Source organism: Bacillus chungangensis (genome assembly GCF_030812995.1).
GTDB classification, from domain to species: domain Bacteria; phylum Bacillota; class Bacilli; order Bacillales; family Bacillaceae_C; genus Bacillus_CF; species Bacillus_CF chungangensis.
In genome coordinates, this window is the sequence record NZ_JAUSTT010000016.1 from 1 (window position 1) to 57,671 (window position 57,671).

Annotated in this window: 43 protein-coding genes, 2 pseudogenes and 1 other annotated feature (1 of these 46 running past the window's edge); of the genes and pseudogenes, 13 read left to right on the top strand and 32 right to left on the bottom strand. The window is 37.3% G+C overall.

The window, feature by feature from the left end:
* Window positions 1-137: 137 nt before the first annotated feature.
* The 4 genes from mbcS to J2S08_RS13335 all read right to left on the bottom strand — a co-directional run bounded on the left by mbcS (window position 138) and on the right by J2S08_RS13335 (window position 4,991).
* The gene (gene mbcS, locus J2S08_RS13320; RefSeq protein WP_307230288.1) at window positions 138-1,718 is read right to left on the bottom strand and encodes an acyl-CoA synthetase MbcS; all 1,581 of its coding nucleotides are present in this window, start codon (window positions 1,716-1,718) and stop codon (window positions 138-140) included.
* A 587-nt stretch (window positions 1,719-2,305) separates the two neighbouring features.
* Window positions 2,306-2,506, bottom strand: a complete 201-nt coding sequence (locus tag J2S08_RS13325; RefSeq protein ID WP_307230290.1) for an alpha/beta-type small acid-soluble spore protein — start codon at window positions 2,504-2,506, stop codon at window positions 2,306-2,308.
* Between the two features lie 131 nt (window positions 2,507-2,637).
* A complete protein-coding gene (thiI, locus tag J2S08_RS13330) occupies window positions 2,638-3,843 on the bottom strand; it encodes a tRNA uracil 4-sulfurtransferase ThiI (protein WP_307230292.1) in 1,206 nt (401 codons plus the stop codon).
* Window positions 3,840-4,991, bottom strand: coding sequence for a cysteine desulfurase family protein (locus J2S08_RS13335; RefSeq protein ID WP_307230294.1), 1,152 nt, complete (start codon window positions 4,989-4,991; stop codon window positions 3,840-3,842). Before J2S08_RS13335 ends, thiI begins: the two co-directional genes overlap by 4 nt.
* A gap of 328 nt (window positions 4,992-5,319) precedes the next feature.
* Here J2S08_RS13335 and brnQ point away from each other — a divergent pair, with 328 nt between their 5' ends.
* On the top strand, window positions 5,320-6,642 hold the full coding sequence (brnQ, locus tag J2S08_RS13340) for a branched-chain amino acid transport system II carrier protein (RefSeq protein WP_307230296.1): 1,323 nt from the start codon (window positions 5,320-5,322) through the stop codon (window positions 6,640-6,642).
* Window positions 6,643-6,790: 148 nt separating this feature from the next.
* On the opposite strand, the pseudogene J2S08_RS13345 reads toward brnQ, so the two are convergent.
* The 3 genes and pseudogenes from J2S08_RS13345 to refZ all read right to left on the bottom strand — a co-directional run bounded on the left by J2S08_RS13345 (window position 6,791) and on the right by refZ (window position 11,147).
* Window positions 6,791-8,120: pseudogene (locus J2S08_RS13345) on the bottom strand (IS3 family transposase).
* 183 nt (window positions 8,121-8,303) lie between these two features.
* Window positions 8,304-10,007 (bottom strand): septation ring formation regulator EzrA, encoded by a 1,704-nt coding sequence (ezrA, locus tag J2S08_RS13350; protein WP_307230298.1) that lies wholly within the window; start codon window positions 10,005-10,007, stop codon window positions 8,304-8,306.
* Window positions 10,008-10,523: 516 nt separating this feature from the next.
* On the bottom strand, window positions 10,524-11,147 hold the full coding sequence (gene refZ / locus J2S08_RS13355) for a forespore capture DNA-binding protein RefZ (RefSeq protein ID WP_307230301.1): 624 nt from the start codon (window positions 11,145-11,147) through the stop codon (window positions 10,524-10,526).
* 219 nt (window positions 11,148-11,366) lie between these two features.
* Between refZ and J2S08_RS13360 the strand changes: the two genes are divergently transcribed.
* Entirely contained in the window at window positions 11,367-11,858 is a 492-nt protein-coding gene (locus J2S08_RS13360) for a GAF domain-containing protein (RefSeq protein ID WP_307230303.1), read from the top strand.
* 14 nt (window positions 11,859-11,872) lie between these two features.
* Here J2S08_RS13360 and J2S08_RS13365 read toward each other — a convergent pair whose 3' ends face one another.
* Window positions 11,873-11,995, bottom strand: a complete 123-nt coding sequence (locus J2S08_RS13365; RefSeq protein ID WP_307230305.1) for a hypothetical protein — start codon at window positions 11,993-11,995, stop codon at window positions 11,873-11,875.
* Window positions 11,996-12,140: 145 nt separating this feature from the next.
* Between J2S08_RS13365 and rpsD (J2S08_RS13370) the strand changes: the two genes are divergently transcribed.
* A complete protein-coding gene (gene rpsD, locus J2S08_RS13370; protein WP_307230307.1) occupies window positions 12,141-12,743 on the top strand; it encodes a 30S ribosomal protein S4 in 603 nt (200 codons plus the stop codon).
* Window positions 12,744-12,902: 159 nt separating this feature from the next.
* Here rpsD (J2S08_RS13370) and J2S08_RS13375 read toward each other — a convergent pair whose 3' ends face one another.
* The gene (locus J2S08_RS13375) at window positions 12,903-14,483 is read right to left on the bottom strand and encodes a PucR family transcriptional regulator (RefSeq protein WP_307230309.1); all 1,581 of its coding nucleotides are present in this window, start codon (window positions 14,481-14,483) and stop codon (window positions 12,903-12,905) included.
* A gap of 363 nt (window positions 14,484-14,846) precedes the next feature.
* On the opposite strand from J2S08_RS13375, the gene J2S08_RS13380 reads away from it, so the two are divergent.
* The 4 genes and pseudogenes from J2S08_RS13380 to rpsD (J2S08_RS13395) form a co-directional block, all read left to right on the top strand.
* A complete protein-coding gene (locus J2S08_RS13380; protein WP_307230311.1) occupies window positions 14,847-16,064 on the top strand; it encodes an MFS transporter in 1,218 nt (405 codons plus the stop codon).
* A 12-nt stretch (window positions 16,065-16,076) separates the two neighbouring features.
* The gene (locus J2S08_RS13385; protein WP_307230313.1) at window positions 16,077-16,817 is read left to right on the top strand and encodes a nucleoside phosphorylase; all 741 of its coding nucleotides are present in this window, start codon (window positions 16,077-16,079) and stop codon (window positions 16,815-16,817) included.
* A 313-nt stretch (window positions 16,818-17,130) separates the two neighbouring features.
* The gene (locus J2S08_RS13390; RefSeq protein WP_307230315.1) at window positions 17,131-18,351 is read left to right on the top strand and encodes an MFS transporter; all 1,221 of its coding nucleotides are present in this window, start codon (window positions 17,131-17,133) and stop codon (window positions 18,349-18,351) included.
* Between the two features lie 156 nt (window positions 18,352-18,507).
* Window positions 18,508-18,933: pseudogene (gene rpsD / locus J2S08_RS13395) on the top strand (30S ribosomal protein S4); the annotation flags it as partial.
* Between the two features lie 452 nt (window positions 18,934-19,385).
* On the opposite strand, the gene J2S08_RS13400 reads toward rpsD (J2S08_RS13395), so the two are convergent.
* From J2S08_RS13400 to serS, 7 genes are all read right to left on the bottom strand, one after another.
* Window positions 19,386-20,714, bottom strand: a complete 1,329-nt coding sequence (locus J2S08_RS13400; protein ID WP_307230316.1) for an aromatic amino acid transport family protein — start codon at window positions 20,712-20,714, stop codon at window positions 19,386-19,388.
* Between the two features lie 96 nt (window positions 20,715-20,810).
* Window positions 20,811-21,692, bottom strand: coding sequence for an L-serine ammonia-lyase, iron-sulfur-dependent, subunit alpha (gene sdaAA / locus J2S08_RS13405; protein ID WP_307230318.1), 882 nt, complete (start codon window positions 21,690-21,692; stop codon window positions 20,811-20,813).
* Between the two features lie 24 nt (window positions 21,693-21,716).
* On the bottom strand, window positions 21,717-22,415 hold the full coding sequence (locus J2S08_RS13410) for a serine dehydratase beta chain (protein WP_307230320.1): 699 nt from the start codon (window positions 22,413-22,415) through the stop codon (window positions 21,717-21,719).
* Window positions 22,416-23,153: 738 nt separating this feature from the next.
* On the bottom strand, window positions 23,154-23,306 hold the full coding sequence (locus tag J2S08_RS13415; protein WP_307230322.1) for a hypothetical protein: 153 nt from the start codon (window positions 23,304-23,306) through the stop codon (window positions 23,154-23,156).
* A 288-nt stretch (window positions 23,307-23,594) separates the two neighbouring features.
* Window positions 23,595-24,269: a helix-turn-helix transcriptional regulator gene (locus J2S08_RS13420; RefSeq protein ID WP_307230324.1), complete on the bottom strand. Its 675-nt coding sequence runs from the start codon at window positions 24,267-24,269 to the stop codon at window positions 23,595-23,597.
* A 274-nt stretch (window positions 24,270-24,543) separates the two neighbouring features.
* On the bottom strand, window positions 24,544-25,632 hold the full coding sequence (gene tnpB, locus J2S08_RS13425) for an IS200/IS605 family element RNA-guided endonuclease TnpB (RefSeq protein ID WP_307230326.1): 1,089 nt from the start codon (window positions 25,630-25,632) through the stop codon (window positions 24,544-24,546).
* 198 nt (window positions 25,633-25,830) lie between these two features.
* Window positions 25,831-27,105: a serine--tRNA ligase gene (gene serS, locus J2S08_RS13430; RefSeq protein WP_307230328.1), complete on the bottom strand. Its 1,275-nt coding sequence runs from the start codon at window positions 27,103-27,105 to the stop codon at window positions 25,831-25,833.
* A gap of 58 nt (window positions 27,106-27,163) precedes the next feature.
* Window positions 27,164-27,387 (bottom strand) — a binding site (T-box leader).
* 685 nt (window positions 27,388-28,072) lie between these two features.
* On the opposite strand from serS, the gene J2S08_RS13435 reads away from it, so the two are divergent.
* The gene (locus J2S08_RS13435; RefSeq protein WP_307230330.1) at window positions 28,073-30,967 is read left to right on the top strand and encodes a transglycosylase domain-containing protein; all 2,895 of its coding nucleotides are present in this window, start codon (window positions 28,073-28,075) and stop codon (window positions 30,965-30,967) included.
* A gap of 61 nt (window positions 30,968-31,028) precedes the next feature.
* Here the strand turns inward: J2S08_RS13435 and acsA are convergent, their stop codons facing one another.
* On the bottom strand, window positions 31,029-32,747 hold the full coding sequence (gene acsA / locus J2S08_RS13440; protein ID WP_307230333.1) for an acetate--CoA ligase: 1,719 nt from the start codon (window positions 32,745-32,747) through the stop codon (window positions 31,029-31,031).
* A gap of 194 nt (window positions 32,748-32,941) precedes the next feature.
* On the opposite strand from acsA, the gene J2S08_RS13445 reads away from it, so the two are divergent.
* The 3 genes from J2S08_RS13445 to J2S08_RS13455 all read left to right on the top strand — a co-directional run bounded on the left by J2S08_RS13445 (window position 32,942) and on the right by J2S08_RS13455 (window position 35,492).
* Window positions 32,942-33,574 carry a GNAT family N-acetyltransferase gene (locus tag J2S08_RS13445; protein WP_307230335.1) on the top strand — a complete coding sequence of 211 codons (633 nt, stop codon included), beginning with the start codon at window positions 32,942-32,944 and terminating at the stop codon, window positions 33,572-33,574.
* A 118-nt stretch (window positions 33,575-33,692) separates the two neighbouring features.
* Window positions 33,693-34,337: an acetoin utilization AcuB family protein gene (locus tag J2S08_RS13450; protein WP_307230337.1), complete on the top strand. Its 645-nt coding sequence runs from the start codon at window positions 33,693-33,695 to the stop codon at window positions 34,335-34,337.
* A 3-nt stretch (window positions 34,338-34,340) separates the two neighbouring features.
* Entirely contained in the window at window positions 34,341-35,492 is a 1,152-nt protein-coding gene (locus tag J2S08_RS13455) for an acetoin utilization protein AcuC (RefSeq protein ID WP_307230339.1), read from the top strand.
* Window positions 35,493-35,841: 349 nt separating this feature from the next.
* Here J2S08_RS13455 and motS read toward each other — a convergent pair whose 3' ends face one another.
* The 4 genes from motS to J2S08_RS13475 form a co-directional block, all read right to left on the bottom strand.
* Entirely contained in the window at window positions 35,842-36,597 is a 756-nt protein-coding gene (motS, locus tag J2S08_RS13460) for a flagellar motor protein MotS (protein WP_307230340.1), read from the bottom strand.
* Window positions 36,587-37,399 carry a flagellar motor protein MotP gene (gene motP, locus J2S08_RS13465; RefSeq protein ID WP_307230342.1) on the bottom strand — a complete coding sequence of 271 codons (813 nt, stop codon included), beginning with the start codon at window positions 37,397-37,399 and terminating at the stop codon, window positions 36,587-36,589. Before motP ends, motS begins: the two co-directional genes overlap by 11 nt.
* A gap of 380 nt (window positions 37,400-37,779) precedes the next feature.
* Entirely contained in the window at window positions 37,780-38,778 is a 999-nt protein-coding gene (gene ccpA / locus J2S08_RS13470) for a catabolite control protein A (RefSeq protein ID WP_307230484.1), read from the bottom strand.
* 892 nt (window positions 38,779-39,670) lie between these two features.
* On the bottom strand, window positions 39,671-40,750 hold the full coding sequence (locus J2S08_RS13475; protein WP_307230344.1) for a bifunctional 3-deoxy-7-phosphoheptulonate synthase/chorismate mutase: 1,080 nt from the start codon (window positions 40,748-40,750) through the stop codon (window positions 39,671-39,673).
* Between the two features lie 405 nt (window positions 40,751-41,155).
* Between J2S08_RS13475 and pilM the strand changes: the two genes are divergently transcribed.
* Window positions 41,156-43,333, top strand: a complete 2,178-nt coding sequence (pilM, locus tag J2S08_RS13480) for a pilus assembly protein PilM (protein WP_307230345.1) — start codon at window positions 41,156-41,158, stop codon at window positions 43,331-43,333.
* An 89-nt stretch (window positions 43,334-43,422) separates the two neighbouring features.
* Here the strand turns inward: pilM and J2S08_RS13485 are convergent, their stop codons facing one another.
* The 5 genes from J2S08_RS13485 to J2S08_RS13505 form a co-directional block, all read right to left on the bottom strand.
* Entirely contained in the window at window positions 43,423-43,917 is a 495-nt protein-coding gene (locus J2S08_RS13485) for a YtxH domain-containing protein (protein WP_307230347.1), read from the bottom strand.
* Window positions 43,918-43,980: 63 nt separating this feature from the next.
* Entirely contained in the window at window positions 43,981-44,460 is a 480-nt protein-coding gene (locus tag J2S08_RS13490) for a DUF948 domain-containing protein (protein ID WP_307230350.1), read from the bottom strand.
* 375 nt (window positions 44,461-44,835) lie between these two features.
* On the bottom strand, window positions 44,836-46,155 hold the full coding sequence (gene murC / locus J2S08_RS13495) for a UDP-N-acetylmuramate--L-alanine ligase (RefSeq protein ID WP_307230352.1): 1,320 nt from the start codon (window positions 46,153-46,155) through the stop codon (window positions 44,836-44,838).
* Between the two features lie 399 nt (window positions 46,156-46,554).
* Entirely contained in the window at window positions 46,555-47,655 is a 1,101-nt protein-coding gene (locus J2S08_RS13500; protein ID WP_307230354.1) for a nicotinate phosphoribosyltransferase, read from the bottom strand.
* 109 nt (window positions 47,656-47,764) lie between these two features.
* Window positions 47,765-51,157 carry a DNA translocase FtsK gene (locus J2S08_RS13505; protein ID WP_307230356.1) on the bottom strand — a complete coding sequence of 1,131 codons (3,393 nt, stop codon included), beginning with the start codon at window positions 51,155-51,157 and terminating at the stop codon, window positions 47,765-47,767.
* Between the two features lie 333 nt (window positions 51,158-51,490).
* Between J2S08_RS13505 and J2S08_RS13510 the strand changes: the two genes are divergently transcribed.
* Window positions 51,491-52,210: a YhcN/YlaJ family sporulation lipoprotein gene (locus J2S08_RS13510; protein ID WP_307230358.1), complete on the top strand. Its 720-nt coding sequence runs from the start codon at window positions 51,491-51,493 to the stop codon at window positions 52,208-52,210.
* A gap of 65 nt (window positions 52,211-52,275) precedes the next feature.
* Here J2S08_RS13510 and ytpR read toward each other — a convergent pair whose 3' ends face one another.
* From ytpR to J2S08_RS13540, 6 genes are all read right to left on the bottom strand, one after another.
* A complete protein-coding gene (ytpR, locus tag J2S08_RS13515) occupies window positions 52,276-52,881 on the bottom strand; it encodes a YtpR family tRNA-binding protein (RefSeq protein ID WP_307230360.1) in 606 nt (201 codons plus the stop codon).
* Between the two features lie 17 nt (window positions 52,882-52,898).
* Window positions 52,899-53,693, bottom strand: coding sequence for a DUF1444 domain-containing protein (locus J2S08_RS13520; protein WP_307230485.1), 795 nt, complete (start codon window positions 53,691-53,693; stop codon window positions 52,899-52,901).
* A gap of 155 nt (window positions 53,694-53,848) precedes the next feature.
* On the bottom strand, window positions 53,849-54,160 hold the full coding sequence (locus tag J2S08_RS13525) for a thioredoxin family protein (protein ID WP_307230486.1): 312 nt from the start codon (window positions 54,158-54,160) through the stop codon (window positions 53,849-53,851).
* The gene (locus J2S08_RS13530) at window positions 54,160-55,179 is read right to left on the bottom strand and encodes a PTS transporter subunit IIC (protein ID WP_307230362.1); all 1,020 of its coding nucleotides are present in this window, start codon (window positions 55,177-55,179) and stop codon (window positions 54,160-54,162) included. The genes J2S08_RS13525 and J2S08_RS13530 overlap by 1 nt, the downstream gene beginning before the upstream one ends.
* A gap of 356 nt (window positions 55,180-55,535) precedes the next feature.
* Complete coding sequence (opp4A, locus tag J2S08_RS13535) at window positions 55,536-57,341, bottom strand: oligopeptide ABC transporter substrate-binding protein (protein WP_307230363.1); 1,806 nt, start codon at window positions 57,339-57,341, stop codon at window positions 55,536-55,538.
* A 22-nt stretch (window positions 57,342-57,363) separates the two neighbouring features.
* Window positions 57,364-57,671 carry the 3' portion of an ABC transporter permease gene (locus tag J2S08_RS13540; protein WP_307230365.1) on the bottom strand. Its footprint extends 601 nt past the window's final position, so 308 of the gene's 909 nt are visible here — the last part of the coding sequence; its start codon lies beyond the right edge, outside the window; its stop codon occupies window positions 57,364-57,366.

A 57,671-nucleotide genomic window follows, 5' to 3' on the forward strand; every position in this document is an offset into this window, starting at 1 on the left:
GATTCGGGAATCGTTTTTACCTAGGTAACGTATTCCAACCTTTAACAATTCATTTGTGTAGCAAAGCTACACAAGGTGCGACTGCCCGTCGCACACGAAAAACCGTCTGTCAATACAGACGGTTTTTTTAAACGCTATTATACCTTCTGTTGCAATTCTTTTTCTCGCAAGGCAACTCTTCTAATTTTACCAGAAGCGGTTTTCGGAAGTTCTTCAATGAATTCGATTTTCCGCGGATATTTGTACGGTGCAGTTTGTTCTTTTACATGATTTTGCAGCATTTCAACAAGATCATCTTGTTCCTCATTTACTCCCTCTTTTAAGACGATATATGCCTTAACAATGCTGCCCCGTATCTCATCTGGACTAGCAATAACAGCACATTCCTTGACATATGGATGCTTGACAAGTGCATCTTCCACTTCAAAAGGACCGATTGTATAGCCTGAACTAATGATAATATCATCGCCGCGTCCTTCAAACCAAAAATAGCCTTCTTTATCTCGTTTTGCTTTATCGCCAGTAATATAGTATTGATTCCTAAACTGCATTGCTGTCCGTTCCGGATCTTTGTAATATGATTTGAATAGGGCAGGCGTCTCAATATGAACAGCAATATCACCTACTTCTCCAATTTTGCAAGCGTTTCCATATTCATCAATGATTTCTACCTTGTTTCCTGGTATTGGTTTTCCCATCGAACCTGGCTTCAAATCCATATCTTTTGTAATCCCAACAAGAAGTGTATTTTCTGTTTGGCCATACCCATCCCGAACTGCTATTTGAAAATATTTTTGAAAGGTATCGATCACCTCACGATTCAATGGTTCTCCTGCAGAAACTGCACTATGTAAAGCTGTTAATTCATATTGGTGAAGATTATCTACTTTCGCCATTAAGCGATATTCCGTCGGTGTACAGCAAAGGACATTAACCTGATGTTGTTCTAAAAGCCGTAAATAGATTGTCGGTTCAAATTTGCCGTCATAAACAAATCCCGTGGCACCAGATCCTAGTACAGATAAAAATGGACTCCAAATCCATTTTTGCCAACCAGGCCCTGCAGTTGCCCAGACAACGTCATTCTCTCTGATGGAGAGCCAGTTCGGTGCTGCTGCCCGTAAATGTGCATAGCCCCAGCCATGTGTATGGACAACGCCTTTTGGATTTCCTGTTGTGCCAGACGTATAGGATAAAAATGCCGTATCATCTTTAGATGTTTGACACATGGAGAATTGCGTTGATTGTTCGGACATGAGTGCGTCAAGATCATGCCAGCCTTTTCTCGCTTCGCCAAATACAAATTTTATTACATCTCCTGATACGGCTGCATGTTCAAATTGACTGAGATAAGGAGCATAGCAAACAACACATTTTACATCGCCGTGCGACATACGATACGTTAAATCATTAGCTCTTAGCAGCGGTGCACTCGGAATGACAACCATGCCTGCTTTTAAAGCAGCAATATATACTTGATACGCTTCTATCAAGCGCGGCATCATAATTAAAATCGTATCCCCTTTTTTCAATCCCATTTGCATAAGCACATTTGCGATCTGATTCGCATGGCGAATTAATTGCGCATAGGTGATTTCCTGCGTATCGCCTTTGTCATTTTCCCAAATTAAAGCTTTTTTCTGTGGATCATTTGCGTATTTTTCTATTTCCTCCATTATATTATATTGCTCTGGAGCCAATAAATCCTCTCGCTTCATAGTCCTTCCCCCTCTTTTTTCATTTGCCATATGATACTTCAGTATGACGTTGGAAGGTTTCACCTTCTAAGACAATCAATCATCATTATCTATTCTAATAGTAAGAATAATTTAATTGTTATGTCAAGATTATTTTTTCAGAAAACAATATCTGTTCCGTCTTAATAAGGAGTAGTGCGAGGGTTAATGCTATGATTCGTTCCATTAAATATTACCGCAGTAGGTCATCGGGGTGTTTTTTGATAAAGTGAAACTTCCATCAGTGGGGGTTTTCTCTTATCCCCCACTGATAAGAAGTAGAACAAAGGCTAAGGTCGCAACGTCCTGTTGCAACGCCTTTGTGACCGACATCCTCGAAAAAGAAGAGCACTTTTTCTTCGTGCGATGCTGATTCAAGAAACTTTCCTTATCCTGTCGGCCCGAACCAATCGGACATTTGACTTTCAGTTATCCCCCACCTAGCGCTTCTGATTCCTCTTACTCCCCGAGGTGGGGGGTATTACTGCCAGTTAGATGTGGGATAAAAAAGAAGCAGGTCAAAACCTGCTTCTTGTAGCCATATTTTATGATGTTGTAGAACTGGCACTTTATCGTTTTAATCCACTAAGCTGCTGCTGCGCTGTTTGGACGAGCCGTTTCGTCATTTCTCCACCAACTGAGCCATTTGCTCTAGAAGTTGTATCAGAGCCAAGCTGAACCCCAAACTCTTGGGCAATTTCATACTTTACTTGATCAAGGTATTGTTCCACACCAGGGACTACTAACTTATTTGAGCTTCTGTTAGGCATTTGTTTTCACCTCCCTGTAACAATTAGCGTGTGTGAAAACAAATGCCTTCATGCCACAAAAAATATGGCAGTAGTGCCGCTTTTATTAGTACTTGCAACAACAATGATTGCCCGAAATAATCCAGTCTCCCTTATAGTAAATCCGCGAACTCATCTATCGCGGTTTCATTTATATGAACCGTCATCGTTTGTGTTGATTGCAAAGCTTCTTCAAGCAATGCTTCAAAATCGATTGAACTTTCATATGCTTTAATTTTCTCTTTTTTTGGCTTCGTTTTAGGCGCAGGAGGGGTGAAAATCGTACAGCAATCTTCATAAGGAAGAATCGAAATGTCATACGTATTGATTTTTTGAGAAATAGCAATAATTTCATTTTTATCCATTGAAATAAGCGGACGTAAAATTGGCGTTGTCGTTACATCGTTTATCGCTTCAAGACTCTCCAATGTTTGGCTTGCTACTTGCCCTAAGTTCTCTCCCGTCGCAATTGCTAGTCCATGATGCTGGGCACGAATTCGATCTGCTAGGATCAGCATCATTCTTCTCGTTGATGTCATCGTATATCCGCTTGGAATCCGCTGATGAATGGTTTCTTGAATTTTTGTAAATGGAACAAGGTGAACAGTCATTTTTCCATTGTAGAAAGAAAGCTGACGTGCCAAATCAATTACTTTTTGCTTTGCACGTTCGCTCGTAAATGGCGGACTATGGAAATGAACAACTTCCAGTTCCACACCACGTTTCATTGTTAAATAACCAGCAACTGGACTATCAATGCCGCCTGATAGCATTAACATCGCTTTTCCAGATGAGCCAACAGGAAGCCCTCCCGCTCCTTGTATCGTTTCACAAGAAAGGAACACACCCTCATGGCGAATTTCCACTAATAGTTTAATGTCTGGTCGTTTTACATTAACGTGAATCGTGTCTATATGTTTCAAAATATAGCCGCCAACAGCATGGTTAACACCGTTCGTATCAAGTGAAAAGCTTTTATCAGAGCGTTTTGTAACCACTTTAAAAGATCCGCCAGCCTGATGAAATTGTTGAACCAATTGCAAGGAAGCTTTTTGGATTTCATCAATATCTTTGTCCACTTTTACTACTGGACTAATCGATTGAATACCAAATATATTTTTTAAGCACTCTACAATAGGAGCACTCTCTTCTCCGTGTAAATGGATAAACATGCGTTCACGATCTGCATGAATTTTAACGCTTGGAAATGCCTCTAAAGCGTCGCGGACATTTTTGGTTAATTTGCCAACAAATTTTTTTCGGTTTTTTCTTTTTAATGATAATTCTCCATAACGCACTAAAATTCTATCGTATTTCATTTTGATCGCCTCATTGTTTTTTCAAGTTCTGCTATTACTTCTCGCAAGGCTGCCACAAAGATTTCTGCTTCCTCCAATGTGTTTTCATAGGAAAGACTTACCCGAACAGCTCCAAGAACTTCATCATTTGGAAGCCCCATCGCCTTCAAAGTGCCACTCGCAATTTTTTGTTTCGAGGAGCAAGCACTCGTTGTAGAAATGAAAATGCCCTTTTCCTCCAAGGCATGAACAATCACTTCCCCACGAAAACCTGTCAATGAAAAGTTTATAATATGTGGGGCTGCATGGGAGAAAGGTGTATGCATTTGAAGAGTTGGGATCTCTTGAAGCGTATTCCATAAATAATTCCTAATCTCCATTATACTGCTCATCTTTGTTTGCCTTTTTTCCTCTATCATCCGCAATGCTTTTGCCATTGCCACAATTCCTGCTGTATTTTCAGTGCCGCTGCGCACATTTGACTCTTGGCTTCCGCCGGATAAAAGCGGTGCCAAACGCAGTCCTTCTCTTATATAAAGGATGCCATTTCCTTTCAAACCATGGAATTTATGGGCAGATATAGAACAAAGATCTATATGTGCTTCCTGAAAATGAAGAGGAACCTTTCCACAGCCTTGCACGTGATCGACATGAAAAAGGATTTTTGGATATTTCTGGAGCATTTGGCCAACTACTTTAATTGGTTGAATCGTTCCAATTTCGTTATTTACATGCATCATCGATACAAGGATTGTTTCCTCCGTGATTGCTGCCATCACATCATCAACGTTTATTTGCCCTTTCTGATTAACCGGTACATAGGTAATCTTAAAGCCATGCTCTTGCAGCTGCTTGCATGTTGCAATGACTGATGCGTGTTCAATACTCGTTGTAATGAGATGCTTCCCTCGCGACTGGTGATGGACCGCTGCCCCTTTTATTGCTAAGTTGTTGCTTTCTGTCCCACCAGAAGTAAAGTAAATTTCTTTCGCTTTCACGTTTAATAAGTCAGCAATTTGCTTCCTAGCTTGGGAGACAAGCTGTTCAACCTTGCCGCCAAAGCCATGCAGGGACGATGGATTTCCATAATAATGATCTGCAACTTGTACAAACGTCTGCAATACTTCCTTAAATGGCTTCGTAGTAGCACTGTTATCAAAATAAATCATATTAACACCTTCATTTCCACCTCGTCAATGTTAAATCTTATCACAAGTTGAATGATCTGCAACTAGCTTTTTTACAAGTTTCCAGTACGTTCTTCATCTTTATAAGAATTTTTTCTAACACTTATAAAAAAGTGCTATGAATTTTTCAAGTCTTAAGGTAGAATGGGAATGTTCTTAAATAACAATGCATTTATTTAAACATTCTTATTGCACCTGCCAGCAAAATGTTGTTAGACTTTTTTGATTATTTACACATCCAACATTTTTGCATCTTCCTATGGTACGATACCAATGTTTATATAAGCTTTGCAAGTAGAAAGGTGATTTTATGCTAAAAAAACAAAACGTTTCTGCAAAAGAAATATTTGTTATTGGTTTAATGCTCTTTGCCCTATTTTTTGGCGCAGGTAATTTAATATTCCCTCCGTTGCTTGGGCAGCAAGCTGGTACGAATGTTTGGATTGCTATCTTTGGTTTTCTTGTCACAGGGGTTGGCCTGCCGCTGCTCGCTGTGATTGCTGTCGCTAGAAGTGGAGGCGATTTGCAAACTTTAGCCAGCCGCGTTCATCCAGTATTTGGCCTTATCTTTTCGGTTACAATGTTTTTGGCGATTGGACCATTCTTTGGAATTCCGAGAACAGGAACTGTTGCTTACGAGATTGGCATCATCCCTTTTCTTTCTGAAAATATCCAAAATAACAGCTGGCCTCTTATTATTTATACTGTTATCTTTTTTTCCTTAACTGCTTTGCTAGCACTCAATCCTTCTAAACTTGTTGATCGTATTGGCAAGATCCTTACACCGATACTAATTATTGTTCTAGCTTTATTAGTATCGAAAAACTTTTTAACACCAATGGGAAGCTTACAGGAACCAACTAAAGCATATGTAGATTTCCCATTTTTCAAAGGATTTATCGACGGTTATTTAACAATGGATACGATTGCTGCATTAGTATTTGGAATTGTCATTATTTATTCAATCCGTGAAAAAGGCATTATCGATGTAAAACAACAAATAAAAACATGTGTCTATGCTGGACTCATTGCAGCAGCAGGTTTAGTCGCTGTTTATTTATCACTTGCATTTATTGGGGCAACAAGTACAGAAGCGATCGGTTTAAAAGAAAATGGCGGAGCTATTTTATCAGCGTCAGTCGCACATTTATATGGCTCACTTGGAGCAATCATTCTCGGCCTAACGATAACGTTTGCTTGTTTGACAACTTCTATTGGACTCGTTTCCGCCTGTGCAACTTATTTTTCGAAGCTTGTTAAACCGATATCTTATCGCGCCTTTGTTATTGTACTGTCTCTTTTTAGCATGATGATAGCAAATGTAGGGTTAACAGAACTAATCGCCATTTCATTGCCTGTTTTAATGATGATTTATCCACTAAGCATTGTGCTTATCCTGCTCTCTTTTCTTGATCCAATCTTTAAAGGGAAGCGTTCTGTTTACGCAGGGGCATTAATTCCAACAGGAATCATTAGTATTGTGGACGGGCTTAGCAAAACAAAAATAGATATCTCACTTGTAACGGATATTTTCTCCTTGCTTCCACTTTTTGATGAGAAAATTGGCTGGCTGCTTCCTGCGATAATCGGCGGAATAATCGGCTTGATCCTTGACTTTATTTTCAGAAAATAAAGTGAACCAGTTTAGAAAGCTCTCATTACATGACGCGACATCCTTGCTGCCGCTCTTTCTTAGTGCGATCAAACATTTTATAGGAAAAACAAAAAAGAGCCGAAGCACCACTTAAACTGTACCCTTTGTATAGGACATTTTAAAAAAGCTAGACAACTTGTTGAAGCTGCTGTCTGTACTTTGCAGGCGCCAGCTTTTTCAAATGCCATTGCCCTCGATAATGGTTGTAATACATCATATAACTCTTAATTTCTCGTTTGACTTCTTCTAACGTTTCACATTCCTCGATATTTGTTTCATCTTTAAAATGCCCAAAAAATGATTCTTGTGGCGCATTGTCCCAGCAGTTTCCTCGACGTGACATGGATTGTCTTAACCCCATTTTCTTCACAAGTTTTTGGAATTGTGGATTGGTATAATGAAATCCTTGATCCGAATGAATAAAAGCATCTTCTGTTAAATGGTGGTGTTTCTTCAATTGATGAAGCGTATTAAGGGCAATGTCGATACTTAACGAAGACGACACTTCATACGCTAAAATTTCATTCGTTTCGGCGTCCTTAATCGTTGATAAATAAGCGCGTTTACTGCCTCCATACGTTAAATAGGTGATATCCGACAATAACACTTTCCCGGCCACACCTTGTTTAAAATTGCGTTGTAATTCATTTGGACATGTACGATGTTCTTTTGTCGCTTTTGCCATACGTCGAGCTGGATTCGCTTTTCGAATCGGGCAGATAATCTGATATTTTTTCATTATGCAGCGAATACGTTTCAGATTGTACGTAATCCCGTATTGATTTTCTAACGTCATTTTAATTTAACGTGCTCCTTTTTTGCGCCCCCGAAAATGATACGCCTTTAAAATGATTTCCTTTACCCCTTCATCTGCTTGTTCTTGCGCCACACGTTTCTGTGCTGATTTTTCTAAAAAATAATTGTAATAGCCAGAACGAGATACACCCATCACATCACATAAATAGCTGACTAAACGCTTTAATTTATACTTTTCATCGTGTGATGGATGAGTTCAAACTTTAGTGCCGTAGCGATTTTTATTTCTTCTTCAACATCTGCCTTTCGAGTAGATCGAGCTTTTTTAACAGTTCATTCTCTGCTTCAAGTAATCGATTTTTCGCCTCTAATCGCTTCAATTTCTCTTCCAATGTCAATTCGCGTTCAGAAGGTCTACCTGAATTTGTTTTACGTGTATCTTGTAAACCTTCTACACCTGCTTTACGATAAGCAGCTCGCCAACGTTTTCCTGAAGATTCGATTCGTTTTATACCAATTAATTCAACATCTAAACCAGCAGTTTCAAAAATTTCTCTTGGTAATTTACCTTTTTCATTTTCCGCAATAAAATGACGCTTAAATTCGTCCGTATATGTGATTGCTTTCTCACTAACTGCTTGCACATTCGGATTACATTTGAGCTGTTTTTGTTCCTTTCTCGTAAAATATCTTTTGGTCATTTCACTCTACTCCAACATCTTTTTTCTCATTATAAACAAAAGTACCCTATAGGATAGACTTTTTTTAAAGTGTCTATCTTATAGGGTACAGTTTAACTTTTGCATTCGGTTCTTTTTTCCTTTATTTAACCTTTGTTCTGCTTCTTATTTAGGGAAGCATGAAAAACCCCTATAAATGAAATTTTATTTTATCTTCTCCATCTCTTCATTGACGATTGCTTCAATACGGCTTAGAGCACCAGGTTCAACTTCCTCAACCGCCGTCGCCGCCTGTTCTAATGCTAGGCGATAGTCATAGCTTCTGAACGACTGCTCTGCTGCATTTAACCTTTCTGCAACCGAATGATGGCTGCGCCGATATCGATTCCCATATTGAATCACTTTTTCTACCAACATGATATTTTCAATTAATTCTTCTGTTTTTACATATAAGTGTTCCGCCGAATCTTGTGCTTGCTGTAAATGTGTCTGTACCTGCTTTATATTCAACGGAACTTCCTCTAAGCTTTTTACCAAATCCTCAACATGATCTTCAGCTAGCTGGAACAGCGATTCATACTCATTTGGAAGACCAGGGACATGGCTTTTTTCTATCAAACGAGAAATTTCAATGAGCTGTCGATTTAATGATGCTGTTGCTTCCCGTGCTAAGATTTCATCCTTGCGCAAATTCTGTAGATGCTCAGAAAACTTAACTTGCTCTTCCTGCATTTTTATCAATGTTTCTTCAATCTCTTTTAATTCCCCGCCTAAATATGAGTATGCGGATTTGTCTTCTTTAATTTTAATCGCAACTACTTCAAATCGTTTTGATAATTGTGAAAGGGCTTTTTCAATATTAGGAGGAATCTCCATTTCCTTTGTAGATAAATGATAGCTTTTCTGTACAAAATGCGCTTCGGTTTGAATTTCTGCATTTGCAAGCTTGAGACCAGCTAATCTAGATTCAATGACTTCCTTATTTTTTGTAATATAATGTTTGGAATGGACTTCCTGTTCCAGCAAGTCATATAGTAAATCTATTTCCTCCTTAATCTCTTGAATTCCCTCTTCTACTTCTCCAATCTCTGCTTTTGCTAAAATTCCCATATAAGCATCAATTTTATTCCTTACTTGGGCTAGCTCCTTTTCAAGGCTTAAATGATCCAGTTGAAAACCAAGCTGCTCCATTTCTTTAGAGCCTTCTTCGATTTCAGTACATAGATGTGGTAAAATATGTTCGCATTCAGTGAGAAGCTCAGGGATTTTATCCAACTTTTCCTGAAGTATTTGTGCACTTTTATGTAATGACAACACTATTTCTCTTGCTTTTAAATAGTTGCCCTGAGATGTTAATTCGTCAAAATCATCAAAAAGAGCGAAAACTGTTTCCAGATCTTTTTCAAACTGTTCAGCCGCTGCACCATATTGATGGCGATAGGACAATAAATGTTTTTTTATTTCTTGAAATGTAGTCTTGAGTTCATCTATTTCGATTCTATTTTTCTCTTCACTGCCAATTAAATCATGTAATTCTTCCATGATTTCATCGATTTGTTTGCTAATTTCCTCTAAAACATTTGCAATGAGCAATTGTGTAGCCTTCGCTTTATTAAAACGATACTTAACCGTATATTCTTCTGCATCGAATAACAGTTCATCTACATTAGGCAGCTTCTCAACGATAATATCATCCCACGCCTTCCGCCAACCTTCAAACAGAACCTCTGTCTCTCCTGTCATATTAAGTTCCTTTACTTTCATCAACTCATCCAAAACGGGCCGATTCATCAGTTCTAATTTCATTGCTTCCAGCTTATCTATTTCTTTATAATGTTTTTTCCTCGTAAAAATACCAATAACTAATAAAATCATAATTAGTATTATTGCAGCGATGACATACTCCATCGTAAGCCCCCTGTTCCATCCTGCTTTCATTCAAACATGCACATATTCTATGTACTTTTATAAGAATTTTACCGATGTATTTATGATACCATGTAAATGACTTATTTTGACTAAAAAATTCACTTTTTTTGCTGTTTCTTAAATCATATTGTATTTTTGTGATAGGAAAAAATATGAAACCCAACTAATTCCCTATGTTTGATTGCTATTATGAAATGAATCTGCTTTTGTAAAGGATAAATGAATGCGCCTTTAAGAACCTTGAAATAGCGTACAATCGTTATACATTTCTGCGTTTATGCATATAGTAGATATCCATGCTGGACATATAAATGTCGCGTATCACTCAGGGCGCTTTTCAGCAACTTTAACAAATACCTGTTTTCAGATCATCATGTCAACATTTATTTACTAGCAGTAATTTTCATTTTTTCGTCACTTCATTTTGAATAAGAATTATTCGCCAACTTCACCTGTTTGCTATATCGTCGCTATAACAGTAGGTTTAAGCATTTTTTAATGAATCGGCTCGATCATCAATGTACATTCCACCCAGTTTTCTAACATTGTATAATATTTTTCCACAAAATAATGTTCTCTAGGAAATATGTTCCATATCTCACATAAATGTTGGCTATTTAAAAATGGCATTGTCAACATACTCTTTAATTGAATAATGACGTATGGAATTGGATAAGGTCGAAATTCGCCCATCTTTATGCCCGCTTCTATTACCTTTTTCAACAAGTAGCGTTCTTTTCGTAAATAAGAAGCGATGATCTCTCGTACAATCTGTGTATCCATTGATACTTCTCTCCAGACAACCCGTGAAAGATAATGATTTTCGCTCTGGTAACTTAACATTTTATTTAAGGACCTTAGTAGGCATTGCGAAGGGTTCTGTTCACCATCTATTGAGATTTCTTCCTCCAAACACTTTACATATCCTTCAAAAAATGTAATCAAACACGCTTCTAACAAACCATGTTTTCCGTTAAAATAGTATGAAATATTTGCTAAATTAATATTTGCTTTTTTGGCGATATCTCTAACTGATGTTCCATTATAGCCTTGCGTATGAAATAAGCGAATCGCAGTCTCCATTATTAACGCTTTCGTTGGTTTTTTACTAGTGATCATTATGTCCTCCCTATTTTTCTTAAATATCCGTTTTTGCAAGAAATGAAACGACATATCAAAACAAAAAAGCTCAATAAAGCGTACATGCAGAAAAATTTTTTATACTAAATACATTCTTGATAGTTTAAGCGATTCCTTTGTAAAACGATCGACATCTTTTATTGTTTTATTGCGAAAATTAGCATTTATTGGCGAATAATTAAAAGGAGGAGAAAAGAATTGTTTCAATCTCAAGCTTATACAGGTACGAAAAAAGAAAATTATCAGCTTGTTGCAAAGCAATTGTCCGCTTTAATTGAAGGCGAAAAGAATATGATTGCGAATCTAAGCAATGCGGCAGCCTTATTGTCCTATTTTTTAGATCAAGTGAATTGGGTTGGCTTCTATTTAGTAGATGGCGATGAACTTATTCTTGGTCCTTTTCAAGGTCTTCCTGCATGTGTTCGCATCCCAATAGGAAAAGGTGTGTGTGGGACAGCTGCCCTAAGAAGAACAACGATTAATGTAGCAGATGTTCACCAATTTCCTGGCCATATTGCGTGTGATGCAGCTTCACAATCGGAAATCGTGATCCCATTGGTGAAAGAGGACAAAATAATCGGGGTTTTAGATATTGACAGTCCTATCAAAAATCGATTTGATGATACAGATGCACAAATGCTGGAAGTGTTCGTCAAAGTGTTAATGAATGGACTAGAAGAAGATTGTTAAAGGACGATAGAATCTTAAACATTGACATTTACACGCTGGCATCTTATAATGATCGTTGTGTAAAATAATGCAGCCTTTGTGTACATCTGTATGAACGTATATTGTTCCCGTTTTGCAGGAGTAGTGATTGTATCCATACATTCACCTCCAATTGCTGATACGTGGTGCATCGTGTAACCCGCTGCTGCTAGGGCGAAGGTGCATGAAAACAACATACACATATTGCTTGTCGCACACCTGTTTTTATTTTACAAAATAAAAACATTTAAGGAGGAGTCAATCATGGCTCGTTATACTGGTCCAAGCTGGAAACTTTCCCGTCGACTCGGGATTTCTCTTAGCGGTACAGGAAAAGAATTAGAAAGACGCCCATATGCGCCTGGACAACATGGTCCAAACCAAAGAAAAAAACTTTCTGAATATGGTCTGCAATTGCAAGAAAAACAAAAGCTTCGCCATATGTACGGTTTAAACGAACGTCAATTTAAAAACACGTACTTAAAAGCTGGTAAAATGCAAGGTATACATGGTGAAAACTTCATGATTCTTCTTGAATCCCGCCTAGATAACATCGTGTATCGTCTAGGTTTGGCACGTACTCGCCGTCAAGCTCGCCAATTGGTAAACCATGGTCATATTCTTGTTGATGGAAAACGTGTAGACATTCCATCTTATCGACTACGACCTGGCCAAACAATTAGCGTCCGTGAAAAATCACGTAATTTTGCTATTATCAAAGAAGCGGTTGAAGCAACAAACTTCATCCCTGAATATATCACATTTGATGCTGAAAAATTAGAAGGTACTTTTGTACGCATGCCAGAACGCTCAGAACTACCTGCAGAAATTAATGAAGCGTTTATCGTTGAGTTCTACTCACGTTAATCCATTCGAGCAATTAATTACTTTATTCAAACCCCTAAAGGTTGATACAAATCAACTTTTAGGGGTTTTTTTGAATCTAGCGATAATTTCAGCATATAAATACTAAAAAGTAATAATGAATCCGCCACTTCTATAGCGTGTTCCAAAGTTTTTTTCGTCTCATTTTTTCTTTGAGTTAAAAATATAGCAATACCAAATTTTTAGGGAAATATGAGTTTCCAATACTTGATCTGCTTTATCTAAATCGATATGCAATAACTCCATTATTTTGTTTATTCGATACTTAACTGTTTTTGAGTGTAAATATAAATGTTTGGCAGTTATTGAATAGTTTTGTTTATGATCTAAAAATACGAGCAGAGTTCGTAAAAGATCTTCCATATTTTTATGCTGGATGAGCTCTTTGACTTTACTTGATAATAATTGTTCGATATCCATGTTTTCATTGATTTTTAAAAAAAGTCGATATATGCCTAAATCTTCATAAGAAATGAGTTCCGTTTGCTCCATCATTGCAGAGAGTTCTAAAACCTTGTTTGCTTCTTTATGGGCAAGTTGGATCTCGTTTATATTCACAAAAATACTGGAAAGATGTATTTTTACATTTGATTGAAATATTCGTTGAAAATTCGTCAGTACATAGCGGAGCTTATTTTTCACCTCATCGGAAGTAGCTTTTTTCTTAATAAAGCAAATACAAACGATGCTGTCTGTGTAGTTTCTAAGGATTGTTTTTGAAAAAATTGATCCTAAAAGATACTCCAGTGTGTTTAATTGTGAAGCTGTAAAAGTACTTGCTTTTTCTCTAGTAAGAATAAAAACACTGAATGGAAGATCAATAGGAAAATGAAGGGCATTTGCTATCAACTGAATTTCCTCTTGATTTTTTTGGCGAAAAAATAGTTCATCGATTAATTCATTTTGTTTTTTCTGCTCCGCCTTCATAATCGCTTGCTGTTTCATATAATCCAATTTAATAAAGGCTATTGCACTTTTGATAGCAATTTTATCAATTTCATTGATCTTTCTAGTTTTTTCAATGATAAACATATTTAACGTCTGCTTATCAAATAATTCAATGACGATTTTTAAAATCGGAGCTTCTTGGGCAACATCTCGAAAAGCGAGAATATCCTCATCAATATAAACCAATTCAGTGAAATGGCAATGTTTAAATGAGAAATCTTTTGGTATTGAGAACGAGTGTATCATATGCAGTTGTTGATCAGTAATTAGTATTGGATTAGACAGGAATTCAGATAAAGATTGAATAATGTTTTTCATCTGATTTTTAGTAAGGGTAATATTCATAAAGGATTCATAAAAATTTTTATAGTAATGTAAAATATACGCCTCATGTTCAAATAAAAGCTTCATGATTGGATAAGTTATTTCATTATAAGTGACATCATTTGGAATGATAATAAGTGGAATATGATAAGTAGAACACCCTGTCCTAATAGTTTCAGGGATCTCTTCTATCGAAAGCTTAACTAATAAACAGCTTACTTGCTTGCAATGTGCTTGCTGAATAAATTGTTTTTGTGCTTCACTAGAATAGTCTTTAATCGGCAACAAATTTGTCATGATTGCACATTGCGGTTCTATCCAGTCCTGAATATTCGGATTCTCCATGATTGAAATATTTTTGATAAGATTCGATACTCCAATTTCTCCGGAAAGCAACTGACTATTTCTCATGAAATTTGTGTCTAAAAGATCTTTAACCGTTAACTCCACGATCGTATAACCTCCATGTATCTTTATTACCTTTAAGTGTTCGCTAACTAGTTGTGCATCGTCCTTGTAACTCCCCCCCTATTAGATTAGATAAATTTGAATATCTATTCATACGTCAAACGTTTTATTTTTAAAATGAAAAAATATCCAAAAACTCCTAGTTCAGTTTCACAAATTTTCGCGCCTATGATTGTGAATTTTATCACATATTAGTCGTTTGTCGGATAAAAAAATAGGTAAATCTTTATCCGATGCAGCTAAAGAAATCGTTTACAGCTGGGATTATAATGAAGTTACTTAATCAAAATACACTTAAATAACATTTGATTAACGTGAATAAATAATAAAAGGAGTTGAATAAAAATGTCAGATGCTTCTCTTAAAAGCTTTACAAAAAATCAAAAAATTGTTCTTGGTTCCACGATGTCAGGATTAGGTGCACAAGGCATGAATATTATGCTGCTTTCGTTTGCATTGAGTAGTATAATCGTCGATCTTAATATTAATTCCACTCAAGCAGGTTTGATCTCAACGATAACAAATTTTGGAATGTTGTTCGGTGGAATATTATTTGGAGTTGTAGCTGATAAATATAGCAAAGTTAAAATGTTTGTCTTTACAGTGTTATTGTTCTCAATATCTACATTTTTAATAGCATTTTCAACAAATGTCTATATGTTATTTTTATTGAGGTTTTTGGCAGGAATGGGAGCTGGCGGAGAATATGGTGTTGGAATGGCACTGCTTGCAGATGCATTTACAAAGAAAACAAGAGGGCGAGTCACATCGTACGTTACGATTGGCGGTCAAATGGGCAGCATCGTAGCGGCTATTGGAGCAGCAATCATCTTACCTCAATTCGGATGGCGAGGGCTTTTTGTTATTGGCATTCTTCCAATCTTTTTAGCACTTTACGCCTGGAAAAATTTAAAAGAGACAAAGCAAGAAGAAAACATGGTGAAAGAAGAAAAAGTTAAAATTCCAATTAGTGAATTATTTAGTTCTAAACAACGAGCGATTACAACGATTACCTTGACGATTATGGCTACAGTGCAGGTAGCTGGATACTTTGGATTAATGAACTGGCTTCCATCTATACTACAAAAAAGATTAGGGCTTTCTGTCTCAGGATCATCACTTTGGATGATTAGCACTATTATTGGCATGTGTCTTGGAATGCTTTTATTCGGACAAATTATGGACAGAATTGGACCTAAATTTGCGTATTCTTTATTCTTGCTGGCATCAGCTGGAGCAGTCTTCATTTATGTTTACGCTTCAAGTGCGATTGCTATTTTAATTGGCGGCTCCATTGTCGGTTTCTTTGCGAATGGTATGAATGCTGGATATGGCGCCATTATCGGAAACTTATATCCTAGCCACATTCGCAGTACAGCAAACAATTTGATTTTTAATCTTGGACGGGCTATTGGAGGTTTCTCTTCCGTAGTGATTGGATTTATGCTTGATCATTATAGTTTAACGGCAGCAATGATCTTCTTATCCACTCTCTACGTCATTTCGTTTGTTTGTGTTCAAACACTAAACAATGATGTATTGAAAAAAGGTGTGACTGAATAGGAGTTGAACAAATTGGAGAATATTCATTTAAAGACAGTAAATGAAGCCGATCTAGGGGAAGTTACTTTATTAGTAGGGGATCAAGGAAGAATTCCTTTGATAACGGCCATGTGGGATCATGTAAGACTTATTACTGAAAACAGAGAACTATTATTATATTCCGGAACATACAAAGGGAAGACTGTTTCAATTTGTTCGACTGGAATGGGTGTTGGCTCAACTGAAATAGCTGTCGTTGAGCTTATTCAAAGTGGAGCAAAAGCTTTAGTGAGACTCGGTGGATGTGGGGCATGGGATGAAACCTTGCAGCCAGGTGATATCATGGTGAACTATGGGATGGCTCGTGATCCAGGAATGTTAAATGCTTATGTAAAAGACTCTTATCCAGCTGTCGCTGATCCTATTCTTGTAAATAAAATAACGAAGCAAGCGAAAAATGAAGGATTTGGTGTTCACACCGGCATTGGTTTAACAACTCAAAGCTATTATCTTGGCCAAAGTCGTGAAGTAGCAATGTCAGGCTTGCAAGCAACAAACGAAATCATGGATTATTGGCAGAAACGAAATATTGTAAATGCCGAAATGGAAACTGCCATTATTTATTTACTTGCTTCCATTTACAACATTCCAGCTGCCAATTGTCTAGTCGTTCATGTAAGCAGAAGTAGTGAAAAATGGGTGTCTGATGAAGAATACAAAAAAATTCATCAAGCAGCTTCTTGTATGGTTTTGAATGCCTGTTTGTCCTCATAATGTTTTTCTCGGCTTATAACAGCGGTTACTTCTAAGTTTGTTTCTGCGAAACATTGGGCTAGACTCTGTTAGTAGACAGATTCGTATATGAAACATAAAAAGGTGGAACTTATATTCAGGAAAGGGGATGTGAAAATCCACTTTCCTGAGGAAAACTTTTCTCACTATTCTCGTGCTAATAAATACTTTTGTTTTGTTTACAAAAAATAGATGCCTTTTTCAATGATGTCCCGTTAAGTAAAGATGAATATTCGATGAGAAAAAAAATTCATGTCATCTACAAACTGTCTACATAAAAAGGAGGTTCCATAAAATGACTACTCTTGATCCAAAAAACGATTACAATTATAAAAAAAGAGTATTAGGCTCTTCCATGTTAGGGCTTGGTCTTGAAGGCATGGATATTATGTTCTTATCCTTTGCATTAAGCTCGATCATTGCTGAATTTGGCATTAGTTCAGCAGCTGGCGGCTCTATATCATCCATTACGAATATCGGAATGTTATTAGGTGGAGTAATCTTTGGAATCATGGCAGATAAACATGGGAGAATTAAAGTGTTCTCCTATACCATTTTCATTTTTGCCTTTGCGACAGCTGCTTTGGCATTTGCACAAGATATCACCACTGTTTATATTCTCAGATTTATTGCAGGTATTGGCGCTGGTGGGGAATATGGAATTGGCATGGCTCTTATTGCAGAAGCCTTTCCTAAAGAGAAGCGTGCGAGAATGTCTTCATGGGTAACAATTGGCGGACAACTAGGAACAGTTGCAGCAGCAGTTTTAGCAGCTGTATTTTTGCCCACATTAGGATGGAGATCATTATTTTTATTTGGCCTTATCCCTGTTTTTTTAGCTTTTTATGTAAGACGCAAGCTTCCTGAAACGAACGAATGGAAAAAAATGAAAAAAGAAAACGAAAATAAAACATCGATTAAGGTGCTTTTTTCCTCACCAGCGACTACGTACACAACCATTGCATTGACTTTAATGGCAACCGTACAAGTAGCTGGATATTATGGTTTAATGAACTGGCTTCCTTCGATTTTTCAACAGCAATTAGGACTGTCTGTTAGTGGTTCATCTTTATGGATGATTAGTACAATAATCGGAATGTGCCTAGGAATGCTCCTATTTGGACAAATTATGGACCGTCTTGGTGCAAAAATATCCTATGCAATATTTTTAATCGCATCCGCTTTATCTGTACTGCTATATATCGTTGCTACGAATGAACTAGCCCTTTTGCTTGGCGGGGCTGTTGTTGGATTCTTTGCAAATGGAATGAATGCCGGATATGGTGCATTAATCAGCAGCTTTTATCCGACAGAGGTACGTAGTACAGCAAACAATACGATCTTCAATACTGGCCGTGCCATCGGTGGTTTATCTCCGATCGTAATTGGTTTCTTACTGGATAAATATAGTATAGCAAGTGCGATGATTTTCTTATCATGCCTATATTTATTCTCTATGATTATCATCACTACGATGAAAAACGTTCCATTAAAAGGAACAAAAGCAAGGTCATAAAAAAAATAACCTTCAACAGCTTCTTCTTTGAAAGAAATTGTTGGAGGTTTTTTACGTATCTTGCTTGCGCTTAGTACGACAATGCTAAATTTTCTTTAAGAATCAAATTAAAAAATATTTTTCTTTCCTTATCCTGTCCGAACCAATCGGACATTCCATATGTACGGTTTAAACGAACGCCACTTTAAAAACACGTACTTAAAAGCTGGTAAATTGCAAGGTATACATGGTGAAAACTTCATGATTCTCCTTGAATCTCGCCTAGATAACATCGTGTATCGACTTGGTTTGGCACGTACTCGCCGTCAAGCTCGCCAATTGGTAAACCATGGTCATATTCTTGTTAATGGCAAACGTGTAGACTCCATCATATCGACTGCGACCTGGACAAACAATTAGGTTTTCGTGAAAAATTACGTAATCTTTCTATTATCAAAGAAGCGGTTGAAGCTACAAACTTTATCCCTGAATATATCCCTTTGATGCTGAGAAATTAGAAGGTACTTTTGTACGCATGCCAGAGCGTTCTGAACTACTGCAGAGATTAATGAAGCGTTTATCGTAGAGTTCTATTCACGTTAATAAAACTGCATTGTATAATCCAGTATTTAAAAACCCTGAAACCCTTGATATAAAAGGATTTTCAGGGTTTTTTGTTATTCCTTAGATGTGTAGAATAATCATGTAACTGCTACATTTACTGCATGGGGTTCGGGCAGTATTGGACTTTATCTTGAACGGCAGACTCATCCGCCCCAATTCAGTCTTATATGTAGTTTCTGTTCGTCAGTTCTAGAATTTGCGTCCAGCTTCCTTCAGATTCCGCGTCACCACCGACACCCTTGCCATTCGCTAACAGTTCCTACTGCCAAACCTGTAGTGGAACTTTCACCACCAAGTTATCACCCATGCCGGCCTCACAAAAACCTTATTCGATGTCGAATAAGGTTAAGGGGTTGACCTTACTTTTTTTCTTTAAACCATTTGGGACAGTGAATCTGTTCTCCGGACCACCTAAGAAAAAGTCTAGTAGATTAGAAGAATGCTTTAATACTTGATAGAACTACTAGTATGCCTACAATAATGACAAATGCGTTGCTAATATAACTTTTTCTGTATTTAGCTAGTGCAGGCACTTTATAAATTGCATACATTGGTAATAAGAATAAAATTAGCGCAATTAGTGGTGCATTAATCATATCGATGAGATCAAGAATACTTGGGTTTGCATAAGCAACTAGCCAGCATGTCACGATCATAAATCCAATGATGATGTTCTTCACTGTTTTACTATTTAAATTTTTTCCGCGAGATTTAGCGGCCTGCACAATAATGTCTTCTAATCCTTCATATGCACCTACATAATGGCCAAGGAAAGATTTTGTAATGGCAATGAAAGCAATGATAGGAGCTGCATATGCGAATAATGGCATACTATATTTATTAGCAAGATAAGAAAGAATTGGCAAGTTTTGTTCTTTGGCAAGTGCAAGGTCACCAGAAGTCACACTTAAGACAGTACTGAATACAAAGAACAATACAACAGAAATCGTCATGATATAACATAGCTTTTGAATTTGGGCACATTTGCGGTCTACATTTTCTATTCCATAGGTTTCCCGTTGTTTAATAACAAAAGTAGATATCATAGGAGAATGGTTAAACGAAAATACGATGATTGGTAGGATAAACCAAGCCATTCCTAAAATATCTGTAAAACCTACTCCTCCATCTGCAGATGCAAAATTACCAGCTAAACTTAAATTTGATAAATCCCATTGTGGAATCAAATATAAAGATAGTAACACTAGAGCTGCTATAAATGGATATACAATCCAGCTCATTACTTTTACAGTAACATCATGACCAAAATTCACGATAAATATAAGACCGAGAACCAAAATAATGGATAGTATAATTCTAGGTGGCGCTTGCATGTTCAATTGATTCTCCATGAAACTACCTGCAGTATTGGTTAATGAAACTGCATACATAAGTAATATTGCATAAATCGAAAAGAAATAGATGATATTAAAAACTACACTTGCCTTTTCTCCGAAATACTCCCTTACTGTAGCTGTAATTCCCTCACCAGCAGATTTGGAAGAGTAGATCATTTTAGCCATCGCCCTATGTGAAAAGTACATGACAGGGAATGCAAGTACCGTAATTAAAAGTAAAGATAATATACCCCCTGCCCCAGCATTAATTGGTAAAAAGAGTACACCTGCCCCAATTGCTGTTCCAAAAAGACTCATTGCCCAAGTGGTATCTTGCATATGCCATTTATTAGGGTCTTTATATTGTTTAACATCTTCTGTAGTTTTTTCAACTTCATATACTTTAGCTGCATTTTGACTCATTTTAATTCCCTCCTTGTGATGTATAGATTCTAATTATTTGTTCACAATTTCACATATGTTAGAAAAAATATATTTTATTCCCATATGGTTAAAATCTTATTGTTCTTCTCCGAGAATTTTATTTCTAATAGCAATTCCTGTCGGTGTGTCTGCAACCCCACCTAAGCCAGTTTCCCTTAATTCCCGAGGCATCCGTCTACCTACTCTATACATCGCTTCAACTACTTCATCAGCATTTATCAGGTTGTTTACACCAGCTAATGCAAGATCTGCTGCCACTAATGCATTAGCCGTTCCAACGGCATTTCTTTTTACACAAGGAATCTCTACCAAACCTGCGACTGGATCACAAACTAAACCGAGTAAATTTTGTAGTGCGGTTGAGAATGCATGGGCTGATTGCTCTGGTGCTCCTCCTGCAGCTTCTACTGCCGCTGCAGCCGCCATTGCGGAGGCACTACCTACTTCAGCTTGACATCCTCCTAAAGCTCCTGCAATACACGCATTATTCGCTACAATCATTCCAAATAATGCTGAAGTAAACAGAAAATGAACCTGTTCCTCACGACTTAACTGTAACGTTTCTTTAATGGTAAAAAGTACACCCGGTATTGTTCCACTTGCTCCAGCTGTTGGCGTGGCACAAATAACTCCCATAGCCGCATTCACTTCATTTGTACCTATTGCACTCTGGACACCTCTCATCATCACATCGCCAGAAAGTGTTTTTCCATTTTCACGATATTTTTTAATTTTAACCGCATCTCCTCCAGTTAACCCAGTCGGTGAAAATACGCCATCGCCCTCAACGCTTCTCTTTACAGCATTTTCCATCGCTTCTAAGTTTTTTTCCATTTTACGCCAAACTTCATCAAAAGTAGATTTCGTTACTTCCATTTCCTGTTCTATTGCTAATTTATAAATGGGTACTTGTCTTTCATTTGCTGCATCTACTATTTCTTTAATGGACATATACATACCTTGTTTCACCCCCTGGTGTAATTAAAGTATAATGATATTAGCTATATCACTGAGTTTTTCTAATTCTTTCCGGGCATCACTACTTAATTGTGAATCCAAATCAAATTGACACAAGTATTTTCCGTCTTTTTCCAAATTGATGGAGTTATTAATATCCACATCGTACTTTTTAAAGATTCTGCGTAATTCAAGTTCAAGATTATTTCTGTCTGAAATCGCTATCATTATCGGCAATGAACCTTGAGGATTTAAGCTAAATCCATCGATTTCAATATGTTTCACTTTAATTAATCCACCACCGACTGAAATACCCACTGTTCGAATACATCGACTATCATCCTCGAGATAAATATCAGCAGTATTTGGATGATCGACAGGACTATCACCTGATTCTTCTAAAAAGGTGATGTCAATGCCTTGAGATTCTGCTATTTTAATAGCATCTGGTACCCTACTATCATCAGTCTTAAAACCTAATATACCGGAAATAATGGCAAAATCAGTTCCGTGTCCTTTATGAGTTTCTGCAAATGATTCATAATACTTTACCACAACTTTTTTTGGAAGACCTTTAAATAATTTATTTGTAACCAATCCGATGGCTAAAGCACCTGCCGTATGTGAACTTGAGGGTCCGATCATAACTGGTCCAATCACATCAAAACAACTTTTGTAACTATCATTCTTTTTTTCTTTAATCGTTACTACGTTCATGGCCAATCCTCCCTTGAATTTAATGGTGTTATTTACTGGAATAATCTTGCAATAATATTTATTAAAAATTAAAACATGCAACTAAATCAAGTTTGGTAAAATTTTACATGAAAGTGCTTCTAATATTGTCAATAAGAATTGAGTACCAATTATTTTAAATTTTCATTGAACTATGAAGAAATTTTTGTTTTTGCTTCAATTGGTGCTTACTAATTACGAATCTAAGCTTCTATCATTCTTTTATCACTTGTTAGACTAGAAATGATTTGACATGTGCAACAATAAAAGCAGACACATAATAAATTTTTATTAATTAGATTCCTTTATTACTGATAGAAAGAACTATATAAACCCGCTTTCAAAACACACCAAATCATCCATCAGAATACCTTTTTATTCTATTATTCCTCTTTTGAGTTCACCTCCTATATTATTATTTTGAAAAGCTCCAAGGACAAGATTACAAGTTTCTAAGAAAAACCATTTAATGCCTTAATAATAATTATCAATATAATAATTTATTATTACATGTTAAAAGTATCACATAAAAAATATAGCGTCAATGACAAGATTACAAGTTTCTAAGAAAAACCATATAATGTCTCAATAATAATTATCAATATAATAATTTATTATTACAAGTTAAAGATATCACATAAAAAATATAGCGTCAATATGGTGTAATAAAAAAAGAACGTGCCATTGACGACGGGGCTGTCCGATAATTCCTTAAAAGTAAAGCAGCTAAGAAAATGAAACTATTTTCCTTAGCTGCTTTTTTAAATTGAACATTAAAGGTAGGAGTAAGTCGTTTTTTAGTGACTTTTTTTCATCTGTTTCTGGAAAAAGTGTCATTTGCATGTTATAATCCTCACTAGTAATCATTTGATTGCTCATAAAAAATCGTCCTCCTTAACAGTGTTGTGTAGTAACTTTATTAAAAATGATAAAGGGGCTCCAGAAAGTCAGATTACTGACTTTCTGGACAGCCCCATTCTTATCCATTTATATATAATGGCTACTTTTGTCGTGCCACGGACGACCTAACTATTTCATATTTGTAATAAGAGTTTCATAGAACAAAAGAAATAAAGTATGGCTTAACTTTTTCCGATCTGTATTCTTTATAGAAATTTCCCAACAATCTACCTGTTTTCTAGATATATCGCCATATTAAATGAAAATTTATTTATTGTTATTTTCGTTAAGTGATACTATACGTAGATAACGGTAAACACTTGATTCAGCCATTCCCATTACTTTAGCAACGTCATTTATAGTACCTTTAATATCAAATACACCATGTTCCTTTAATTTGGAAATGGCGAGTTTTTTTTGTTCAGGTGATAATTGAGCGCCAGATTCTAATATATCTTTGTCTATTTGTGTATAAATAATGTTCTGAATATTTTCGGTCAGTTTTTCAACGGGTTGTTCCTGTTCTGTTTTCTTGTCCATATACGCTATATCCCAGCTTAGATTAGCTAATTTTAATACATCCTTTGCGACCTTTCGATAGGCATCCGCATCAAAGTTTATACATAAAAGACCTTGTAATTGACCTTCATGATCTTTTATAAACATGGTTGATGAACGAAATTTTCTACCTTTTGGTCCTTCTCCAACATAATTTACAATAAAATCTTTTTTTAAATATACTTTTTCCTCAATTAACTTTTTTGCATAGTTGGTTAAGGAGCTATTTAATGACCTTCCACTTAATTCACCATTGACGATGTGACCAATGTGAGAACCTCCATCAGGATCTAAAACATGTAATACAAATTCATAATGAGATCCAAAAATTTCACCAATATAATTCATTATATTTTTATAGTGTTGAAAAAGATGATTATCCAACTCAGTACTCCTCCTTTTAATAAATCCTTGGTTTTGAATGGTTGGTTATAAATTTCCGAGATAATTTTAAGTAAATCGTTTTTTAATCATAAGTGGGTATTACTACCACGCTTTATATCTTATACTTATTAGGTACCTCGCTCGTGAACTACTCACCACTTATCGACCTTGCGGTCTGATTGAAGTGGAAGCTTCTTGGGAACTAGATACTTTTGTTCGCTATCTATATTTACCAAGCCATAAGGGCAGTCCCTGCCCCTAAAGAAAATACCAACTACATGGCTAGTTTCAGCAAGTTCTTACTTGCATTCACATCCCTGTCATGATGAGTGTTGCATTTTGGACAATCCCACTCACGAAGATTTAGGTTTTTTACATCTTTGTTTTTATAGCCACAGCACGAACATAGCTGACTACTTGCATAGTTTTTAGGAGCAATGATCAAATTACGACCTTTCCACTCTGCTTTGTAATCAAGATATTCTCTGAATTTAGACCAAGATCCTTCACTGATTGCTTTGGCTAGTTTATGATTCTTTTGCATATTCTTCACTTTCAAGTCTTCAATCACAATCACTTGGTTTTCGTTTGTGACTTCATTACTTATTTTGTGAAGAAAATCATTACGTTGATTCGCTATTTTTTCATGAAGTTTAGCAACTTGCAGTCTAGCTTTCTCTCTATTCTTAGAACCTTTCTTTTTGCGTGACAAAGAACGTTGCAAAAAAGTTAATTTTTTTTCAGCTTTTTTCAACCATTTAGGATTTTCGTACTTTTTGCCATTAGACAATATTGCAAAGTCTTTTAGACCAACATCAATTCCGACTTTTGTAGCTAGTTTTGGAAAGAATTGTTCATTATCTTCTACTAATACAGAAGCAAAATATTTATTTGTAGGTGTTTTAGAAATTGTTACAGACTTAATTAAGCCAAAAAATTGTCTATGTTGCTTCATTCTTACCATTGTCTTTAATTTTGGCAGTTTGATGTAGCCATTCTCAATGTATACAGTTCCTTTTTGATTGTTTGTTGTATAGCTGCGATAATTGTCTTTCTTGGTCTTGAATTTTGGAAAACCCACTGATTTATCACGAAAGAAATGAGCATATGCTTTGTTCAAGTTCATTTGTGCATTAGCCAAGGCAAGGCTATCCACTTCCTTGAGAAAAGGAAATTCAGCCTTATATTGTGCAGGGGTAGCGTATTTGATAGATTTATCCATTTTTTCTTGTGATTCCTTGTAAGAATGGATTCTATCAGCAAGCATTTTGTTGTATACAAACCGTACACACCCAAATGTTTTTTCAAAGAATAGTCGTTGTTCTGCATGAGGATATATACGATACTTATATGCTTTTAACATCATTTACACCTACTTTCTTCCTTGTTTTCCAATATACTGTTTGATTGTTTATAGACGATTATAGAACAATATTTTGGCTTGCACCAACCGAAAATTCATCTCCCACTTTCATTGGGCTACGCCCTTCACATTTAAAAGTGAGAGAATTCTTTTCGGAAACCCAGTTAAATTGGAACAGCCCTATTTTATTCATCAATATTATCCAATATATTCTTTACCACCCATATAAGGTCTTAAAACTTCTGGTATTCGTACTCTTCCATCCTTCTGTTGATTATTTTCTAAAATGGCTGCAACAGTACGCCCAATTGCTAATCCAGAACCATTTAGCGTATGAACGAATTCAGGCTTCCCTTTTGGTTCTCTTCTAAACCGGATATTTGCTCTTCTTGCTTGGAAATCTTCAAAATTACTGCAAGAAGAAATCTCACGATATGTGTCGTAGCTTGGTATCCATACTTCTAAGTCATATTTTTTTGCAGCAGCAAAACCTAGATCCCCTGTACAAATAGCTACTACCCGATAAGGAAGTCCTAGCAATTGTAATACCTTTTCTGCATCATTTGTTAATTTTTCTAATTCCCCATAAGAATCTTCTGGTTTAACGAATTTCACCAATTCAACTTTATTAAACTGATGTTGACGAATTAAACCACGTGTGTCTCTTCCTGCCGATCCAGCTTCAGAACGAAAACAAGCACTGTACGCAGCAAACTTAGCAGGAAGATCATCTTCGGACAATATTTCATCACGATAGTAATTCGTAACAGGCACTTCCGCCGTTGGTATTAAGAAATAATCCTCCTTCTCAACTAAAAACACATCTTCTTCAAATTTTGGCAGCTGCCCAGTCCCTGTAAGGCTTGCCCGATTCACTAAATACGGAGGCAACATTTCTGTATAACCATGTTGTTCAGTATGAAGATCAAGCATAAAGGAAATTAGCGCTCTTTCTAATTTTGCGCCAAGGCCTTTATAAAAAACAAAGCGACTTCCTGTTACTTTTGCAGCACGTTCAAAATCAATAATTTCTAATTCAGTAGCAACACCCCAATGGGGTTTTGGTTCAAAATCAAATTGAGGAAGTTCTCCCCACTTACGAATTTCAACATTCTCATCCTCTGTATCACCAATGGGTACGGTTTCATGCGGCAAATTTGGAATGGATAAAAGTAATGCATTTAATTCTTCTTCAATCACACGTAATTCTTCATCGAGTTTCTTTATTTGTTCACCAACTTCACGCATTTCTACAATTAAATCTTCAGCATCTTTATTCTCTTTCTTTAGAACGGCGATTTGAGAAGATACATCTTTTCTCCTTTTCTTTAATTGTTCAGTTTTGACGATTAAATTCCGACGCTTTTGGTCAAGTTCACCAAACTTTTCTAAGTCGGTTAAGTCTTCACCACGATGTTGTAATTTGGCTTTTACCTCTTCAAAGTTCTCCCTAAGCCGTTTAATATTAAACATTTTACTACCTCCTTTTTAGTTTAAAAATAGACTTAAATAAAAAAAACTTCCATCCCTAAAAAGGGACGGAAGTTTGATATCCGCGTTGCCACCCAAATTGTAAGTATTGTAAAAAATACTTACCTCTTGATAATATATCGGTTTCACCGGCAGTACCTACTCAAATTCTTTTCAGTACCACTCTCAAGGATGGATTCACAGGTCTTTACTACTGATTTTCACCTACCATCAGCTCTCTTAAAGTAAATTTACCTTGTTACTATTTCCTGTCATCGATTTAAAAGTATGTGATTATTTTAACAATATTATATCTAAATCATTTAAGATAGTCAAGATACACATAGTATGTGTGTTTTCCAAGAAAGCCAGTGATATCATCTTTATCAGCTCTGTTCTCTCTTATTGAACGGTGACTTTCCTCAATTACAGGACAGTATCAAGCGGGTCTATCATCCAGGGAAAGAGCTTTCGCCGCTAAGCATGCTGAAGGTGTATATGTCTCAATGCGACTATTCCGATCGCTAAAAAATACGTAAAGAAGATACGTAGCCAAGCGGAAACATACGGAAGAAAACCAAAGGAAATCAGCTTGTTCACACCAATTGTTGGAAAAACCCAGGAAGAAGCGGATACGAAATACGAAGACTATAAAAAGCATATCAGTAGAGAAGGTGCATGAAGTCTGTTCAGCGGCTGGACAGGGATCGACCTTTCCTATTTCGATCCAAACGAAAACCTTCAGTTTGTCGAAAATGATTCTATGCGCTCGCGGGTGGAAATTTTTACGAAAGCTGATCCAGACAGACAATGGGAGGGATGTCTTGTGTACCACCCAACTTGAAAAATGATTCTTTTCCATGTTTATGATCTGTAGTTCTAATGCTCTATTTTGTGTGTATCAATAAAAACTTCTTCGATTTTCTTTACATGTGCTATAATGTAATTGATTTTGGGGGGAATAAACAAAATGAATGAGACAACGAAAAACTTTTTCGAACGATTAAAATCTGTCTTTAAAAATAAAAAATTATTGCGAGGCACTCGAATTACCTATGGAGTTGCATGGAATCTTATTCTCCTGATAATGATCGTTATGATTATCGGAGCTGGATTTGCGGCAGGTGTTGGCGCAGGATACTTTGCTTCCTTAGTGAAGGATGAGAAAATTCGCTCTTATAAGCAAATGAAAAAAGATATTTATGATTATGAGGAAACATCGGAAATTTATTTTGCCAATCAAGTCTATCTTGGGAAACTGAGAACAGATCTTGATCGTGAAAAAATTACGATTAAAGAAATCCCCGAACAATTAAAGCATGCTGTCATTGCTACAGAGGATGAATATTTTTACGAGCATCAAGGTATTGTTCCAAAAGCATTATTCCGGGCAATATTCCAAGAATTAACGAATTCTTCTGTTCAATCAGGCGGAAGTACACTTACACAGCAGCTAATTAAAAACCAAATATTAACAAATGAAGTTTCATTTGATCGAAAAGCAAAAGAAGTGCTGCTCGCACTACGTTTAGAGAAATTTTTTGAGAAAGATGAAATATTAGAGGCATATTTAAACGTCTCGCCTTTCGGCCGAAATTCCTCTGGACAAAATATTGCTGGTGTTCTCTCTGCTTCAAAAGGAATATTTGGGGTTGAACCTAAGGATTTAAACATACCACAAGCAGCTTATATTGCAGGGCTTCCGCAAAGTCCTTTCGGCTATACACCGTTCACGAATAAAGGAACCATTAAAGAGAATCTAGAACCAGGTTTAAAGCGGATGAAAACTGTCTTGTTTCGCATGCATGAAGAAGGTTATATTACAACAAAAGAATATGAAGATGCTTTAAATTATAATATTGTGAATGACTTTATCGAACCATTACCCAGCACAATTGAAAAATATCCTTATCTCACATTTGAAGTCGAAAATCGTGCAATTAAACTTTTGGCAAAAATACTTGCAGAAAAAGATGGATTAACAGAAAACGACTTAAACGAAAATGAATCGTTAAAGGACAAATATCTCACTCTTGCTGATAGAGATTTAAGGCAAAATGGCTATCGCATTCATACGACTATTGATAAAGATATATACGATAAAATGCAAGAAGTGAAGAATCAATATGATGGCTATGGTCCAACCTTTACAAAAATCGTTAAAAATGATGAAGGGATCGATGAAGAAGTTCAAGAACCTGTCCAAATTGGCGCTGTTTTGATTGAAAATAAAACAGGAAAAATTATTAGCTTTGTTGGCGGCCGTGATTTTAACATCGAACAGACGAACCATGCTACTCGGAGTAAACGGCCAATTGGATCGACAATGAAGCCACTGCTTGTATACGCTCCAGCAATGGAAATGGGTAAATTGGCTCCAGGATCTATTATTGCTGATACAGAAACCGGCATCCGCTCCGATAGCGGCAAACCATGGCCGCAGAACTATGTCGCAGGAAGGTATTACGGCCTTGTAACAGCCCGAGAAGCATTAGCTAAATCCCATAACGTTTCAGCTGTTAAAGTATATAAAGATATTATTGGCCAAAGACCTGCAGCATATTTAGAAAAAATGGGTTTTTCTTCTGTAGTAGAAGAAGATTATCAAAATTACTCTACCGCATTAGGCAGCTTAAAATACGGTGCTACAGTTGAAGAAACAGTCAATGCTTTTACATCCTTTACAAATGAAGGCAAGTTTATTGATTCATATATGATAGATCGTATTGAGGATCATCAAGGCAACATCATCTATGAACATAATGTAGAATCTGTGGATGTCTTTAGTCCGCAAACGGCCTTTCTGACCATCGATATGATGAGGGAAGTATTTCGCAGCGGAACAGCTTCTTCTGTACCGAAAATGCTGAAGTTTTCGTCTGACTGGGCAGGAAAAACAGGGACAAGTAACGATTATAAAGACTCTTGGCTAGTTGCTTCTAACCCAAATGTAACATTTGGAACCTGGATCGGATACGATCAGCCAAAAAGTCTGTACTCAAAAGCCTATGGCGACTATAACGTTCGAAATTACAAAATTTGGAGCATGTTGATCAATGGAGCCTTTGATGCCAATCCAGAATTAATCAATCCAAAAGAAAGCTTTAAGATGCCTGGAGGAATTGTGAAACGTTCATATTGTGCCATTTCAGGCAAGCTTCCATCTGAGGCATGTGCAAGAGCAGGATTGGTTCAAACAGATTATTTTAATGCAAATTTTGTCCCAAGTGAAGTAGACGACAGTCTTATTGTCAGCCGCTATGTCACCATTCATGGAAACAAATATCTTGCTTTAGATTCGACTCCAGCAGAATTTTCAGAGTCTGGCCTCATGTTAAACCCAGACTTTATCAATACCATTGCCGGAACTAGTCTACAGGATATTAAACAGCTCATTCCAGAGCATTCAAAGCTATCAAGCATCTTGGTTCCTTACGCCAAAATATCTGACAATGGTGTTGCACCAGCTACAGTAAATGCAAGTATAAATGCAAATACAATTTCGTGGACGCCATCTAGCAGCAATGATGTCATCGGCTATCGAATATATACACATTCAGGTCAAAAAGTTGATTCTGTTAAAGCAGATAGTGGACTGACAAGATCAGTTGGAAATGGTTCTTACTATGTCGTGGCTGTAGATATTGCTGGCAGAGAATCAGCACCATCGAATATTGTGAAGACTGGTGACATAGAAACGGATAACAATCAAGAGGAAGATAATGAACAAACAGAGGAGCAGAACGAAGAATCTTCCAATAAAGAAGACGCAATAGAAAATGAAACACCCCCTACTCCAGAACCAGACAAGGAAAGGAGCCAAGATTCTATTACTGAAAGTGCATCTGGGCGTAAGAAATATTGATGCATATGCAAATAAACACAAGCCGATTCTAAAGGCTTGTGTTTATTATTTTGCTGCTTGATCAATTTTCCAACGTTGAAAGATCGCCTGTTGGCAAATTAAGCTCCCAAGCTTTGAGGACACGGCGCATAATTTTTCCACTTCTTGTCTTTGGCAGTTTATCTTTGAATTCGATTTCACGTGGAGCTGCATGTGCGGATAAGCCTTTTCTTACAAATTGCCGTATTTCTTCCTTTAATTCATCTGACTCTTCATACCCTTCCAATAAAGAGACAAAAGCTTTAATAATTTCTCCTCTGACAGGATCGGGTTTCCCAATGACGCCAGCTTCTGCCACCGCAGGATGCTCTAATAGCATACTCTCTACTTCGAACGGTCCAACACGTTCGCCAGATGTAAGGATAACATCATCAATACGCCCTTGGAACCAGAAATAGCCATCTTCATCCATGTATGCAGAATCGCCTGATACATACCAATCACCCGGCATAAAATAAGATTCATATTTTTCTTGATTGTTCCAAATTGCCTGCATCATCGCTGGCCAGCCTTTTTTTATCGCTAAATTCCCCATTCGATTTCTCGGCAGCTCATTTCCTTGGTCATCTACAATTGCTGCAATGACACCTGGAATTGGTTTCCCCATCGAACCTAACTTAATCTCCATACTAGGATAATTACAAATCAGATGAGCGCCAGTTTCTGTCATCCACCATGTATCATGGATGCGATGATGAAATACCTTCATTCCCCAGCGAATGACCTCTGGATTAAGCGGCTCTCCTACACTTAATACATGGCGAAGGGAAGAGAGATTAAACTTCTTCACCATTTCATCCCCCGCCCCCATCAACATTCGATAAGCAGTTGGGGAACTATACCAGACGGTAACACCGTAATCCTCAATTGTTTTATACCAATCTTCTACTTTAAAGCGGCCGCCGACAACGACATTAGATGTTCCTGTTAGCCATGGTCCAAAAATGCCATAAGCGGTTCCCGTCACCCATCCTGGGTCTGCTGTACACCAATAGATATCCTCCTCATTTAAATCCAAAACCCACTTAGCAGTTTGATATTGTTGGATCATTGCATTGTGGACATGCAGTACTCCTTTTGGCGTTCCCGTTGAACCAGATGTATAATGAAGGAGCATTCCATCATTTCGATCAACCCATTCAATCTGCAAATCTTTCTCTGCTTCGTCCATTTTCTTTAAGAAATCAAGGTGCTTTTCATCCTCTTTAATATCTTTACCAACCAAGAATATGTATTGCAACGCTGGCAAATCAGCAACTGGTATACGTTCAAGCAATTCTGGCGTTGTAATGAGCACTTTAGCGTCACTGTCTTTCAAACGATCCCTTACTGCTCCTTCCATGAACGCCTCAAATAAAGGACCGACAATGGCACCTAATTTAATAGCACCTAAAAAAGCAAAATATAATTCCGGGGATCGCGGCATAAAGATAAAGACTCTGTCGCCTTTTTCAACATCTCCATACCTTTTTAAAACATTGCCGGCTTTATTCGTATAATCCTTCATTTCTTTAAACGTATATTTCTCATTTCTCTCACCATCGCGATAATATAAAGCTATCTTATTTTTCCGAAAAGTCTTGGCATGGCGATCAATTGCTTCATATGCCATATTCATTAAACCAGTTTCATGCCAAGAAAAGTTTTTTTCTGCCTCTTTCCAATTAAACAATTCATACATTTCATCATAATTCGCTAAGTTATACGCTCCTTTTATCGGAGATAATGTTTCTACTTTCATATATGCTCCTCCTTCGACTTAAGATCACCATTTTATTATATTATAAAATATAACTATTCTCAATTTTTATAAATATTTGTGAACAACGCTCCAAACTTCCCCTGATCATGAGTCAACGTGTTATAATTGTCTTAAAATAACGAAAGCATCTGCAACATCAAAAAGAATGAGCTGATGAACGAGGTGTTATTGAAGTGGAGCATATAAAAACATACAATGCAATGGCGGTAAAAACACAAAACGGCGACCTTATTATTGAAGGGCCTGTCACTGGAAACTATTTAGCAAGCCTTGATTTTCATGAAGACCTCATTGCTTTTCGTCCCCCTAATCAGCAGCATCAAGCCTTAATCGAAATTGCTGACTTGCCGGAAGGAAGAATTCTCATTGCAAGAGACCATCACACGATTGTTGGCTATGTTACTTTCCTCTTCCCAGATCCGCTTGAACGTTGGTCTCAAGGCAAGATGGAAAACCTTTTAGAACTTGGTGCAATTGAAGTCATTCCTAAATATCGAGGCGCTTCCGTGGGGAAAAGTCTGTTAAAGGTTTCCATGATGGATGAGGCGATGGAAGACTATATTATCATTACCACTGAATATTATTGGCATTGGGATTTAAAAGGGACGAAATTAAATGTATGGGAATACCGTAAAATGATGGAAAAAATGATGAATGCAGGTGGATTAGAATGGTTTGCAACAGATGATCCTGAAATTAGCTCCCATCCAGCAAATTGTTTGATGGTTAGAATTGGGAAAAGAGTTGATAACGAATCCATTCAACAGTTTGATCGTCTTCGCTTTATGAACCGTTTTATGTATTAAGTTTTGTGTTATTTATAAAGTGTGTTTTACCTATGAGAAGAACGATACAAAAAGTTAGGTGACACTAGGACTTTTTAAACAACCTCATGAATCTAATGAAGGATAGGAGATGAACATAATGATCGTGGAAGAAATTATGACAAAAAATGTTTTTTTCCTTGCTCCCAATGACACCATTAAAACAGCCTTGCAGCTGATGCATGCAAAAACAATTCGACATATTCCGCTAGTAGATGAAAACCGCCATGTTGTCGGGCTAGTTACGGAAAGAAATATAAAAGAAGCAGCTCCTGCCTTTTTGGAAGAAGAAGATCTTAGTGAAAAGCTTGAGAAACCGCTTTCTCGTATTATGAAAACAAATATTATTACAGGGCATCCTCTTGATTTTGTTGAAGAAGTAGCTGTTTTTTTTTATGAACACAAAATCGGTTGCCTGCCCATCATCTCAGAAAAAAAATTAGTCGGTATTGTTACCGGCACCGATTTATTGCATACAATGGTTGAGCTGACAGGGGCAAACCAGCCAGGATCGCAAATAGAAATTAAAGTGCCGAATCGTCCTGGCATCCTTTATGAAATTGCAGGCGTTTTCCGAAAACATCAAATAAATATCCATAGTGTATTAGTCTATCCTGATAAAAAAGATGAGCAAAACAAAATATTAGTTTTTCGTGTCGCAACAATGAATCCTATCAACATGATCGCTCATTTAAAAAAGGAAGGGCTCCACGTACTATGGCCAAATATGCCAGGGATGTCTTAAATAATGAAAGATGCTGTCTTTGTATATTCAGATGAATTGCTTTCATATCGTTTTTCGGAAAACCACCCATTTAATCAATTTCGGCTAAAACTGACGCTAGATTTATTAAGGAAGTTCGATGCAATTTCAACAGAGGATATCATCGTTCCTAGGAGAGCTGTTGATGAGGAGCTGCTCCTTAATCATGACGAGGCCTATATTGAAGCTGTGAAAGCAGCTGGAAGAGGAAAATTAAGTTCCGATCGTGCTGGGAATTTTGGTCTAGGTACAGAAGATACACCCATTTTTACTAATATGCATGAAGCAAGCGCATTATTAGTCGGCGGCACCTTAACAGCTGTGGATCATGTCATGACTGGAAAATCACGCCATGCACTACATTTAGGCGGCGGCCTGCATCATGGTTTTCGTGGAAAAGCTTCAGGATTCTGTATTTATAATGATAGTGCTGTTGCAATCAAATATATCCAAGAAAAATATCATGCTCGTGTATTATACGTAGATACTGATGCTCATCATGGCGACGGTGTTCAATGGTCTTTTTACGATGATGAAAATGTCTGTACTTTTTCTATTCATGAAACAGGACGATACCTTTTTCCTGGAACAGGCAATGTGAATGAGTGGGGAATTGGAAAAGGCTATGGCTATTCCTTCAACATTCCATTAGATGCTTTCACAGAGGATGAGTCGTTCATAGATGCTTATACGACCGCACTGAAAGAAATTGTCCATTATTTCAAACCAGATGTCATCTTGACACAAAATGGGGCTGATGCCCACTATTATGATCCACTTACACATTTGTCGGTTTCCATGGCAACATATCAGGCTATTCCAAAGCTAGTACACGAGCTTGCTCATGAATATTGTGATGGAAGATGGATTGCCGTAGGTGGAGGCGGATATGATATATGGCGTGTTGTTCCACGAGCATGGTCACTTATTTGGCTGGAAATGACAAGACAAACTCACGCAAAAGGAGCACTTCCCTCTAGCTGGCTTGAAAAATGGCAGCCATATTCGCCAATCTCCTTGCCTAAGTACTGGGAAGACCCTACGGATATGTACCCACCGATTCCACGAAAAAAAGAAATAGAAGAGAAAAATCAACAAACAGTAAATAGAGCCCTTATTTTTATTCGGCCACAATAGATAACGCTTACATAAAGTGAAACTTCCATCAGTGGGGGTTTTCTCTTATCCCTCACTGATAAGAAGTAGAACAAAGGCTAAGATCGCAACGTCCTGTTGCAACGCCTTTATGACCGACATCCTCGAAAAAGAAGAGCACTTTTTCTTCGTGCGATGTAGATTCAAGAAGCTTTCCTTATCCTGTCGGCCCGAACCAATCGGACATTTGACTTTCAGTTATCCCCACTTGACTTCTTCGATTCCCTCTTACTCTTGAGGTAGGGGTATTACTGCCAGTTAGATGTGGGATAAAAATGAATACAACAGTAGATATATATTTTCCAATTAAAAACCCCGAAATATAAAAATATTACGGGGTTTCTTCTTCTTCTTCATATTTTGGATCAGATATAATAATTTCTACTCTTCGATTTTTTTCCCAGTTGTCAGGATTATCATTACTAGCTACTGGCCGTGTATCTCCATATCCAACCGCTATAAAGCGAGCAGGATCCAATCCATTGCTATCTGTTAAAAAACGAATGACGCTGCTTGCGCGCGCTGTGGATAGCTCCCAATTCGATGGATAGCGGAAATTGTTAATCGGTCGGCTATCTGTATGTCCTTCTATTTTTACTAGATTAGGCATACTTCCAAGTAAAGTACCTACTTTATCAAGGAAAGGATGTGCACTTTCTAAAATTGAAGCATCACCAGTTTGAAATAGCACTTGCTCTTGCAGAACTAAAACAACACCGCGTTCTGTTCTTGTTGCAACTGCTACCTCCTCAAGATCATGCTCAATCAAATATGCTTGGACACTACCTAATAGACGTTCTAAGTTATCAGCGTCTTCCTTATCCTGCTGCTTTTTTTTCTTCTCATCATCAATAGCATCAGGCAAAGGTGAAGCTGAATCCTGCTCGAGAATAGATGGATAATGATCAAGAATTTGCGACTGCCGCAATGATTCGGTTATTTGCTTAAATTTAACTGCGTCAACTTGCGAAACAGAAAAAAGGAGAATGAAGAACACTAAGACTAGTGTAATCAAATCGGAAAATGTTACCATCCATTTTGGAGCACCTTTTTCCGGCTTTTTTGGCACAGGTCGTCTATATCTCATTTTTAACAGCCCCCTGGCGTTGAGCTGCCATTTGGATATGATCCTCCCTGGATAAGAAAGCACTTAATTTTTCTTCAAGGATTTTCGGATTTTGACCTGATTGTACACCAATAATCCCTTCAACAATGATCTGTTTCCAAAAAACTTCTTTTTCCGTTTTTAATTCTAGCTTTGCTGCCATTGGAAGGAATAATAAGTTCGCTAATAAGGAACCATAAAAAGTCGTTAACAAAGCAATTGACATGTTAGGACCAATATTCTCTGGGTCGTTCAGATTTTTCAACATTAAAACAAGTCCAATTAATGTCCCAATCATTCCCCAGGCAGGTGCAAATTCACCCGCTTTTTCCAGTAAGCTTCTGCCCTTGCGATGACGTTCCTCCAATGCTGCAATTTCAGCATTCATGATATCGATAATCACATCTTGTTCGATGCCATCTACTGCTAATAGAACGCCTTTCTTAATAAATGGATCATTTACTTTCTCTAATTCAGTCTCCAATGCTAGCAAGCCTTCTCGTCTTGCTCTTTCTGACAAAGTGACGAAAGTTTGAATTAATTCACTTAAGTCTTCTTCTTCATGCCTAAATGACTGTCTCATCACCGTAAAAAGCTGTTTTAGTTCTTTAAACGGAAAACTTATCAGCATTCCAGCAATCACTCCTCCGAATACAACTAGAAAAGAGGAAAAGTGAAGGAAAGAGATAAATCCAGCTCCTCCCCCATTTGTTGCAATCCCAAACGAAACAAAAACTAGTCCAACAATAATCCCTAATGGTGTTAGAACATCAAGCTTTTTCATCATAACTCTCCCTAGATACGCCTGTATTTCCTCTCGAGAGGTAGTTCAAAAAGTTCGAGAAAAATGCCTGTTGAATTTCTTCTAATCTTGTTTCAGTTCTAGCCGTTCATAGCGCAAGCTCGCTCTTAAAATGAAAACTTTCTGCAGAAGATCGTCTTGTACTCATGTCTTCGGCTATTCAAGCTTTTTTCCTTTTGCATTAATCTGGTGCGAGGATTAATTACAAAAGGATCTACAACTAAAAAGCGAACACGCTCTACGAACAACGCAGAAGTCATGAATTCTAGCAAGCCAGCTTATCACGACTTATTTTCTCGAACTTCTCGGCCCTTTTTCCTTCTTTTTGGACACACGCTCTAAGTTATATATCGGACGATTCATTATTTCGTTGAGCTTCTTTGTTCAATTCGATGTGGCAAAATGACAATTTTTTCTTCAACCTCTTCTTTATTCATTAATTTCGTTAATAACCTCATTCCAACTGCGCCAATATCATAAAGCGGTTGAATAATAGAAGTAAGCTGAGGACGAACCATTAAAGCCAATTTTGTGTTATCGGATGTAATTACCTCTAGCTGTTCAGGTATTTGCAGGCCATCATCCTGAGCGCCGTGTACAACACCTATCGCCATTTCATCATCTCCGACATACACCGCAGTTGGTTTGTGATCTAATTCACTTAGCTTTTGCCAGCAATCTACTCCAGATTCGTATGTATAATCCCCTTCTAATACATATTCTTCTCGGTAAGAAATGCCTGCTTCTTCCAACGCTTCTTTATAGCCTTTCAGCTTCCAGTCTTTATTAATCGTATCGTGGAAAGAACCACTAACGAAAGCAATGTCTTTATGCCCCTTTTCAATAAAAAGCTTGACAGCTTCATAAGCAGCTTGTCGGTAATCGATATTAACAGAAGGGATCGTTTTTGAATCCTCGACAGAACCAGCAAGCACTACTGGAACGGGTGACCGTTCAAATTCAGCGACATGCTCAGGAGTTATGTCTCCTCCCATAAAGACAAGCCCATCTACTTGTTTTCCAAGCATCGTGTTTAATAAATGCAATTCTTTGTCTTTGTTCTGATCAGAGTTACTTAAAATAATATTATACTTATACATTGTCGCAATATCTTCGATTCCTCTTGCAAGCTCTGCGAAAAAAATGTTGGAAATATCGGGAATGATTACTCCAACAGTCGTTGTTTTTTTGCTTGCGAGTCCACGAGCAACAGCATTGGGACGATATCCAAGCCGATCAATTACTTCCATCACTTTCTTTCTTGTTGTTGGTTTTACATTTGGGTTTCCATTTACTACCCGTGATACAGTTGCCATTGATACGTTTGCTTCTCTCGCTACGTCATAGATTGTTACGTTCATCAAGCTGGCCACGCTCCTGTTCCTCTTTCTTTTTTTATCTTTTGATAAGGGTTTTAGACCCTTGCTTCTGAAGTGGTCTAATCCAATAAATTGTGATTCCCGCGATGTTTAAGTGTAACTTAAAAGAGTTCACTTCTTACTATTTTTAATCAGTTAGACAAAAGTATACATCGTGAACGGAATCCCTTGTATGCGTTTTTAAAAAAAGGGAAACACCAAAGAATGAAATGCTAATAAGCAAATCGATCTACTTTGCACTCCCACAGCTAAAGTCATAAAATGATTGAATGAGCGAACGTCCACAGTTTGCTTTTGTTTTAGACATTTTCAAAATGATCATCCTACCATCACACTGACTTCACCATAGATTCATATCATGAAACAACAAGATAAAAGCGCTATACATAATTGAATTATCACATTTTTCAGCGCCTCACTTACCTTGGTAGTTGTTGGTTCAAATATTAAAAAAAATCGTTTCCCTGCACCTCTATTTATCATACGATACGAACAAGCATCACGCAATCCATTATCTTTAGAAAATAACGCTTCAAGAAGAAAATATGCAAGTATTCTATATCATAACGATAAAACAGATTTATCTTTTCGAAAGGGAAAATAATGTCCGTTCAATTGATGGAGAAAGTTAACCGATTTCCTCAAAAATAGGAGCTGTCCTTAAACAATGGACAGCTCCCACTAAAATCATATGAATAGGAAGGATCAAGAACGCATTTACGTTAAAGTGAGGGTTTGCTCTCATCCTCAAGCGCGATATCCTGTAGTCCCGAACCAATCGGACATTTGACTTTCGGTTATCTCCCACCTAGCGCTTCAATTCCTCTTACTTTCAGAGGTGAGGGGCTTACTGCCAGTTAGATGTTAGATAATTTTATCGTTGAGCATGTGCAAACGCTGGCTGAAGTGCTTCGAAAAATGCATCAAATTGTGCAAAATCCATTTGCTGTGCAGAATCTGAGAGTGCAACTGCTGGATCTGGATGCACCTCGGCCATTACACCATCCGCACCAATAGCTAAAGCTGCCTTTGCGGCTGGAAGCAACAAATCACGGCGTCCGGTTGAATGCGTGACATCCACCATAACTGGAAGATGTGTTTCTTGTTTTAAAATTGGGACTGCTGTAATATCTAACGTGTTTCTCGTTGCCCGCTCGTATGTGCGAATTCCTCGTTCGCATAAAATAATTTGGCCGTTCCCTTGCGACATGATGTATTCCGCAGCATTGATAAATTCATCAATTGTTGCTGACAGCCCGCGTTTTAACAAAACAGGTTTATTTACTGCCCCTGCCGCTTTAAGCAATTCAAAGTTTTGCATATTGCGCGCCCCAATTTGAATGACATCAATGTAGTCAAGCGCTTGTTCAATAGCATTTGGGCTGACAATTTCGCTAATAACAGCTAAATCATATTCATCCGCAACTTGCTTTAATATTTTTAAGCCTTCTACCCCAAGTCCTTGGAAATCATATGGAGAAGTTCTTGGTTTATATGCACCGCCGCGAAGCAGTTTCAATCCTTTTGCTTTCACTTGCTGTGCAACTTGTGCAACTTGTTCATATGATTCGACCGCACAAGGTCCAAAAACAAACTTCGGCACACCATTTCCAATAAGTTCCCCTTTTACGTTTACAACTGTATCTTCTGGTTTCTTTTTACGTGAAACGAGAAGTGCTTTACGATGATCATCCTTTTGAAGCTCTAAACCAGCCTTGAAAATCTCTTTGAAAATATGTTCGATAGTAGAATTTTCAAAAGGGCCGTCATTATGCTCCTTAATAAGATTTAACATACTTCTTTCCCGAACCGGATCATATCTATTTACACCTTGTGTTTCTTTGACTCTGCCGATTTCTTGAACCAATTGTGCACGTTCATTAATCATTTCCAAGAGCTTCACGTTCATTTCATCGATCCGATCACGCAAATTGTCTAATTCATGTTTCGTCATCTTTGTCATCCTTTCCTTCATCATCTTTGTATAGAAAGCCGTTTTAGGTCACCTAACTAAGTTTGTATCTGTTTATTTTACCCTCCCTTTATAAAAAGTAAAGCTTTTTTCTAACTATTAAGGTGAGTGAACACGTTTAAGATTGTTGAAACAGGGAAAATCAAATGATTATCCCCATCCGCTTTTATCTAAGCGTGTCTGAACTTAAAATGCTCTGATAAAACGGCAATACTTTTATTTATTACTTGATTTATGGTACATTTTTTAATATTAGGCCTTATTATAATCCATTCATTATAAAATGTCACTATATTTTTCTTTAATAATTGAACGCTTTTCTGTATTAAAGAATTTTGATGAAATCGCCTTTACTGATAAGAAAAATATAAAAGAAGGTGTATTCGTTTGGTAGAAAAAAGAAAAATATTTGCCCTTGATATTGGCACACGATCTGTTGTTGGCATTATCCTAGAGCAAAGTGGAAATGATTACCATGTTGCTGACCTTGTCGTTAAAGAACATCGAGAACGTGCAATGTTGGATGGACAAATTCACGATATTGTTGCAGTTGCCGAAACAATCTCTAAAATAAAATTAATGCTGGAAGAGACTCATGGAAAGTTGGAGAAGGTTTGTGTTGCAGCCGCGGGAAGAGCATTAAAAACGGAAAAAGCATGTGAATCTATAAAACTATCTAATAGAAAGATGATCACGAAAGAAGATATCCTTCAGCTTGAATTAAGTGCTGTTCAAAAGGCACAAGCAACAGCTGCTCAAAAAAATGCTGCTCAAAAAATTCATTATTATTGCGTTGGATATTCTGTGTTATTTTATCGTTTAAATGGAGAAGAAATCGGGAATCTCATCGATCAGCAAGGAGAGGAGGCCTCTGTTTCTATTATTGCTACTTTTCTTCCAAAAATGGTTGTAGATTCTTTAATCGCAGCTTTGCATCGTGCCGATCTTGAAATGGAAGCTTTGACGTTGGAGCCGATTGCAGCAATCAACGTATTGATTCCTCCTTCGATGCGGCGTTTAAATGTAGCTTTAGTAGACATTGGGGCTGGTACATCAGACATTGCGATTACAAATACAGGAACAGTGACAGCTTACGGAATGGTATCAACTGCAGGAGATGAAATTACAGAAGCGATTAGCGATCATTACTTAATGGATTTTCCATTAGCTGATCAAACAAAGCGCAACTTAATACATCAAGAAATGATCGTCATACAGGACATTCTTGGCTTAGAAACAGAAATTCCAAGAGCAGAGATAATAAAACAAATTTTACCTGCTATCGAGACGCTCGCAAGTACAATTGCGAAGGAAATATTCAAACTTAATAACGAGGAACCCCCAAAAGCTGTCATGCTTGTTGGCGGCGGAAGTTTAACACCTGCACTGCCCAAAAAATTAGCTACTTTGCTGCAGCTGCCTGAAAACAGGGTTGCTATTAGAGGTACTGAAGCCATTCAAAACTTAACAATGGCAACTACTATTCAGCAAGGCCCAGAATTTGTGACACCGATTGGCATTGCCATTGCTTCTCAGAAAGCACCAGTGCAATATGTTACTGTTTCTGTAAATGATATTCCTATTCGTTTATTTGAAATAAATCGGTTGACGGTAGGTGATTGTTTGCTCGCTGCTGGTATTAAGATTGCCCAGTTACATGGAAAGCCAGGTATGGCTCTCTTCATTACTTTTAATGGTCGAGACCTGACCATCCCAGGCGAACATGGCAGTGCACCATTTTTACAAAAAAATGGCCTAACTTGCAGCTTGGATGATCTTGTCGCAAATGGAGATCAAATAAGTGTAGTTAAAGGAAAGGATGGCAAACAAGCTACAGTAAAGATTAGCGAGCTGATCGATGAGCCACTCCAAAAAACAGTATACCTGAATGGTATACAACAGGAAATAAAAACGATATTGAAAAGAAATGGTCTCATTGTTGACATGGAGACATTGGTTCAAGATCGTGATACGATCGAGGTTTTCTTTCCAAAGACGCTCGAGGAGCTGTTAATCCACTTGGATGGCAATGACGTGCTTCAACAACTAACGCCTTTCCAAGTTACAATAAATGGGAAAGAAACGTTTTTCCCTGCATTTTCACACGCTTTAACTGTTAATGGAAAAGTAAAGAAACGTAAAGACCATTTTCATCATCTTGATTATATCGAGCTTGTCAAAGCACCTCCTTTAACTGTTGCAAAGCTTGCTGAGTTAAAACAGTTGAAATTAAGAGAGACAATGACCATTTATTTTCATGATCAAGAAATCATGTTAGAAAAAGACATCACCTATTTTTATCGCCGCGATGAGCTGCTTGCTCCAAATGACATTGTACATAAATATGATGATATTAGCATAAAAGCAGTGGAAGCAGCGCCGTTTATTTTCCAAGATATTTTTAACTACGTTGAAATAGAAATGCCTCCTGATGCCCAAGGACAATTTGAGCTTTTAAAAAATGGGGAAAAGTCAACTTTCTATGATCCTCTCGTCACTGGAGATCGTTTAGAAATCATCTGGCCGCTTGCGAGCCATACAAAGTGGAAAATGAAGACGGAGTAATTTTTTATGTCTATAAGACTTCCATCAGCAAGGACCTTTATTTTTTGTTTTCCTTGCTGATGGAAGTTTCTGTTTATCATCAAATATGATCACGCTTGATCGTTTACTGTTTGTACTTCTTTTAATTTCTCCTGTACATCATGTTCTTCTTCTGCCTTTATTTGCACATTTTCAGCTTTTTCAGTTGACTTGAACTGAATATTTTTTTGTAACTTTGCTGCTTTTTCTTTAAGATCATGGCTTTTTTCAACAGCAACATCACGAATTTTTTCGGTTTTTTCTTTCACTGTACCTGCAAACTGGTTGCCTTTTTCAACTGCTGTATCTTTTAATTGAGTTGTTTTTTCTTTAGCAGCCGCTGCCATTTCACTGCTTTTTTCAACAGCAGCATCTTTCCAATGATCTGTTTTCTCTTTCAGATTCGATACTTGTTCATTTATATCGCTTCTTAGTTCTTTTCCTGATTTAGGAGCTAGCAGTAAAGCTGTTGCTGCACCTACAATACCGCCTACTAAAGCACCAATTAAGAAATCTTTTGTGTCAATTTGGTTATTTTGATTATTTTTAGATTCATTATTAGCCATTTTAACGTCTCCCCTTATTTTATATGTAATCATGGTCTGTCTACGTTTTCATGCAACAAATATTTAATGCTCATACTCGTAGTGTTTGGCATTCTCTTGTTTTTTTAGCAGCTTTGCTTCTTTTGCTTCTTTTCGCGCCTGCCATTTTTCTTTTAATAAAAAAGCTAAGTTTCCCAACTCAACCACTTTTGCAATTTTATCTTCCTTGCCGGCCATATGTGTCGACACATATGAAGAAACTTTTTTTACAGATTGATTCGCTTCTTGAATGGTCGTTCCAACATCTTGAACCGCATAGACAACTGAATTAAGTTTCTCAGCCTTCACTTGAAAATCCTCTGCCAAGGCATTCGTTTTATGCAACAATTCAGTTGTTTCTGTTGTCACTCCGCTCAATTGCGACTCCAAGCCTGTCAATGTTTTAGAAACAGCATCTAAAGTCTGATTTAAAGACTTTAGCGTTTTTGTTACACTAATAACAAAAATGAGTATAGCGATTGCAATGAGAGCAACACTTAAATAAAGAATCAGTTTTATATCCAATCCTACACCTCCCTCCTGATAGAACCAACCGCTCATTCATAAATAATCGATCTAACTGGCTTGTCCAATACCAGTTTACACACCAAATAACAAACGCTGCCCAAAAAGTCCTATTAGCATCCTCATTGTTCCAGCGGAATGAGGAAATAAAAAAATAGACAGCTTAAGTTATATTTCGATAATAAATGCGTTTTTCCTGCTCATTATTACAATTTTTTTATGTTTTACGGCATAGTAAAAAGGCAGCCTAAATTGGTGCCTTTTTTGTTTTGAACCGTCATTTTTTGGGACCAGCCTTATCCTCCGGGCTCTTCCAATTTAGGCGAAGCATCCTGCCATCTGAATCCTAAAGTTATGGACGTCGATTAAAATTACTTATAGTGCTTTCTTACGTTTTTCATATAAGAGGCTTTCATAAGCATGCTGAAATTTTTGTACATCGCCTGCCCCCATGAAAATGACAACGCCATCAAGCAAGTGAAGTAATGGTGAAGTGTCCTCTTCCTTTAAAATCTTAGCCCCATTAATTTTAGTTTGCAAATCTTTTATCGATAGCTTTCCATGATTTTCCCTCGCTGATCCAAAAATATCACATAAATAAACAAAATCAGCCTCACTTAAACTCTCAGCAAATTCTGTTAAGAATGCTTGCGTTCTTGTAAAAGTATGAGGTTGAAAAATCACAGCAATTGGTCGATTAGGATATTTTTGCCTTGCTGCGTCAATAGTAGCTCTAATTTCTGTTGGATGATGAGCATAGTCATCTATAATCGTTTGCGAACCGATTTGTTTTTCAGAAAAACGCCGTTTAACACCTTGAAAAGTCTTTAATTGATGATGAATCGCTTCTGTTTCAAATTCCTCATAGTGGCAAATTGCAATAACAGCTAGTGCATTTAATACATTATGATCTCCATAAGCAGGGATTTGAAACGTGCTGTAATAATGATTTCTTACAAATACATCGAAAGTAGTTCCGGTTGTGTCCTTTACAACATTTCTCGCTTGAAAATCATTTTCGTCACCAAATCCATAAAATAAGACGGGAACCTTCGCTTGAATTTTTTGGAGCTGTTCATCATCTCCATAAGCAAAGATACCTTTTTTTACTTGTAGAGCCATGTCTTGAAATGCTGAAAAAACATCATTTACATCAGTAAAATAATCAGGATGATCGAAATCAATATTGGTCATGATCGCATAGTCAGGATCATAGGAAAGAAAATGTCTTCGATACTCACACGCTTCAAAAACAAAGTACGCTGCATCCTTTTCTCCTTTGCCAGTCCCATCTCCAATTAAATATGACGTTGGCCTTAAACCACTCATCACATGAGAAAGGAGCCCTGTTGTTGAAGTTTTGCCATGTGCACCTGTTACAGCAACACTAATAAAATTTTGCATAAAACTGCCGAGAAATTTATGGTAGCGAATGACTTCGATGCCAAGGCTCCTAGCTGCTTCAATTTCTTCATGTGAATCGGGAAATGCGTTTCCAGCTATAACCACCATGCCTGGACGCACATTTTCACGCTGAAAAGGCAAAATGCGAATACCCGAGTCCTCCAAGGATTGTTGAGTAAAAAAATACTTTTCTACATCTGAACCTTGCACTAGATAACCCATATCGTGAAGTATTTGCGCTAATGCGCTCATCCCAGAACCCTTGATGCCTACGAAATGGTATACCGTCATAAAAGAACCTCCAAAAATTCGTCTCTCATTTTTCGAAAAAATTATATTAACATATTATATATTGTTTCTTGATGCACTTTTTAGATTCCTGAGCATCAACATGTGAAAGTTTTCATCTATCAACTTGGACTTCTTATTTTTTTAGCTTGTTAACAGAATAGATGGTTCTTCCGCCCATTAGCTGTAGAAGAGAAACCGACTAGGGTATTGAAAGCCATTTTATAAAAAAGACATATGCTCATATGTAGTATATGAGATGGAGCGCAACTTGCTAAGATTCTTTTTAATCCTGCTCTTGCAAACAAGGTACGCTTCCATCTTTCTCTCCCCATTTTTTCACATTTATACATTATAGCATTTATTTACTCGAATGACTATTCTTCGTAAGATTCTTCACACTTACCATTCAACTTTTTCCAAACGAGGATTCGGGCGGAATTTCCTACCGGTTTTCGCCTGATGTTTCCCATTTAATAATACATTATCACCAGTAAAACCGATATTTATTTTTAATAAATTACTTCCAATTCCATACATATCTACTGGTACACCTTTACGTTCGAATTCCAAAATTCTTTCTTCGTTAAAGCCTCCAGAAGCAACAATTTTAACATGATCAAAATTTTCTTCATCAAGTGCTTTTCTTAATGCAAACATCAATTCTGCATTTACACCACGTGGGTCAAAAGTGCCGAGAAGCTGTTGATTTCTTAAAAAGAATTTGTCTATTAATGTCCTCGATGTATCAACACGAACCCCTTTAAGTTTTTCCCCAAAAACACGGGCGATTTTTAGTGAATCTGTAATGACATCATTATTATAATCTACCAAGGCAATTAATTCATCCTCAGGAAACGTTTCATGATATGCCTTTGTAGCGGCAACGATATCTCCATCAAATAGTTGGATAAGTGCATGAGGCATTGTCCCCATTCCTTGCTTTCCCCACCATTCATTCATAGCATGTGTTGCTTGAGCTGTTGATCCACCAATATAGGAGGCATATCCGTCCCCTGCCTGCTGTGTAAAATGATCATCACGATCCCCCATAAAAATGACTGGTTTTTGTTTTCCCGAAGTCCCTGCTGCTTTCACAACATTATACACATTTGTTGCGACAGACGTACGTCGTCCTAAAATACCGTCAATAATCCCTTCTAAATATCCGAAGTCTGTGTATTTACCAGTAATTGTAAGAACTGTTTCAAATGGACTGATTTTATCTCCATCTTTTAATGACATCAATTCTAATTGTTCTGGATGATCAGCAAAGGTTTTAATTAATGCAATGACCTCATCTGTACCACATAATACTGCATGATCCTTTTGAAAAAATTGCATTGTGACAATACTATCTGCTTTATACTTTTTAGCGATTTCGCTTGTTTTCAAAAAATAAACGGCTGAAAACCAGCCATCTTTCACACGTTCATCAAATTTAAAAGTTTTATTTGTTAATCGTTGAATCTTCCCTTGCAGCTTTAATTCTATTTCCTTCATTCCCCTAATACTCCTTGTGCACGCATTTTAGTAAAAACTGTAGAAGCACCGTTTCTTCTTCTCGATCTCAATTCGTCTCATTTTTGACACAAATACAGAATACCATGTTTTACACAATCCGACTAGACTGCTTTATTGCTTCGATATCCTCTTGAGAAACGAGTACATCCCGCGGCTTGCTTCCACGTGCTTCTGACACAACTCCATGTTCCTCAAGCAGCGTAATAAGACGTGCAGCACGATTATATCCAACACGAAAATGTCTTTGTAAAAGGGAAGTTGATGCACTGCCTTGATCAATAACAAAATCACAGGCATCAAAGAATAAATCATCCTCTTCTTCTTGCAGCTGGGCCCGTTTTAAAAGCTCCTCTTGTTGGAACAAATATTGTGGTTCTCTTTGCTCTCGAACATGGGCGATTACACAATCAATCTCTTCGTCTGTCACAAAAGTGCCTTGAAGGCGAACTGCTTTCGAAGAACCATTGGCTAAAAATAGCATATCTCCACGTCCAAGCAGTTTTTCTGCTCCGCTGATATCAATTATTGTGCGCGAATCTACTTGCGAGGAAACGGAAAAAGCTATTCTTGTTGGAACATTTGCTTTAATTAAACCTGTTATGACATCTACAGATGGCCTTTGTGTCGCAATAATCAAATGAATGCCGCATGCCCGAGCTTTTTGAGCAATACGACAAATCGCCTCTTCCACGTCTGCTGGCGACATCATCATTAAATCGGCTAATTCATCAATGACAATGACGATATATGGTAGTTTTTCACAAGGACGTTCTGCCTTCTCTGCTAATTCATTAAAACGCTGAATGTTTCTCACACTCGTATGTGCAAACAATTCATATCGTCTTTCCATTTCACCCACCGCCCATTTTAAAGCAGCTGTAGCAGCTTTCACATCTGTTATAACTGGGCTAACCAAATGGGGAATATGATGATAAGGCGCTAATTCAACCATTTTAGGATCAATTAAGAGCAGCTTTAATTCATCTGGTGTTGCTTTATATAAAAGACTGACTAATATTGAATTGATACAAACGCTTTTTCCTGATCCAGTTGCACCAGCAATTAAACCATGAGGCATCTTTTGTAAATCAGTGACAATAGGATGACCTGAAATATCTAATCCTAACGCAGCAGTCAATGGCGATTCATCCTGTTTAAAAGCAGAACTGGCAATGATTTCACGAAGAAAAACAGGACGGCTTTCTTTATTCGGGATTTCGATCCCAATCGTACTTTTCCCAGGAATTGGGGCTTCAATGCGAATATCCCTAGCAGCTAGATTTAATTTCAAATCATCACTTAAATTGGTAATTTTATTTACCTTTACTCCTTTTTCTGGTTGAATTTCAAATCTTGTAACAGATGGCCCTTGGCTGACATGAACTACTTTTGCCCGAACTTTAAAATTGGCTAATGTTTCATTTAGCAATTCAGTTTGCTCTGATACCCAATGATCGTCTACATCACTAGCTACTGGAGGATCAAGAAGTTCAAGATTTGGAAAAGTATATGGACGGTCTGGTACAATATGCTGATGTTGCTCTTCTTTTTCTACTTCAGGCAGTGCCTTTTTTTCCAGCTTGTCTTGAATAGATTGCTGCTGTTCCAGGTTTCTTTTATAAGCTTTCTTATCACTTTTTAACATCATTACATTAAATGGGAGCACACGAGTCGACTGAGTCGGTTCAGTAGTTGCTTTTGTATTATCATCTCGTTCAGCTGTTTGATCAGACACATGTACATTCGGCTTTAGCTGCTGAGCTGACTGTTGATTTGGTTTATGCAGCTCTAGTACAGCAGCTTTTTTTAGTTGATTGTTTTTTTCTTCTAAAACACGTTTATCACTTTTCAACATCACAACATTAAATGGAATCGACTGTTTTCGTTTAGATTCTTCTTTCTTTATCTGTCCATCAAGCAAAGTCGAAGCGGATGCATCATTTCTACTAGCGTCTCGTTCGTTATCTTTTGATAAAGCCGAATCTATTGCTGCTGCAGCCTCTATGTCTTGATTCACCACATGATCTGATGCATCTTCATCATGATCAGCATCTGATTGGAAACAAGTTTCCTGTATCCCTGTAGTTTCACTAAATGATGGTGTCATGCTATCTTTATGATCAGTTGCAAGTAAAGATGCTGGTTCAGCAGTAGATGACACTGGCGCTGACAAAGCTGACTCTAGCGATGATGAAATTGCCATGTCTTGATCTTGCATTTCTGGTCCTTTTTCAATATCTGTTAAGACTGCATCTGATTCATCTAGCTCCTCTTCCATAACAGGTGCTGAGGAAATGTTATCTTCATGAGCAGTTGCAAGTGATGATCCTTGTTCAGCAGTAAATGAAACTGGTGCTGACGGAGCTGACTCTAGCGATGACGGAATTGCCATGTCTTGATCTTGCATTTCTAGTCCTTTTTCAATATCTGTTAAGACTGCATCTGATTCTTGCTTCTCTTCCATAACAGGTGCTGAGGAAATGTTATCTTCATGAGCAGTTGCAAGTAATGATACTTGTTCAGCAGTAAATGACACTGGTGCTGACGGAGCTGACTCTAGCGATGATAAAACCGCCATGTCTTGATCTTGTATTTCTGGTCCTTTTTCAATATCTGTTAAGACTGCATCTGATTCTTGCTCCTCTTCCAAAACAGGTGCTGAGGAAATGTTATCTTCATGAGCAGTTGCAAGTAATGATACTTGTTCAGCAGTAAATGATACTGGTGCTGACGGAGCTGACTCTAGTGATGATAAAACCGCCATGTCTTGATCTTGTATTTCTGGTCCTTTTTCAATATCTGTTAAGACTGCATCTAATTCATCTTTAAAATACTCATCCTGCATAACTGGGGATGAGGAAATGTCATTTTCATCGTCAGCTACAATTGCCGATGCTGGTTCAGCAATCGATGAAAAGACTTTTGCATCATCATCTTGCCTGGATGACAAAGGTTGAGAAGTATTCGAAATATGGCTGTTCGTTTCCGCTTTGTTATTGAATTGATTGTTTTTTTGCGTTCTGTAAAAATCAGCAATAATATGATCTGCTTTTTTGATTATGTCACCATCAGACAATTCAAATTCGAGTGGATTTGCTTTTTCAGCGGGCTTCTTCTGAAAACCGAAGATTGGTGAAGCAACTTCTGTATTTCGAAATGGTGTTTTTGCTTGGTTAGCAACAGGTTTTCTTTCCGATTCTATCTTTATTTTTTTCTCTATAGATTGTTCATTTTGTCTTGGAGCATGTTGTTTTTTCGTAGTTTTTTCTAAATTTACAGCCCTTTCTGGCCTTAATCTTCTATCTTGTTTTTTATCTTCTATTAATGGAAACCTAAATTTTCCTTTAGGGTATTCGTAAGTGATCTTTGTTTCAATTTCTCGATATTTCCCTTCATATGTATTGCTATCTTTTTCATGTAAAGTCTCCTTCTTCATTTCGGAGCCCGTTATTTTTTGAAGTATATCTTTCCACCAATTCATATTATCACCCTATTCAATATACTCTTTTCTTATTTTAACAGAAACAGGGACAACTCAAAAGGACGTTTGGTCACCCCTGCAACATAGTAAATTCCGAATATGAAAAACCATTTCTTATCCAGCCCTTTTTCAGTCATCCTATGTTGTATTACTACATTCGCTTTCATTTTCCCTTCCTATTTTAGGAAATACAATGAACATCATATTACCCATTTTTTCTATCTTTTAGCTACTTCTTTCACTTGTATGGAAATGTTTTCAGTGGCATAAAAAACGTGTTGTTAGGAAAATTAATAGGGAACGACCATGAATAGGAGGGAAAAAATCATGATAATGAAGGTAAGATCTTTATTACTTGTTGGTATTACCTCCAGTTTGTTATTTGGCTGTACCGCCAATTATGACAACAATCGGAGGGTAAATGATGATAATATCAATAATCCAATGGGAGTTCGCTACAATCCAGATGGAGTAAACCGAGACGGGGTATACCGAGACGGGGTACGCAACAATCGCGACTATACTAACCGTACACGTGGTGATGGTGTTAATGGTATTTATGGTACTAATGGTACTATGGGTACTCGCGACTATACCTATAATGGAGCTCGAGACATTACCTTTAATGGAACTCGCGGCTATCGCGATACAACTAGAGATATGCAGCGGGCTAGCAACCGTACTGGCATGCAATCAAACAACATTGCAACAAGGGATAAAATCGATGTTGCTGAAAATGCGGCTGATCTTGTCACTAAATTGCCTGAAGTCGATACTGCTAACGTGCTTGTAACTGATCGCAATGCATATGTCGCAGCTAGATTAAATGATCGTTCTCGCGATGATGAAATATCTCCTGATGTGGAAAGCAAAATTGCTAAACAAGTAAGAAAAGCAGATAAAAATATAGACAATGTTTATGTTAGTGTTAATCCAGACTTCTATGATCGGGTCCAAGATTACACTGAAGATGTTCAGAGAGGAAACCCTGTAACCGGCTTTGCTGACGAATTCAGCGAGTTAGTCCAAAGAGTCTTTCCAGACCGACGTTAAAGCTAAACAAAAAAGGCTGCCTCAAAGGAAATACTCTTCCTTCGAGGCCAGCCATTTTTTAGATATTAAAATGTAAATGCTTGCCCAATAACGTATTCATCCTCCAACACCAAAATACCTTTTTCTTGTGGAGCATTTGGCAGCGCTAATTCTCGAGCCGCACAGATCATACCGCTAGAAGGAATGCCGCGTAGTGTCGCATCTTTAATGACCATTCCACTAGGCATGACAGCCCCTACTTTAGCGACTACTACTTTTTGTCCCGCAGCAACATTTGGTGCTCCGCAAACAATTTGAAGAATCTCCTCGCCAGCATCAACTTTACAAACACTTAATTTATCAGCGTTTGGATGTTTTTCCACTTCTTTTACGAATCCGACAACAAACTTTGGAGAAAAATCAGCAGTCAGTTGGTCAGTTACACCATTTTCTAAAAGAACTTGGTTTATTTTCTCAAGTATTTCTTTATTCATATCAACTAGACCATTATTAGAAATTTCCATGTAACGAGAAAAATTAAAAATATTATAGCCAATTACTCGGTTTGTTTCCTTTTCTAGAATTTGTACGACATCGCCTTTCCGCTCAAACGTTTTCTCTTGCGCTGCCTCCGTTGTCAACGTAATAATCAAAACATCGCCAATTCCTTTTTGGTTGTAAAAAACATTCATTCGTTTCATTCACCTTTCTATTGTCTACGATTTTTTCCCATAATAAAAATAGGTTCTAGTGAGCCTGCATCATAAATAAAGGAAAGTGCGGTAATCGGCACCTTCCCATCCGCAAAAAATTGCAAAGTCATCTGTGCAAGGACATCATAACCTGTGTTATTTTTAATATCACCAATAATGAGGACATCGTGATGCGGAACAGATACCGTCATTTGTCCCATCATTTCCAAAGACATTTTTTTCAAAAAAGAGTCATTTAAAATCCGACTTGCATCATAACCATCATTTGTATGAAGGAAATAAAAGCGATTTCCCGCTACATGATCCTCCTTGACAGTTGTAGGAAGAGAACGGAGATTAAACAGAGCAGTTTCACGGATTTTCTGCTTCTCCCATCCCTCTTTGTTTAATAGTTTTTCATCGATAAGCTGATAACTATTGCCTAAATCCAGTGCATAAAAAATTCTTGTCTCAGCTGTATGCTCATCAGTAACAAACTGTTCATCATCTGAAGCGGTTGTTGGAAAAGATGTTGATCTAATGACTGGATATATGTTGCGTTCTTGTCCTGAAAGCTGGTGTACTTTCCCCATAATACCCAATGCATTGTCTACATAGTATACCACTTCATCCAGTGCTTTTTCCTTTTGCTTCTGCCATTTTGAAATAATATTAGGCAAGGAAATGGTAACACCTTTCCCTGTCTCGTTATTTTCAATGCGAAGGGTGTCCTTTTCACGATCAAAATGAAAAGTCCGTTTTTCCTTTTGCAAACGATCTTCCAGTAAATTTCTCATTTTCCTAACATCCATATTTAACATTTTCGCCTCCTTCTGTCAATTTTTTTAGAAATGACTTTTTTGACTTAAAATGCTGAAAAAAAGCTGTTTAAAGCTGCCCTCCCCTAATCGTACAAAATGTAAGTCGTTAGGAAGAAGAGCAGCAATTTTATAGGTAATAAATCTTTTTATAGTGATTCAATAAATGATTCAATTTCTTCCTTTGTTTTGCGATCTTTGCTGACTAGCCTCCCAAGCTCTTTTCCATCTTCAAAAGCAAGAAAACTTGGGATGCCAAAAATATCTAATTCGGAGCAAAGATCAATAAATTGATCACGATCAACATAAATAAAAGTGTACTGATGATATTTTTCCTCTATTTCTGGTAATATCGGTTCAATTACCCGACAGTCAGGACACCAATCCGCTGAGAACATAAAGATATGTTTGCCATTCTCCCTCATTTGTCTAAATTCTTCCATTGATTGCAACTGGTTCATCATTCTTTTCCTCCAGTATGAATGCGCATTTGACCTGGTTTAATGAGGCCAAGCTTTCGCATATATTCTGATATAAACAAGCTTATCACAGCAGGGCCAATAAAGTGAAGAACAAGAACTTTAAACATAACGGACGGTGTAAATCCCATCACTGTAAATGTCATGATTTGACCAACAAAACCGCTTGTTCCCATACCCGCTCCTGCCGCGTTATTCAGCATCTGCCAACTTGTTGTCCCAATTGGCGCTAAAATAACCCCCGCTAACGTTGGGGGAATTAAAATGAGCGGATAGCGAACAATATTAGGAACTTGCAGCATGGATGTCCCTACCCCTTGTGCTAGCAATCCTGCTAACCGATTTTCTCGATAACTGCTTACAGCAAATCCGATCATTTGGGCACTGCAGCCAATCGCAGCCGCTCCTGCTGCCAAACCGCTAAGATCAAGCATAAAAGCAATCGCTGCACTGGATATCGGTGCAGTAAGCGCCAATCCCATTAACAGCGCAACAAGCATCCCCATCATGATGGGCTTTTGTTCTGTTGCCCATACAATCCAGCTGCCAAACACACTCATCATCGCCGCAATAGTCGGCCCAATAAAAGAAGCAACGACATAGCCTGTGAATATGGTCACAAAAGGCGTTACTATGATATCAATTTTTGTTTCTTTACTGACAAGCTTTCCTATTTCGGTTGAAATCAATGCCGCTGCATAACTCCCAGCAGGCCCTCCCAACTCTGCACCCGCTGCTCCAGTTACGACAGCAGCAAAAATAACAAGAGGCGGAGCGCCTAGCCCAAACGCAATCGCTGCTCCAATTGCTGGCCCCATTAAGCCCATTGCAAGCTGACCCATTTCGATAAAAAACGGCCAGCCAGCCTGCTCGCCAATTGTTTTTATAATTAAACCAATGATAAGTGATCCAAAAAGCCCAAGCGCCATATAGCTTAAAGCATCAACAAAATAAGCCTTTGCGGAAATATGAACTCCTTTTTTCTTTAAAAATGCCCTCATCCCATTTCCTCCCGATAAAAATATGTTATTACAAGTGTAAAGACATATGTATTATTTGTCTATCTTTTATTGAATGAATGGAAAGGAAGTTATACAAAACGTCTTTTCTAAAACTTAAATATTTTTAACGGAATTTTTACTTTATTCACAAAATTTAAATGGAATAATTTCTATAGATTTGGCCAAGCCTTTAAACTATTTTAAAAATCTTAAATGAAAGGGGAAGGGAAAATGAAAAAAACCATCATTTCGTTTGTCTTAAGTGTCATTGCTGTTTGGCTTGTTTTTTATAGAAAAAAAGCAACTCCCAAGAACACATACATGTCCCTGTAGAGTCACTCTAATAAATGGTTTTTTTATTTATCTACTTCTGGTTTCTCTTTGGTTAAACCAACCTCATGCCAATTTATTTTTTTAGAGTCTACAGTAAAGTTTTTTACACGTTTATTTACGGCAGTAACATCAATCCTGTAATGGGTCGGAACAAGATAAGCTTCTTCATGCATTAAAGCTTGCCATTCTTTATAAACTGCTTTTCGATAATCCATATCAAATGCTTCTGGAGAAATCCCCTTCTTAAGTAGCTCTTCACTTCTTTCATCTACAAAGCGAGGATAGTTGAATTGAGAATGTTTTCCATGTATTCCTGATGGATCAACACTTGCACCGGTACTCCAAGCACCGCTAAATATCTCGACACCTGGATCATCTGTTTTCATTTGATCAGAGAAAGAGTTAAAGTCATGTGTCCGTCCATCTTTCAGTTCTACTTTTAAACCAATATCCTTCCAATATTCTAAATACTTTTGTGCTTTCGCTTCAAGTGCATCAGTACCACCCGATTGTAAGTACGTAAGGGTAAATTCATTACCATCTGGATCTTCTCGATATCCATCCCCATTTACATCGATATAGCCTGCTTCATCTAATAATGCTTTTGCTTTTTCTGGATCATATCCGTAAGCTTCTAAACTTTCATCATGGTATTTTGGATAATATGGTATTATTATAGAATTCCCAAGGTAAAGCAATCCGTGATACATCCGTTTACCGATCGTCTCGTTATCAAGCGCATATGCAATTGCTTGTCTTAGGTTTTTATTTTGCAGCTTGGGTCTATCCATGACATTTTCTTCTTTGTCTTTGTCATAATGCCCAAGTTTAAATCCAATATATTGATAAACACTATCAATTATGCCAAGTAATTGAACGTTCGATGCATCTTTAATTTCATTTATTTGACCACTTGGGAACGTAGAAATATCAAATTCGCCTTTCTTTAACGCGGCTATTGCAACATTTGGATTCACCACTTTTAAAATAACGCCTTTTAATTTTGGCTTACCTTCCCAATAATCATCAAAACGTTCATACTCTACTGATTCACCTGGAACAATTTTCTTCACTTTAAAAGGTCCAAAACCAATTGGATTCACGCGAATTTTATCCGAGTGCATCATTTCACTAATTGGAACATCTCCTAAATAATGTCTCGGAGTTGCATAGCTCCAAATTCCCGTTAGCAAAGAAGGATTTGCCTCTTTATGTGTAATCGACAACGTTTTCTCATCTATTATTTTAATTCCAGAAATATCATCTGCTTTTCCTTCATGATATTCTTCCATACCGACGATAGAACGTTGTAACTCCCCATAACGAACACCTTCATAGTCTGGGCTGCCAATAATTTCATAACTGAATTTAACATCATCGGCTGTCACTGGCTTACCATCATGCCAATATACGTTATCACGGATTGTGATCGTGATCGTTTTGTTATCATCGGAAAGCTCATACGTTGCAGCGCCGTCGTTCGTAATTTCATGATCTTCATTTCTCTTAAATAAAGATCTATCAAAAAATTGAAGTACTTCAGCATCTGGATTACCTTGATAGAAATTATAATTTAATGTCCCTTCAAACGGTGAAGCAGTCTCTAAAGCGTAATTAAGAATGCCATCATCTATCAGCTCTTCATCATTTTTTACCGTATCTGAGAAATCAGATATTGTGAATACTTTTACTTCCTCTGTTTTCTCCTTTTTTTTGGATTTATTTCCTTCTTGTTTCGTTTCTCCTCCAGATAAATTGCTACAAGCTGATAATAGTAGCAATAACACTAGAAATGCACTGAACCACTTTGATCTGTGCTTATTCCACATATTTTTTCCCCCTTTAACATCATTAACCTAATCTTTGTCTTGCATCGGCTGCACGTTTTAGCGCTTGACCGATAAAATTTATACACAGCATCATCACTAAAATTAATAATGATGCAGGTAACCATACCCACCATTTATTTTGGATAACGTCAGGATTTTTTGCGTAGCTAATGAGCGTCCCAAGACTTGGAGTGCTTTCAGGCAAGCCAAAGCCTAAATATGTCAGCCCAGATTCTATGCCAATATTGCCTGCGAGACTCAGTGTTAAGTTGACGATAATAATTGAGCTTAAATTAGGCAATACTTCGCGCGTAATAATCTTCCAGTTGG

Bases quoted from the DNA above. Each gene is read 5' to 3' on its own strand.
- mbcS (WP_307230288.1), bottom strand. From the start codon at position 1,718: ATGAAGCGAGAGGATTTATTGGCTCCAGAGCAATATAATATAATGGAG.
- J2S08_RS13325 (WP_307230290.1), bottom strand. From the start codon at position 2,506: ATGCCTAACAGAAGCTCAAATAAGTTAGTAGTCCCTGGTGTGGAACAA.
- thiI (WP_307230292.1), bottom strand. From the start codon at position 3,843: ATGAAATACGATAGAATTTTAGTGCGTTATGGAGAATTATCATTAAAA.
- J2S08_RS13335 (WP_307230294.1), bottom strand. From the start codon at position 4,991: ATGATTTATTTTGATAACAGTGCTACTACGAAGCCATTTAAGGAAGTA.
- brnQ (WP_307230296.1), top strand. From the start codon at position 5,320: ATGCTAAAAAAACAAAACGTTTCTGCAAAAGAAATATTTGTTATTGGT.
- ezrA (WP_307230298.1), bottom strand. From the start codon at position 10,007: ATGGAGTATGTCATCGCTGCAATAATACTAATTATGATTTTATTAGTT.
- refZ (WP_307230301.1), bottom strand. From the start codon at position 11,147: ATGATCACTAGTAAAAAACCAACGAAAGCGTTAATAATGGAGACTGCG.
- J2S08_RS13365 (WP_307230305.1), bottom strand. From the start codon at position 11,995: ATGGATACAATCACTACTCCTGCAAAACGGGAACAATATACGTTCATA.
- rpsD (WP_307230307.1), top strand. From the start codon at position 12,141: ATGGCTCGTTATACTGGTCCAAGCTGGAAACTTTCCCGTCGACTCGGG.
- J2S08_RS13380 (WP_307230311.1), top strand. From the start codon at position 14,847: ATGTCAGATGCTTCTCTTAAAAGCTTTACAAAAAATCAAAAAATTGTT.
- J2S08_RS13390 (WP_307230315.1), top strand. From the start codon at position 17,131: ATGACTACTCTTGATCCAAAAAACGATTACAATTATAAAAAAAGAGTA.
- J2S08_RS13400 (WP_307230316.1), bottom strand. From the start codon at position 20,714: ATGAGTCAAAATGCAGCTAAAGTATATGAAGTTGAAAAAACTACAGAA.
- sdaAA (WP_307230318.1), bottom strand. From the start codon at position 21,692: ATGTATATGTCCATTAAAGAAATAGTAGATGCAGCAAATGAAAGACAA.
- J2S08_RS13415 (WP_307230322.1), bottom strand. From the start codon at position 23,306: ATGAGCAATCAAATGATTACTAGTGAGGATTATAACATGCAAATGACA.
- tnpB (WP_307230326.1), bottom strand. From the start codon at position 25,632: ATGTTAAAAGCATATAAGTATCGTATATATCCTCATGCAGAACAACGA.
- serS (WP_307230328.1), bottom strand. From the start codon at position 27,105: ATGTTTAATATTAAACGGCTTAGGGAGAACTTTGAAGAGGTAAAAGCC.
- J2S08_RS13435 (WP_307230330.1), top strand. From the start codon at position 28,073: ATGAATGAGACAACGAAAAACTTTTTCGAACGATTAAAATCTGTCTTT.
- acsA (WP_307230333.1), bottom strand. From the start codon at position 32,747: ATGAAAGTAGAAACATTATCTCCGATAAAAGGAGCGTATAACTTAGCG.
- J2S08_RS13450 (WP_307230337.1), top strand. From the start codon at position 33,693: ATGATCGTGGAAGAAATTATGACAAAAAATGTTTTTTTCCTTGCTCCC.
- J2S08_RS13455 (WP_307230339.1), top strand. From the start codon at position 34,341: ATGAAAGATGCTGTCTTTGTATATTCAGATGAATTGCTTTCATATCGT.
- motS (WP_307230340.1), bottom strand. From the start codon at position 36,597: ATGAGATATAGACGACCTGTGCCAAAAAAGCCGGAAAAAGGTGCTCCA.
- motP (WP_307230342.1), bottom strand. From the start codon at position 37,399: ATGAAAAAGCTTGATGTTCTAACACCATTAGGGATTATTGTTGGACTA.
- ccpA (WP_307230484.1), bottom strand. From the start codon at position 38,778: ATGAACGTAACAATCTATGACGTAGCGAGAGAAGCAAACGTATCAATG.
- J2S08_RS13475 (WP_307230344.1), bottom strand. From the start codon at position 40,750: ATGACGAAACATGAATTAGACAATTTGCGTGATCGGATCGATGAAATG.
- J2S08_RS13485 (WP_307230347.1), bottom strand. From the start codon at position 43,917: ATGGCTAATAATGAATCTAAAAATAATCAAAATAACCAAATTGACACA.
- murC (WP_307230352.1), bottom strand. From the start codon at position 46,155: ATGACGGTATACCATTTCGTAGGCATCAAGGGTTCTGGGATGAGCGCA.
- J2S08_RS13500 (WP_307230354.1), bottom strand. From the start codon at position 47,655: ATGAAGGAAATAGAATTAAAGCTGCAAGGGAAGATTCAACGATTAACA.
- J2S08_RS13505 (WP_307230356.1), bottom strand. From the start codon at position 51,157: ATGAATTGGTGGAAAGATATACTTCAAAAAATAACGGGCTCCGAAATG.
- J2S08_RS13510 (WP_307230358.1), top strand. From the start codon at position 51,491: ATGAAGGTAAGATCTTTATTACTTGTTGGTATTACCTCCAGTTTGTTA.
- ytpR (WP_307230360.1), bottom strand. From the start codon at position 52,881: ATGAATGTTTTTTACAACCAAAAAGGAATTGGCGATGTTTTGATTATT.
- J2S08_RS13520 (WP_307230485.1), bottom strand. From the start codon at position 53,693: ATGGATGTTAGGAAAATGAGAAATTTACTGGAAGATCGTTTGCAAAAG.
- J2S08_RS13525 (WP_307230486.1), bottom strand. From the start codon at position 54,160: ATGAACCAGTTGCAATCAATGGAAGAATTTAGACAAATGAGGGAGAAT.
- J2S08_RS13530 (WP_307230362.1), bottom strand. From the start codon at position 55,179: ATGAGGGCATTTTTAAAGAAAAAAGGAGTTCATATTTCCGCAAAGGCT.
- opp4A (WP_307230363.1), bottom strand. From the start codon at position 57,341: ATGTGGAATAAGCACAGATCAAAGTGGTTCAGTGCATTTCTAGTGTTA.